The following is a 57,671-nucleotide window of genomic DNA, read 5'->3' on the forward strand; positions in this document are numbered from 1 at the left end:
ATAGCAGGTTGGGAAACGATTTGGGAAGGTTGGGATACCCTTCAATCTTATGTCGTTGGATATAGGATGGCGAAAGAAATGCTAGCTGACGGAGAAATGCACTAAGATCTGATCAAGAGACAGCTTCAGTACAGATGACATCATAAGGTTTACCCACTTTAAGAATTTTATTTTTTTTTAAAATATTAAATTCTGACGTCAGCTTTTCGAGCTTTGGGATTGCTTCGTCCTTCAGTACTTTCTGATAATCCTTTGGTAAAAAAGTGTAGGGAAGCACGTTTATTACGATTAAGCGACTATCGAATTTCTCTGCAATTTTAATTGCTTTAGATAGTACATGCTTTCCTTCGTCAGATGACTCTATTGCGCATAATATTGTTTTATACATTGTTATTTCCTATCACTTATTCCATGTGATTGAACCTCGCTTACAATAAATGGTTCGTAAGCAAGGCTCATAGTCGAGCGTTAAAACAACTATAAAACGACTTTGACAGCAAACTCAATTGTTTATTTTCTGATCGCAATTATTATGACGGAAACTACCGCTAATACCATACAGTACCAAGCATGTAATCCAGCAGATAATGGGCTGATGCTAAAAATGGATCCAATCAATAGAGCTTGTGCTCCGAAAGGCAGTATGCCCTGAACAATACAAGCAAAAATATCAAGAAGACTGGCCGAGCGTTTAGGGCAAATGTCGTGCTTTTCAGCTAAGCCTTTTGCAATGTCGCCAGTGACGACTATCGCAACAGTATTATTCGCAATACAGCTATTCGTTAGTGCCACCATTAACGCAATACATAACTCAACAAGCTTTGGTGATTTATCAGTCTTTTTACTTGATAACCTTTTTACGAAAGATTCAATCTTATGATTGATAAATGCGATACCACCTTGTTGTTGAATTAAGGCCGCTAATCCACCTACTAGCATAGATAAGAAGAAGATCTCTTGCATATTCCCAAAGCCAGCATAAATATCTTTACTGAATTGGAGTACGGTGTAATCGCTTGTCGTAAATCCCGTTATACCTGCAAATAGAATTCCTACGGTAAGTACAACAAAAACATTTAAGCCAGAAATTGCCAGTATTAAGATGGTTAAGTAGGGTATGACTTTAAATACATCGTAGTCTTTTGGTTGAAGGTCGACTTGTCCTTGAGATTGCAGTGAAAAGAGGATCAGTGTGATTAACGCTGCTGGGAGTGCAAAAATGAGATTTTCTTTAAATTTATCTTTCATTTCACAACCTTGAGTACGAGTTGCAGCAATGGTTGTATCTGAAATAATGGATAAGTTGTCACCAAATAATGCACCCGATATCACTGCGCCAACCATTAAGGTCGCTTCGATGTTTGTTTGCTCAACGACACCGAACGCAACAGGGGCGACTGCTGCAATGGTACCCATTGAGGTGCCCATTGCTGTTGCAATAAATGCCGATATTAGGAAAAAGCCAGGAAGTAAGAATTCTGCAGGAATGTAGGACAAACCCAGAGCAACAGTAGCGTCAACTCCACCTGTTGCTTTCGCTACAGCTGCAAAAGCGCCAGCCAGCAAGTAAATCATACACATGGTAATGATATTATTGTGTCCCACACCTTTTATAAAAATATCTATTGTTTGATTCAGTTTTTTCTTTGAAAGTAATACTCCAATAATAATGGCGGGCAAGATAGCAACAACACTGGGCAGTTGATAAAAAGCATAGTCGACATTCTGATTTTCAAAATATAGGCCGGTACCAACAAAAATGCCTATAAATATGAGCAAGGGTAATAAAGCAATAGCGGAAAAAGGTTGTTTAGAAGTCACTGAATTTCTCTTTACTTACTGTGAGATTTATTTGAAATTAACATATATTTTACATTTATATGTGTTTAATTCGTTAATTTTAATTCAGTGTAATTTTTGTTTAGACACATGTCAATCTAGACGTCTATATGGCTTTTTGTTTTGTGCTTGACCCCTCCATAACGAATAATTTTTTACGGTAAACTTGTTCATCTCTTATCAAATGTTTTGTGCGATAGATTTATTCATCTCTTCTAACATGGTTTTCCTCATTATCTTGAGTAACCTCAGTTCTGGATAAGAAAAGATAAAATGTCGGGAACAAATAGCTCGTTCTGAGATCAGATCTTTCGACCAAGAAAGAATAATTCAAAAGGAACGTGCATGTTTGATAAATTAGTTAAAACCTTCTGTGATGTCGATGATTATTGTAAGCTTTTTATCACACAATGGCATAAGACTTTGATTGAGAATGGAATGCTGAAACACATAGATATTAAAAATGCAGTTATTACCGCTGACGCCATGCACTGCCAAAAAGAAACCACAGCCTTAATATGTGAAGGAAAAGGTGATTACGTTTATCAAGTAAAAAAGAATTAGGTAAATTACTTGCTGAAATAGAAGCTTATTTTCATAAGTGCTACCGAGATACGCCAGAACTTTTAAAACAGAATTATTTTACTGAGTTAGACGGTGAGCACGGACGAATTAATGAAAGACATTATCGGCTTTTATCCATCTCCGATAGGTTTGATGAAACGGATAAATTTAAAGATAGCCATGCCGTTGTTGAAGTGACCCGGATGCGGGAAATAAAGAATAAATCAAGCCATGAAACATTTTGGCTATGTTGCATATTCCGAGCTAAGTGGATCAGCCATTCTCGTTGTTGTGATCTGATGGCTACTTTAAATGATTTGGCGATAAATACGTTATTAGGAAAAATTAGGTGCGGAATGTGGGTTTTAATTGGCTGTGGTAAGAATTTACATTCTGTATATGGTAAACATTTTCTATTACCCTGATACCTGCTGACATATCCAAGCGTTTATGAGTGAGTTCATTATCTTTACTAAATTTAATGTAAGTTTTAAACCCATCAAAGCATAATCCCGCCCTTTGCTCATGAACCGTAAAAAGGTACTCGAAGAAGCAAGAGCTAAAAAGCCAATGAGGTGGTCAGGTGAGATCCGAAACTGCGATCCCGTAGGGGATGTAATGCTAAATCCAGATAATGAAAATACAACAAAAAAAGCTACAGATAATGTAGCTTAAGTTTTAAATAAAAGGTGACACCTGTCTTGAAAAACGCCGCTTATTTCAAGCTTCCATGAGAGTAATATATCTTATTTCCATCTTGAGTGCCTACATGTATAGACTTAATAAATAAAGAAGGATCATTTCCAAGCTGTGATGTTGTGCCTATTACATCATCATAGATATATGCTGTGTGTGAATAACGATACCACATCTCATAAAAATCGGATTCTATATCTCCTTGCGCGTCAACTATATGACCTGACCAAGATAGATTTTTGTTATCCGTATAGCAAAGTACTCCGTATTTTGCATCATCATAATCAGAAGTGCTGAATTTAATATTGACTTTCTCGCCCGATTTAACAGAAACTAGCCCTGTTGGATCTGTAACATTATTATTGTTAGCGGTCGTGTCTATACAATATGTACTAATATTTTTGAAATCTAATAACACATCATCTTTTGAAGAATTGCTATAAACTAATGTGTAGTTTTCAGCTCTAACTATAGTAGAGAATAGCATTACAAATAACATCAAAAAAACATATAAACTTTTCATTTTATATATCCTTAATTTTGGCAGCTAGTGAAATAAAACATTAGTAACTTAACACAAATAATATTAGTAATGTTACTAACTAAACAGAGTGTAGTAAGTAACTCAATAATTGCAATTGTTGAGTTACTTAATACATAGAATTAAATCTTTTATCTTATATTCTGTGCGATTGATTTATTCATTTCTTCAAGCATTGTCTGCATGCTGTTAATTAGACTCACTGTTACATTATATGTCTGCATTATTTTCTGTAATTGTAACTGCGATTGAGATACATAGTCTGAAGCTCTATTTGATGTGTTTTCGAGAGCAGATTTAACGGCGTCTAGTTGTCCTTTATCAAGAGGGTATTTCTTAGGATCAATTTGTGGTTTAGAAGATGTGCTGTCACTAGAACCATCATTCGCAGTTAATATTGTTCCTTTAGAGGGGGCACCCATCCAAGGTTTACCCGTATTAGGATTATTTCCTTTTTTAGAGGTGGATTTTAGTTTACTAATATCAATTTCAACTTTTCCATTTTTGAAATCTGGATTCACTTTTTGTGGAGTGGGTACATTCCAGCTTTTGTCATAGTTATTTGCATTTGTGACATACCAATACCCATTACTGGATTTTTCAATTGTTATGTTGTATTCAAGATTTTTAGAATGAAATTTATACGTTTTATTGTCAGTGCTATTGTCTGTATCAGATTTATCAGTTTTAGTAGATTTTAGATAATCATCAATAGATTTACCATCAATTTTAACATCATTTTGTTCCATGTACTTGATAACACTATCAGGCAGAGGTTTTTTTGCTGTATCAGGATCTTTACCTTTTGAAATATCAGCAATGATTTCTTGAACTTCATTGGCCATATTTTGAGCATCACGAGATACTTTAGCTTTTTGCTGCATTTCGAGGTATTTATACTGAGCGAGATCTGAAAGCAAATTCATAAAAAGATAAAGCACAGCAATACCGCCAGAAAGAACAATATCTCCTTGTGTGGCAAGCGCATTATCAGCTTCTTTTAAATTATGTATATGATTTAGGTTTTCATCATTGATGCCATATTTATCTCTGAGGTTTCTTACACTGTTTTTTACATGGTCTTGTATTAGTTTTTGAATATCGTTGTTATTACCTTTAGCATCTGCAGACTTTCTATCATCTTCACCTTGGTGACTAGCAAGCATCTTTTCTATTTGTTCTAACAACTTTTTCAATCTTTCTTTCTCTGAAGCATGGTGGTGTGCACCAAGGTGGTTGTGTTGATGCTTATGTTTTTCATGAATGTGCTTTTCAGCTTGATCTTGCCCATCCACTTGTGGGTTAACTCTTTGTGAGCTTGTATTTACACTATCAACCATTGTCTTGTCCTCACATTAAACTTGAAACTTAAATTATCCAATTACTGTTATCGAATATTTAGAGCTATGGATTTATTGATCTCTTAAGCATTGTTTGCATTACTTTCTGTAATTATAGTTGTTTTTGTGAAACATAATCGGATGCTCGATTCGAAGCGTTCTCTAATGCCGTTTTGACGGCATCAAGCTCACCTTTATTAATTTTTCTCTAGCTTTTTACTTCATTAGTTACTGCAAAACGGGTGCTTTTTTTATCTGATTTTGAACACCCATGTAAGCCATTTGATTAGAAAATTGATGCTTATCATCAATAGTGAGCATGACCTTGCCATCTTTAAACGTTGGTGCAGAGGTTTTACTGGGTAGGTTCATTTCTCCCATCATCCCCATAGCTCCCATCATATGATTAGGATCTTTATCCTCTATATACCCTTGGCCATCCTTTGGGAATATATGAAGACTTTGCTTTCCGTCTGTTGACTTCAAAGGTAAATCAGTTGGGTTGTCACCTTTCTCATTCAAGTTAGCATCTAAGTGGTTATGATGGTGCTTATGCTTTCTATCAATTTCTTTACGATCTCTATCGGCGACCCGATCTCGAACGTTCATGTTTGGTACAGTGCTATCTGTAACTTTTGATGCACCAGTCATAATAAACCTCCTAAAACAATTTATATAAACTGAGCTTTCACTTTGCTTGATATTGATATTAAAAAGCCAGTTAATCTAGTGTTCAGTATAGGGCGATTGTCTTGGATAGATATCGAAAAAAAAATATCAGCCAACTTACCTGGTCATACCAGTAACGGTAGTGTTAACAGCTGTTAATATGAACGATGCTTATAGTTCACTTTATGGATAAGTCGTTGAAAACGATGTGTATCAGTGTGTAGGTTAAACGGTTGGTATTTAATTATGATGTCGTACCTTATTAGCGTATTGAATTTGCTTTATACTGCTTTTAATTGTGCGATTAGATTAGAGAAATAAAATGCACGTTCATATTTTAGGAATTTGTGGGACCTTCATGGGAGGGCTCGCACTTTTGGCTAGAGCGATGGGACATAAAGTGACTGGCAGCGATACAAATGTGTATCCGCCAATGAGCACCCAGCTTGAAGAACAAGGGATAGAGCTGATTCAGGGCTTTAATATCAATCAACTTACCGATGAACAAGGAAGGTATCCAGATATTGTCGTTATCGGTAATGCGATGACAAGAGGAAATGCATGTGTTGAAGAAGTGCTCAATAAAGGGATCGCTTACACCTCAGGTCCACAATTTCTATCTGATCATATTTTAGTTAATCGGTGGGTACTAGCGGTTTCAGGTACTCATGGAAAAACATCAACAGCCAGTATGTTGGCCTGGATTTTAGAAGATTGTGGTTATCAGCCTGGTTTTCTCATCGGTGGTGTTCCACAAAACTTCGGTGTGTCAGCAAGACTAGGCGAGAGCCAGTTTTTTGTTGTGGAAGCCGATGAATATGATAGTGCTTTTTTTGATAAACGCTCTAAATTTGTTCATTACCATCCAAGAACATTAGTCATTAATAACCTTGAATTTGATCATGCCGATATTTTTGACAGCCTTTACGATATTCAGAAGCAATTCCATCATCTCATTCGTACTGTACCATCAACAGGTAAAGTAATTTGGCCTGCTGAAATTGAAGCCGTGCAGCAAGTTATTGACAAAGGACTGTGGAGTGAGCAAGAACCGCATTTCACCAGCAAAAGTGAGAATGGTTGGTCTTCCAAATTGTTAACAAAAGATGGCCATAAATTTGAAGTGTGGTTTGATGGTATATTGCAAGGGATCTTGGATTGGCATTTAATTGGTAAGCATAATGTTGAAAATGCCATTAATGCCATTGCTGCTGCTCGTCATGTTGGAGTTCGTCCACATGATGCCATTGATGCTTTAGTGAAATTTGCGCCTCCGAAAAGGAGAATGGAATTATTAGCAGAGGTTAACAGTGTAAGAGTTTATGATGATTTTGCCCATCATCCGACAGCAATTAGTACAACTTTACAAGCTATTAGAGCGAATGTTGGAACGGACAAAGTCACTGTTATTCTTGAGCCTCGCTCAAATACCATGAAATCGGGTGTACATAAAGATACATTGGCCGCTTCATTAAAGTTAGCCGATCAGGTTTTCTTATATCAAGCTAAAGCGGTGAAGTGGGATTTACAAAATGCCATGAGTCAGCAGCAAATTGATGCTCATGTGAAGGGCAGTATTGATGAGCTGATTGAAGACGTTGTGATCCAAACTCAATGTAATGAACATATAGTCATTATGAGTAACGGCGGCTTTGGTGGATTACACCAAAAGTTAATTACCCAGCTAGAAATGAAATCATCATGAAACAACAAGATAATCGAAAGAGTATTAGTATTGCATGGACTGGAGCTTCAGGTGCACCTTATGGTTTGAAATTAGTGGAGTGCCTTTTGCAAGCTGATTTTCGAGTTTTTTTGATGATCAGCAGTGCGGCTAGAGTGGTGTTAGCGACTGAAGAAAACATAAAGCTCAGTGGAAATCCTGATAAATCACAACAACAACTTAGCCAGTATTTTGATAGTGAAAATGGTGAGCTCGTTGTTTTAGGCAAAGAAGATTGGTTTTCTCCGCCAGCTTCGGGAAGTGCCGCACCAAAGCAAATGGTGATTTGTCCTTGTTCAACAGGAACATTGGCCGCCGTGGCTACCGGAATGAGTAACAGCTTGCTAGAGCGTGCTGCGGATGTAGTATTAAAGGAAAGAGGGCAACTGTTACTTGTTCCTCGTGAGACACCTTTTAGCACGATTCATTTAGAGCACATGCTTTCACTAAGTAAAAACGGAGCCACAATTTTACCAGCCGCACCTGGGTTTTATCATGATCCCAAATCGATCTCAGATCTGGTAGACTTCCTCGTCGCTCGAATTCTTGATCATTTGAATGTTGAGCACACGTTAACTAAGCGCTGGGGTTATGACCCAACCTGATTGTACCTACTACAAGAGATTTTTATGAAACACACGATAGAAGTGATGATTCCTGAAGCAGAAATTGAGAAAATGCTGAATGAGCTGGCGGGTAACATCAACGAACATTATAAAGAGCATAAGCGTTTATTAATGGTGGGGTTACTTAAAGGTTCAGCCGTATTTATGGCTGATTTGTGCCGTAAAATTAAAGGCCATGTTGAAATCGACTTTATGGAAGTTTCAAGCTATGGCAGTGGCATGAAAAGCACTCGTGATGTGAAAATCTTAAAAGATTTACACTCTGACATTGCTGGTCGTGATGTGTTGATTGTAGAAGATCTTATTGATTCGGGTAATACACTGAATAAAGTACGAGATGTATTGTTGCTTAGAGATCCAAAAAGTCTCGCAATTTGCACTTTACTTGATAAGCCATCACGCAGAGAGGTTGACGTAAAAGTTGACTTTATTGGCCAGAGTATTCCTGATGAGTTTATTGTTGGGTACGGGATAGATTACGCAGAACAATACAGAAATTTACCGTATATTGCTAAAGTAATACCTTTAGAATAATTTACTCTTTTGATTTCTATCAGGCCTTGGATTATCCGAGGCTTTTTTGTCGGAGAATGATAGCTTGAAGCAACCCATCGCATTGGAAATTAACAGCCTTAAAAAGACCTATAAGGGCGGCGTTCAAGCTGTAAAAGGCATAGATTTAACCGTAGAAAGTGGTGATTTTTTTGCATTACTTGGGCCGAATGGCGCAGGTAAATCCACTACTATTGGTATTGTCAGCTCGTTGGTCCAAAAGACAGAAGGGCAAGTCAGTATTTTTGGTTTTGATATTGATAAGGAGTTGGAGCGAGCTAAGTTATCTTTAGGTTTAGTACCTCAAGAGTTTAACTTCAATCAATTTGAGACAGTACTTCAAATTGTGGTAAATCAAGCTGGTTACTATGGCGTGCCTCGTAAAGTTGCTTTGGAACGTGCTGAAACGTACTTGTCTCAGTTGGACCTTTGGGAAAAGCGTAACAGCCGCGCTCGTGAACTTTCTGGTGGTATGAAGCGTCGCTTAATGATTGCAAGGGCGCTAATTCATCAACCAAAGTTACTGATTTTAGATGAGCCGACAGCGGGAGTTGATATCGAGCTTCGTCGTTCAATGTGGGAGTTTTTAACTCGGCTCAATGAACTAGAAGGGGTAACGATTATCCTTACAACGCACTATTTAGAAGAAGCGGAAATGTTGTGTAAAAACATCGGTATTATTGATCAAGGTGAGCTTGTTGAATGTACCAGTATGAAAAAGCTTCTGAGCAAGCTGCACATGGAAACCTTTATTCTAGATATTGATGATGAGCTAATGCAAGCACCTGCATTTAATGATTTTCCGTGTCGTTTAGTTGATGAACACACACTCGAAGTGGACGTTGATAATAGCCAAAGTATCAATGAGCTATTTGTGGCAATTTCAGAACAAAAGATCAAAGTAAGTTCAATGCGAAATAAGGCCAATCGTTTAGAAGAATTGTTTGTGAGTTTAGTGGAGGGCAACAAGTGAGAGAGTTATATTGGGTTGCTTTCAAAAGCATTGTAACGAAAGAAATTAACCGTTTTACTCGTATTTGGGTACAAACCATAGTACCTCCAGCGATAACTATGACTCTGTATTTCCTTATATTTGGTAGCTTAGTTGGTAGCCGAATAGGTAGTATGGAAGGCTTCAGTTATATGGAGTTTATTGCTCCAGGTTTGATTATGATGTCAGTGATTACTAACTCATTTTCAAATGTTGCGAGTTCTTTCTATAGTGCTAAGTTTCAGAGAAACCTTGAAGAAATCATGGTGGCTCCAGTACCGCATTATGTGATGATTGCTGGTTATGTCGGTGGTGGTGTCGCTCGAGGCTTAATGGTGGGATGTATTGTCACTGCTGTTGCTCTGTTCTTTGTTGATATAAAACTGTATTCAATTCCAATTGTGGTATTGACCGTGTTATTAACATCCATTTTGTTCTCATTAGGTGGCTTAGTTAATGCTGTTTTTGCAAAAAGTTATGATGACATCAGTATTATTCCAACTTTCGTATTAACACCGCTTACTTATCTGGGTGGAGTGTTCTATTCATTATCACTTCTCCCTTCTTTCTGGAAAGATGTCGCTCAAATCAACCCTATTGTTTATATGATTAACGCTTTCCGTTATGGCTTTTTAGGTTATTCAGATATCAGTGTAGGTGTTTCAATCGGGGTGACTGTTGGCTTCTGTATAGGTCTATTTACGCTGGCTTATTATCTGATCTCTAGAGGGATTGGATTGAGAAGTTAATCACTAGAGATGAGAAAACTTCGTAGGTAGCTATTGTTATAGATAGCTACCTTTTTTATTTTAGGGTAAAAACAATGTCTAATGCCTTGTAAAATCATATAGAGTTCAATAGATTAACTTAAACCTAAAAACTCAATTGAACGCTAAATTACTTTTTAAGCTTATGAAAGTAAGCAAATAATCTAATTTAATGCTATCGCTTATTGGGTGAATATCTCTACGCTCACAAGCTGGCTAAAATAATTGTTTGCTGCGTTAGAACATTGCAAATAGAACAACTACTTGCTGCACATTCTGTCTTGCTACCAACAATTTTTTCTGCGCTTGAGAACGTATCCAACTGAGTTTTTTAGGTTAAATCAGCAGGGAGACCAGTTGTTAAATAAAGCATCACAAGTTTTATTTACATACATTTTTTGAACATTAAGGATTGATATGAAGTTAAATTTACCCATATTGAGTTTATTTGTTGTGATGGTATTTGGGTGTAATTCTGAAACTGAAATGAAGCCTAAAACTCAATTTAAAAAGAGTGAGCATTCATTGGCTTCCTCAAAGAAGTTAGTCCCAGATAAGAGGGGTTTTACTTTCCGTATGAACCGTTCAATCTTTACTTCTGAGTCTCAGAAATTAATGCAAGGAGTAAGATTATTCGACCTTTCAACCAAAGAGTATTGCAGAGTAAAAGGCGATATTGTATTTGTCTCAAATGCCAGTATTGAAGAGTTAAAAAGCTTTGGGCAACAAATAGAGCGAGTCACTAAAAATACTTGGCGCTTAAATTATATGAAAGGCGAAGACTTATACTCTGAGTACAAAAAGTTAGAAAAAAGTCCGTTAATTTCTTTGATTGAAATATCTCTTATATACGAGCCCATAGCAAAACCAGAAGTTACAATGTGAAAAAGTGTTATAAAAAAGCCGGCATAATTACCGGCTTTTTCTAGCTCATATTACAAGAGTTCGACTTATTTTCTACGGCGTCTTAATACTGCAAATGGAGTAAGCACGAGTGCCAACCAACCAAGAGAACCGCTAGACTTTTTCTTCTTGGTTTCTTGCTCTGGTGCAGCTTCAGGAATGTCTCTAACTTTTACTTCTACAGTTTGAACAACATCACCTGTTCCATCATTTACAGTGAGTTCAAATGTGAGTTCTTGAACGCTACTGTTTACTTCTGGAGCGGTGAAGCTAACCTCTGCACCGTCAGTAGATGAAAGTGCAGCTTCGTTTCCAACCGTCTGCTTCCAAGAGTATGAAAGTTCATCGCCAGCATTTGCATCAACTGCTGTTGCAGTGAGAGTTACAACGTCACCTTCTTTAACATCAGTACCACTCGCTGCAATCATTACGTTTGGTAAACGGTTATCACAAGCCATAGCATCGCCAGCAATCATATTATTGAAAACAGGAGTCATTACGTTTGTTAGGCTTACATTGTCAATCCACCAACCTAAATCACTGAACACTGCATCGGAAGCAATACGGAACCTGAGCTTAACATTACTGCCATTTAATCCTGTGCCAAAATTAATGCTTTCATTATTACCCACAGTACCATTTGTATTATTTCTGCCATGGAAAACAGGTCTTTCTGAAAGTGGTTGCACATCTTGAGTTGTAATCGGCCCGTCATATCCAATATCAAAACTGCCGCCGACTTCGGTTACGTCTACCCAATCAGAACCGTTGACACTGATTTCAACAACACCACCATCCCAATCTTGCTCGATAGCATAGAAGTGCCAGAAATTAACCTCAAAATCTCCTTCGAAACCAACGGTAAATTCTCTGGTTTCGACAGCTACATCAGATTGGAAGTCATTATTATCTAGAACCATGACTTGATCACCAAGGTCGAAACCGAAGGTCTCGAAGGAATCAATATTTGAGCCGTTGTCATACTGTTGAGTCGCTAATGCTGGTTCACCGCCATGCATTACGTGTTGTTGCCAATCTACAAATAAGGACCAATCTTCCATGTTTGAATGTGCAGTACTGTCATCAGTTGTTTGATCTTCGAAATCCATGTTGACTAGAGTATTAAATGAATAATCAGTTGGAAGGATCACTTCACTTCCTTCTTCATCCATGAAGCTCAGTTCAAGCTCAAGTACTTCTCCAACACCTGATTCGTCTAATGAGAACTCAATAGGATCACTTGTAATTTCAGAGAAAGCGCCACTTAGCGTGCTGAATGTAACTGCTCCTGCGTTTGCGAATGTTACATCGTGCTCACTAGTGACTTTTACTTTAGCTTGGATATTTTCAATATCTAGATTACCAGTATTCTTAATAGTAAAACTAACCGTGCCAGTTTCACCTTTATCCATTATGTTATCGTTAGAGCAGTAACCAACAGTTAAACCTTCATAGTTAGCATTTAGAGCATGTGATTTAACATTAAATGCAGCGAGTTCAGTGTCATACGATTCCACAGCTCCAGCATGGTCATTAGAGAAACGTTCTGGTGAAACAGCACCTAAACCTAGGCCTCTTGCAGCGAATGCTTTTAAAATTACAGTGTAATCTTCAGGGTCATTAGCATAAGCGACCGCTAGAATTGCATCACGAGCTTCAGTAAATGTTGGAGCTATCGGGGTCATTTTATACCCAGACACAATATAGGTTTTCATTAAGCTTTGTGCTTCAGCGAATGTATGGCGTTCATCATTAATCAGGCCTACATAAGCATCCCAAAGCATTGTAGCCCAAACCGTTCCTGAAGCATGAACTTGTGCATTATTAGATATTTCTGCAAAAGTAAAGTTGTTAACTTCAGTATCTGTTGAATATGGAAGACGACGAATACCTGTTTGGAAGTTTGCAACATATGAAGTGGCGCTGTACGCAGCTTGGTACTTATCATTACCTGCCATCATCGCATCATCTTCTTCTGCAAGTAACAACAATGCATGGAAGTCACCCCAACCTTCGCCCATCGAGCGGCCTTGGTTATTGACTAAGCCTGAACCATTACCGACAAGACGGTTACTTATGTAATGTCCCCATTCGTGGGCAACAATACCGTTATCCCATGAACTTGCTTTAAACCCGCGAGGAGTTTTATTACTGAACATTGAAATTATTACATCACCAGCAGATATGGCTTGATCAAGCTCCATACCTTCCGCTTTTGAGATCATGACATTTGGGATTTGGATTTCTAGTTTAGGATCGTCTCCTCCCATTCTAATTGCACTACCATCAGCGTTATTTGCGACAATCACACCTATAGCGCCAGCATTTTGAGCATTTAAGATTTTATCAATAAAAGAACATGCTCCGCGATCGATAAGAGCAATATTTCCTTCGAGTGCTTCAGCATTTGTTACGACATCACAACCGTCTTTATTTGTATTTCCATCGACGACAGTGTCCATCAATCTAACAATTTTACCTTTGACCTCATCGTAGTGGACAGGACCTAAAGCAGATAATACAGTGGATTCAAGAAACGTAGAGTCATCTCCCATTACGATTGATGCACCGAAATCTGTACCGTTTAGAGTTGGTTTATCCCACAAATACATTTGCATTCTAGGCGATGCACCATCGGCTGGAGTAGACATGTTTGCATTGTTAAAACCTGAATTATCTTGTACTTCAACGCGTAGAGGATCACCTTCCACACCACCTCTATCATAGTTTGATAACTGCGCGTTTCCAGAAGCTTCATCAAAACCGTGAGCATAATAATCATCATGCAAGAAGTTGTTAACTAAGAATAAGTTGACGATCGCAGCTTTACGGTTTTCAACAGAATATTCGGCACTTTCAGGATTATATGGATAATCAAATGTAGCATCTCCATTAACTTCAGCTTTTAAGTCCCCAGTAGTAAAACCGTCAGGTGCAACTAAGTCTGCATAAGCATGAACATTGTTACCATTCGCTTCCTCAGCATCTTCCTCTAGCCAAGGATCATCTGTTGAAATCCCTGCATTCTTAAGAGCAACCATTGGAGCTTCAAGGTAAGAAGCAGAAATATAATCTGTTGATTTACTATCTGCAGCTGCTGGAATAACGTTTCCGTGAGGGCTGTCCCAAGGAGTGCCGTCTTCAGAAATATAAGCTCTATAGTTATACTCACCGGCATGGCTGACTAAGTTATTTTCAAACAGTACTTTTCCATTTTTACCAATCACATAGCTCATGTACTTGGAATCGACAGAATCAATTTCACTCGATTGAAGCTCAATATAGTAAGATGGTTCAAGGTTACCGTTTACTTCAAAATAAACTGGCTTTGCTCTTGGAGTTCCGACTAAGAAATGTTTAGTGTCTGACTGGGTAACTCTATAGCTATGATATGTATCGCTATCAGCGCTAACTTTTTCAAGGCTTAGTGACTGGCTATCAATACCGTGTTTTTTTACTGCAGATAAAATGGCAACTTCTGGTTGTTCAAAAACATCACCAACATGCTTAGTTTCAGCTGCTTTTGAATAAGAGTTCTTGTTTACCACTGTTCCAGAAGAGGCAACTAAGTTGTGATCTTGATCCATAAGAATATTGAATTCTTTATTGAAGACTTCGATTCCACCAACTTGTTGCTTGTATTTAACTATTTTTGAACCATGTTTTGGTGCATGGATATGCGCAAGGTACAGTGTTGAGTTTGGTTTTGTAACCGATTCACCGACAAGCTGATTTAAATAAAAATCAGAAGCAAATGCTGTTCTTTTATCCAAGGATACTGGAGTCAGATTAGGGCTAGCTTGATTAACGGTAGCCCATTTGAACGTAATTTCTTTTGTTATTGAATCATACTGGTGGCTCATACCACTTAATGTTTGAGGTGAACTGGCAACACCTTTAAAACTAGCTTGCTGTGTCACTGGTTTTAAAATGTTCGCTGATTCACCAGCATAAAGTGGAGCAGTAAGTAGCGAAGATGCTATTGCTATGGCGAGTTTTGTTTTCATTGTGATTCCCTAAAACTGAATGATTTTCCCTTAAATAGCCATTTATATAAATTATTAAACTTATGGCAACAAAAACTTAACATTTATATGGTGTAGAAATAAACAATTATTTAGTTGTAAGGTGTTTTTTAGTTAAAAAAAAGCTAGGACTAATTGGTTAGACTGGAAGTTGTAATGACTTTTCTTTGATTACAAAGATGAAATTTGAATACTGAGTTACGGTTTTTGAAATGCTTGTTGTTAAATGAAAAATAAAAAAGCCTCACGGTGCAGTGAGGCTTTTTTATAGAACTTACTGATTACTTCTACTTACGACGACGTAAAAACGCAACTGGAGTAAGAAGAAGTGCTAACCAACCTAGAGAACCACTCGATTTTTTCTTCTTCGGTTCTGGTGTTGGCTCTGGAGCAGGTGTAACAGTTACTGTTACTGTTGAAGACTCAGTTACCTCTTCACGGCCATCACTTGCTGTTAAGCTGAAAGTAAATTCACCTGAGCCAGCTGGAGCAGTAAACGATACACTGAGTTGATCTTCACTTTCGGTAAACTCAGTAGCTTCACCACCAGTTTGTGCCCAAGTTAACGTTAACTTGTCTTCTTCTGCATCTTCTACAGTTGCAGCAACAGTCACTTCAGAGTTTTCTTGAGCTGAAACATTTTCTAGTGATATCACTGGTGCTGTATTGTTTACTGCTACAGTGATAGTGGTTTCATTATCAGAAACGTCACCATTCACATCAATAGCTTTAACTTTTAACATTACATCAGCAGTTGATTGATCAATAGCTTGAGTAGCAATTAATTGTCCTTGAGCATTAACAGTAATAAGCTCTGAACTGTTCTCTGTAATACTGAAACCACTCACTGGGACATCTTGAATATCGCCACTATAAACGTCTAATTGGCCTAAAACAGAACCAGCTTCAGTGCCCTTATCAACAGAAAAACTAGCTTCTTTAATCATGATGTTGGTATAAACCGTGTCATAATTTACTTCAACATCAAGGTTACCAGTATCTGTTAATACTAAAACACCTTGAGTATTAGGGTCGCGAACGACTTCTAGAAGTGCACTTTCACCAGGCTGAAGTACTGAAATCTCTTCACCAACGTCAGATGTTGAAACTGAACTTATGCTTGCACCGTTGGTTCCATTAACACTCAACATTCTCACTTGGCTTGTTGAAGGTGCAACCACTAAATCTGCTTCAACAGTATCTGCAGAGTCTGAAGCAACAGGGCTATATGATGTACTTTCTACACGATAGCGAACTTTAACTGTCGCTTTCTCATCAAACATCTGCTTGGTGATTCCAACATCTTCAGAGCATGCAAGTGTTGTTACATAATTATTACCTGCATTATGAATGGCAGGAGTAATTGAGCCTCTTCCTACTCCGTAAGGGTGATTAAAGGCGACAAGGCCGGTTAAGTCAGAACCATTAGGCGTGAACCATTCTTCACGAGCGGTTTGTGACACGAAGTCCCATTCTCCATCATTATCTACATCAAAATCTGCTTGGTAACTTGCAGGAAGTGTATATAACACTGGGTCACGAACTTGAACGGTATTACTCATCACAAAACCGCTGTCACAGGCACTATTAGGGAAAAATTCTGTTGAGCCTGCAGTTAAATCATGACGGCGCTCTTTCTCTATTGGATCTGTTGCAATTAGAGAAGAAGAGAAAGGTGCATCAATCGCCGTACCACCTGTATTTGTGATAAAGAATAAATTACCTGTTTGTGAGCTAACAAAGCTTACTTCAGCGTTATCAGTTGGTTTTGGCAACATGTGATAAACTACATGAATGGCTTTATCATTGCCATTTAGAAACTCGATTGAACCATCAAATTCGATGCGAGTTAACTCTGCTGATGCTGCATTAATCGCATCACCTTCCGAAAGACCATTTTCACCAATCGTTAAGTCGCCAATCAATGCAGAATGAAGGTTCCAAGCCGGGAGTTTACTTGGGTCAATATGGGCAGTAACTTCAACTTCAATTGATTCACCAGCTGGAATAATGACACTGTCAGGTAAAGTAAATGTCAGTGCACCTGTGTCAGCATCATCAGCAAAGCGTGGACGCGGGTTTAGAGTATACGTTTGGTCGCTGTCTGAGTAGTTTTTAACCGTCACAGTTTTAGTGACAGAAGTTTTTTCTTTAACACTCACTAGACCATAAGCTAAAGCAGCTTGCTTAGTTTCTTTATCCCAAGCAGCAATCGGTGTGTTTACTGCTTTCTTAACGTCAACTAAGCCAGCACCGACATAACTGATAGGCGCCAGTTCAGCTTGTCTATTTAACCCGATTGGCTCGGCATAAACAGCTAAGTTTGCCGTGTTCATTGCAATCGCTTTAATTTCAAATGCATCTCGATCTTCATGTGCTTCACGAATAATACTCAATGCGCCAGCAGTGATAGGAGCTGAGAACGAGGTACCGCTAATAGGTGTCAGACCATCGCCTAATCCAGGCTGTGCTGTGAGAATTGCTGTACCAGGTGCTGTAATTTCAGGCTTTAGGGTTCCAGCAATTGATGGGCCACGTGACGTAAATGTTGCGATTGCGCCTGAGTCATCAAAAGACTTAGAAACAAATGAGAAGCTTTGTCCTGCCCCACCTTCGATTTGAGCTTTTAGAGTGTTACCTAAATCTTGATTAATACCTACTGAAGGTATGGTGATGCCTTCAGCAAAACCACCTGGGCTGAAAAATTCGCCTTCGCTATTGTTTGCAATAACTACGAATGATGCGCCACGCGCCTGTGCATTAAGAACTTTATCAGTAAATGCACAGCCACCTCGATCGATAATCACTGCTTTACCTGAAAAATCAACATCTTCAGCAAACTCAAGGCAACCATCTTGGTTAGCTTCAGGGTAAACCAATGGTGCAGTTTCATTATTAAATGAAAAATCAAGTTCAGGGTTGAATCCAGAAGCGTAGGCTGTAACCTCTTCACCACCTACCATTGAAGTGACAATGGCATTTTGACCTTCAGGGTGAGTCATTGCACCTACAGAGAGTGCGTTATTTGATGTACTTGGCCCACCAACAATAAATGGAGTAGGTCCATCGTTACCCGCTGAAATAACCAAGTTAACACCTAATTCAACCATTTGATCGATGAGTACTTGAACTGCACCACCATCAACATCACCAAAATTGCCACCAAGTGACATATTTACAGTGTCTACTCGGTCAGAAATATCGCCATCACTATTTGGATCCATCGCTGCTTCAAGTGCTTGGAATTGAGCTAATCCAGGGCAACCGCCACCACAAACACTGTAAACATATAATTCAACATCAGGTGCAATACCTAATACAGAGTGACTCACATGAGTACCGTGGTTTGTACCAGCATCAATTGGGTTTGGATCATCGTTAATGAAATCATAACCACCAATTACTTTGCCTTGAGGCCAGTTAACTGGTTGATCTGCAGTAGCTACAGCGGCTTCATAATCTTCTACTTTACCTGAACCACCGATTGCAGCATGCGTATAATCAACACCTGTATCTAATACAGCTACGCGTTGACCTTTACCTGATGCAATACCGTTAGTTACTAATTCTTTTGCATTAATATATTCAGCAGAAGCATCAACGTTAATTTCATAATCATAAAGAGGTAATACTGCTTTCACTTCAGATAGCTTGGAAATTTGATCAAGCGCTGCGCTGTCAGCATCAACGATGATTGAGTTAGCCAAGATTTTAGTTTGGTCTAAAACTTTTACTTCTGAATTCAGTGTTTGAAGTTTCGAAATTAGTACACGTTGTGAATTATCAACATTTGAAAGGGCACTTGCTGCACTTACTTTAGAACCTGTTTTGAAATCCGAAATTGAAGGCGAGTTTAGTTGTACCATCCAAGCAGAAATTGTTTTTTTCTCTGGTTTAAAAGTTGCCTGTGTACCTTTAATGTTGTTTAGAGACTGGCCTGTAGTATTAAATTTTATGTCTGATTGTGCTATTGCTGTAGAAGCAACCAAAGCTGCCGAAACGGCGAGTGCTAATTTAGTTTTCACAACTATTTTCCTTGTCAACTGGAACGACGATAGTGATAGGAAACATCAAATATACGTCTTTTGTTATAATTTTGTTTGTTAGAAATAAAGTATGTTTCAAAAATATTTCGTAGATGCATTTCTATCACAAAAAGTTAACACTTGTAATAACTTTTTTTCATACAAGAACGCAATTGATTATAAAAAAAGCATAAATAAATAAATAGAAAATTAATAATTAGGAAATAATTATTAATTATTATCTGTTTAGTGTTGATGGGAGGGTTTTGACGTTTATTTATGGGCGAATAGATTTATTGTTAATAAATGTAACTGCGCAATATGTATTTTAATCTACAAAAGGAATGCGTGTTGAAAAAACGAGCTCTTCTTGACTGTAAGGTTGTTTAATTGATAGAGACTGCGCATGAAGGTTCAAGCGAGATCTTAACTTTTTTCCAACATCATCAGCATAAAAGCCATCGCCTAAAATAGGATGCCCCATCGCCATCATATGTACACGAAGTTGATGAGAACGCCCCGTGATTGGAGTTAATTTTACTAATGTCGAATGAGTGTCATAACTCACGACTTCAAATAAAGTTTGTGAAGGCTTTCCAATTTGATGATCCACTTTTTGTTTAGGGCGATTAGGCCAGTCACAAATAAGTGGTAAGTTTACCTCGCCACTTTGCTGCTTTATATGGCCCACAACACGAGCGTAGTAGATTTTTTTGGTTTCTCTGTCCCTGAACTGGCGTTTTAATTCACTTTCTGCTTTTTTTCTCAAAGCGACAACCATAATGCCAGACGTGGCCATATCGAGGCGGTGCACAATTTGGGCATTAGGGTGCAACATTTTAACTCGAGCCCAAATGCTATCGGAATGTTTAGGGTCTCGGCCTGGAACAGACAGCAAACCTGATGGCTTGTTTACTACAATAATGTCTTTATCCTGATAAAGGATATCAAGCCAAGGCACAGTTGGAGGATTGTAAACAAAGTCAGGCACAGACATATAAAGGTAGTTTTAAGCTCAAAAACAGAAGTGCGCAAAGATACTGACTCTTGGCTATCAGTGCAAGTGAAGATTAAGTTTCTTAGATGTTGATAGATAATTTGCTACACAGAACTCTTTATTGAAGATTCCTCTCATGTTTCTGTTAAAAATCTATGTAGTTTCAAAAGCATTTAAATTGTTATCAATAGTTTAAATGCTTAACGGGTGCTGACAATTCACAATTCTGCCACAGAATTAACCCATATTTTTCGTGGCGATATACGGCTAATTGGGGTAAAATGCGCGCGACCAACGTGATTGCGATCGCAAATCTGCGATATTTCTGCGTCAGCTCAACACTCGAATGTATTTGATTTTTGAGGGTTTTGTGACGTGGACGCATTTTATTTCCTTCAACGTAGTGCTTGTGGATATGATTACAATTAAGAAAGGATTGGATCTACCTATTGCTGGTGGACCAGAACAAGTTATCCATAATGGCCCAGCCATTAAACAGGTAGCTACACTGGGTGAAGAGTATATTGGCCTGCGTCCGACGATGAAAGTTCGTGTCGGCGACAAGGTACAGAAAGGTCAGGTGATTTTTGAAGACAAAAAGAATCCTGGCGTTGTATATACGGCTTTAGCTAGTGGTACAGTTACCGCAATAAACAGGGGCGCAAAGCGTGTCCTGCAATCTGTCGTTATTGATGTAGAAGGCAATGAGCAAGTGTCTTTTGCAAAGTATGACGCAGGGCAGCTCGACAGCTTAGAAGCCAATAAAGTTCGTGAAAACCTGGTTCAATCAGGTTTGTGGACTTCATTGCGTACCCGTCCATTCAGCAAAGTACCTGCCATCGATTCTGATGCTGCGGGAATTTTCGTGACGGCAATTGATACGCAGCCATTGGCGGCTGACCCAGTTGTTATTATTAACGAACATAAAGACGATTTTGCTAACGGCTTAAAAGTGTTAGCGAAGTTGACCCAAGGGAAAGTGTTCTTGTGTAAACCACAAGGTGCCGACATCCCTTCTGCCAACACTCAAGTAGAAGAGTTTGGTGGTGTTCACCCAGCAGGTCTAGTAGGGACTCATATCCATCACTTGCTTCCTGCTTCAGCTAATCGCACGGTTTGGCATATTGGTTACCAAGATGTAATTGCCATTGGTCAGCTATTTATGACTGGCGAATTAAATGTTGAGCGAGTTGTTGCTGTAGGTGGCCCTAAAGCCCTTAAGCCAAGATTACTTCGTACTGTAGCCGGTGCAAGTACGACTGAGCTAATGGCTAAAGAAACGCAGGAAGGAAGTGTTCGTGTTATCTCAGGTTCAGTGTTGAACGGTCGCACAGCGGCAGGCCCACACGCATTCTTGGGTCGCTATCACGCACAGGTAAGTGTTTTAGAAGAAGGTACAGAAAAAGAATTTCTTGGTTGGGCAATGCCTGGTGCTAAGAAGTATTCTGCAACTCGTGCATTTTTGTCTCACTTATCGCCATCACGTTTATTCAACCTAACGACCTCTACAGGTGGTTCAGATCGTTCAATGGTACCAATTGGTGCTTATGAGCGTGTTATGCCGTTAGATATTCTTCCTACTATGCTATTACGTGACTTGTTGTCAGGTGATGTTGATGGCGCACAAGCATTAGGTGCGTTAGAGCTTGATGAAGAAGATTTAGCGTTATGTACTTTCGTATGTCCAGGCAAGTATGATCACGGATCATATCTTCGCGACTGTTTAGATACGATCGAGAGGGAAGGCTAATGGGCTTAAAGAGTTTTTTCGAACGTATCGAACCGAACTTTGAAAAAGGCGGTAAATACGAAAAGTGGTATGCGCTATTTGAAGCGGTATACACAGTATTCTATACACCAGGTCACGTAAATAAGGGTCGTACTCACGTTCGTGATAATATCGACTTGAAACGTATCATGATCACTGTATGGGCATGTGCTTTCCCAGCGATGTTTATGGGGATGTATAACGTTGGTCTGCAAGCACAAGACGCATTAATTGCTGGTTTTGGCACACCTGACGTTTGGCAAGTTGACCTATTCGGTATGTTTGGTGCTCACCTTACTAAAGACGCTCACTGGGCGACTTTACTGTGGTACGGTGCTTGTTTCTTCCTACCAGTTTATGCAACAGCATTTATTGTTGGTGGTTTCTGGGAAGTCCTGTTTGCATCTGTTCGTGGTCACGAGATTAACGAAGGTTTCTTCGTAACATCGATTCTTTTTGCACTAACACTGCCACCAACCATTCCTTTATATATGGTTGCGCTGGGTATTACCTTCGGTGTTGTGGTTGCAAAAGAAGTATTCGGTGGTACAGGTCGTAACTTCCTTAACCCTGCGCTTGCAGGTCGTGCGTTCCTATTCTTTGCTTACCCATTAAATATGTCTGGTGACACGTCTTGGGTTGTAGCTGATGGTTTCTCTGGAGCTACGGCATTAAGCCAAGCGGCAGCAGGTCACTTCAGTTATGCGTTTGACCAAAGATGGTGGGATGCGTTCTTAGGTTTCATTCCAGGTTCGATGGGTGAAGTATCGACGTTAGCTATCCTTATCGGTGGTTTAGTTATCATCTACGCTAAGATTGCATCATGGCGAATAGTTGGTGGCTTGATGGTCGGTATGATTGCTGTTTCAACATTACTGAATCTTATTGGTAGTAGCACGAATCCGATGTTTGCGATGCCGTGGTACTGGCACTTAGTACTAGGTGGTTTTGCGTTCGGTATGATGTTCATGGCAACCGATCCAGTTTCAGCTTCATTTACCAATAAAGGTAAATGGTGCTACGGTATCTTAATCGGTGCGATGGTGGTATTCATCCGTGTGATCAACCCTGCATTCCCTGAGGGCATGATGTTAGCGATTTTATTCTCTAACTTGTTTGCTCCATTGTTCGACCACTTTGTGGTTCAGTCGAATATTAAAAGGAGGATCGCTCGTGGCTAACGCAGCAAATAAAGATTCATTTGGAAGAACGCTATTCACCGTTGTTGGCCTGTGTTTGGTTTGTTCGATTTTAGTATCGGCAGCCGCTGTTATGCTTAAGCCTACTCAAGATCAAAATAAGCGTTTTGATAAGCAGAAATATATCCTTTCTGCGGCTGGCTTAATGAAAGACACCAGTAAAGCGACTAAAAAACAAGTTGAAGATATCTATAATGCTCGTATCACAGCGAAGATTGTAAATCTGAAAACGGGTGACTTTACAAATGCAACGAAAGCACAAGCTGATGTGTTCGATATGGACAAAGCAGCACGTGATCCAAAGATCTCTTTCAAACCTGAACACGATATAGCTTCTGTTAAGCGTGTGGCTGATGACGCCGTGGTATACTTAGTTCGTAGTGAGCAAGGTAAACTTGAAACGGTTATTCTACCAATTAAAGGTTATGGCCTTTGGTCTACCATGTATGCTTTCTTAGCACTTAAACCAGACATGAATACCGTTGAAAGCTTGGTTTACTACAAATTCTCAGGCTCTGGTGAAACGCCAGGTCTAGGTGGTGAAGTTCAAAACCCGAAATGGATTGCTAAGTGGACGGGCAAAAAGTTATATGATGACAAAGGTAACTTTGTTATGAAAGTAACTAAAAACCCTGTTGAAGCTGAAACAGTTCATGGTGTTGATGCGCTTTCTGGCGCAACCCTAACCAGTAATGGTGTTCAGCATTCACTAACATTCTGGCTTGGTAAAGAAGGTTTTGCTCAGTTTATCGATAAAGCCCGTAAAGGAGGGTTAAAGTAATGGCTGATGCTAAAGAACTTAAATCGGTCTTAACTGGCCCGATTATCAGTAATAACCCAATTGCGCTTCAAGTATTGGGTGTATGTAGCGCTCTAGCTGTAACCAGTAAAATGGAAACGGCGTTGGTAATGACCTTAGCATTGACTGCGGTAACGGCGTTTTCTAACCTGTTTATCTCAATCATCCGTAATCAAATCCCGAGCAGTGTTCGTATTATCGTTCAAATGACCATTATTGCGTCATTGGTAATCGTGGTTGACCAGGTACTGCAAGCGTTTGCTTATGATGTAGCAAAGCAGCTATCAGTATTCGTTGGTTTGATTATTACTAACTGTATCGTGATGGGTCGTGCTGAAGCGTACGCAATGAAGACTCCGCCAATGATGAGCTTTATGGATGGTATCGGTAACGGTTTAGGTTACGGTGCAATTCTTCTAGGCGTAGGTTTTGTTCGTGAGTTATTTGGTAACGGCAGTTTGTTCGGTATCGAAATCATGAAGAAGATCTCTGAAGGCGGTTGGTATCAACCAAATGGTCTACTGCTTCTTCCACCAAGTGCGTTTTTCTTAATCGGTATTCTGATTTGGATCATCCGTACTTATAAGCCTGACCAAGTTGAAGCGAAAGGGTAAGCGTAATGGAACATTTAATCAGTTTGTTTATTCGCTCTGTTTTCATTGAAAACATGGCACTATCCTTCTTCCTTGGTATGTGTACTTTCCTAGCGGTATCTAAGAAAGTAACAACGGCGATGGGCTTAGGTGTTGCAGTTATCGTGGTATTGGCGATTTCAGTACCAGCTAACCAGATTATTTATCAAGGTTTATTAGCACCAGGTGCCCTTGCATGGGCAGGTTTCCCTGATGCAGATTTGAGCTTTCTGAAATTCATCACTTTCATTGGTGTAATTGCAGCATTGGTTCAAATTTTGGAAATGGCATTGGATAAGTATTTCCCACCTTTGTATAACGCACTGGGTATTTTCCTACCACTGATTACAGTGAACTGTGCGATTTTTGGCGCTGTATCATTCATGGTAGAACGTGATTATAACTTAGGTGAAAGTGTGGTATTTGGTATCGGTTCTGGTGTCGGTTGGGCACTGGCTATCGTGTTGCTTGCGGGTATCCGTGAGAAGATGAAGTACGCTGATGTACCAGATGGCTTACGCGGTCTTGGTATTACCTTTATCACCGCTGGTCTTATGGCCTTAGGTTTTATGTCATTTTCAGGCGTGTCACTGTAACACGCCCATTGACAGAGTATTTTAGGGCAATTTAATTAGGACCCTCTAAGGATAAGTTGATGGATATTATTTTCTTAGGTGTAGGTATGTTCACTGTGATCGTACTGGTATTAGTTTTAGTGATTTTATTCGCTAAATCTAAACTGGTTGCGTCAGGTGATATTACCATCGGCATCAACGGTGATGCTGACAAAGCAATTAAGACCGCTGCTGGCGGAAAATTACTAGGTGCATTAGCCGAAAGCGGTATCTTTGTTTCAAGTGCATGTGGTGGCGGTGGCTCATGTGGTCAATGCCGTGTGAACATCAAATCAGGCGGTGGTGATATTCTGCCTACTGAATTAGATCACATTACTAAAGGTGAAGCTCGCCAAGGTTGTCGTTTATCATGTCAGGTAAATGTTAAAACTGACATGGAGATCGAACTTGACGAAGAAATCTTCGGCATCAAGAAATGGGAATGTGACGTTATCTCTAACGATAACAAAGCCACATTCATTAAAGAGCTTAAGCTTGGCATTCCTGATGGTGAATCTGTACCTTTCCGTGCAGGTGGTTATATTCAAATTGAAGCACCAGCTCACCATGTAAAATATGCTGATTTTGATGTACCAGCAGAATACCGTGGCGATTGGGAACACTTTGGTTTCTTCAAGTTAGAGTCAAAAGTAGACGAAGAAACGATTCGTGCATACTCAATGGCTAACTACCCAGAAGAAGAAGGCATCATTATGTTGAACGTGCGTATTGCTACGCCGCCTCCACGTAATTTAAGTCTACCTTGTGGTAAAATGTCATCGTACATTTGGAGCCTAAAAGCGGGTGACAAAGTAACGATTTCAGGTCCATTTGGTGAATTCTTTGCGAAAGAAACTGATGCTGAGATGGTATTTGTTGGTGGTGGTGCAGGTATGGCGCCGATGCGTTCTCATATTTTCGACCAACTTAAACGTCTTAACTCAGATCGTAAGATGTCATTCTGGTACGGTGCACGTTCTAAGCGTGAAATGTTCTATGTTGAAGATTTCGATGGCTTAGCAGCGGATAACGATAACTTTGATTGGCACGTTGCGCTTTCAGATCCTCAACCAGAGGACAACTGGGACGGTTATACTGGCTTCATTCATAACGTTCTTTATGAAAACTACTTGAAAGATCATGAAGCTCCTGAAGATTGTGAGTTCTACATGTGTGGCCCTCCAATGATGAATGCGGCAGTAATTGGTCTACTTAAAGATCTAGGTGTAGAAGACGAAAACATTCTACTGGATGATTTCGGTGGCTAAACACCATTAGTCTGATTTTAAAAACCGTATGTTGAGTCAACATGCGGTTTTTTTGTTTCTATAGTTAAGGCAAAAATATTGATATTTAAATATAGAAAGTTCTAAGCGAAGTGTTCTGTTTTGATTAATTTTTGTTAATCTTTACGGCATTAATATGTCTTATAGTAAGGTAAGTGCTTACTGTCCCTAAGGAAGGTGACGTTTATCTTTTTGAGAGGCGACACAATGTCAAAAAAATCTGCAAGTCCAAAATCTATCAGTAGAAGAACATTACTTATTGCAACGTCTAGATTGAGTGTATTTACAGCACTTTTGTCTAATACGCTACAAGCAAAATCTTTATTAAACACAACTGAAAGTGAAACCCCTTCAGGTGTTGTTAATGAGTTAATTTATTACATTACAAGAAATGGATTACTTTGGGTAGCAGAGCATAAATTATTACTGTTTGAGAAGGTTTTGTTTTCACATCCAGATGCCTTAATTAATGTGCTGAAAGATACCTTGCTTACAGATATTGATTTAAAAACATTTAGACAGGTTTCTGCCTTAACAGATCGTAAGTTTAAATGGCTCGAAAGAAAAGATACAAAAAATGAGACATTTGAAAACTGGGGGAAATCGATTAGTAACACTCCAGTGAAACACACTATATAACTCAAGTTGCAGTCCTTAAGGAGCTCGTTCAAAAGGCCAAACAGAATAATTTAAGAATCAGAGTTGCACAATTCAGGCATTCATTTTCAGATGTTTTTTCTGAAAATAAACAACTCTTAGTTTGCTTGCAAAGTAAACGGTTTGCTATTCGTAAGCCTAGTTTGCACCCTCCAATTGACCCTGAAAATGAATTTCAACAGATAGAACTGATTGGCAAACCGTACTTAACCAAGCAGCGTCATCATTTGTGTAAAGTCGGCTCAGCAGTTCATAATAATCATATCCGGCTATGGAGTTATGAACAATGGCAGAGTAAAAAATCTGACCCTGAAATGGATGCTTGGGGGATGCCATATGATGTAGTTCTTGTTGAAAATGCGCTTGGATCTGTATGTTGCTCAGGATGTCACAGTGCAGGAATCAATACTCAATCACTTTCTGATTTAGTTGTAGCCATTGAGTTCATAAACACGAATGGCGAATTACAAACAGTTTGTGATTATGAAGAACTTAAATTAGCTCAATATACTATTCCTCAAGGTTGGCTTAATGACAAAGCAACACTTAAGAGCATAGTCGCCAATTTTGGCTTAATTGGTGTTGTTACTTCCTTAGTCCTTCGTTTAGATGAACTGTCTTATGCCTTGCTTCAGCCAAAGCGAGTTCCAATACTGAGTACTATTCCACCCAAAAAACTGGATGATGCTCCAGATTTTTTTGCATCCCAGAAATCCTCTTCGACTGATTTAATCAAAGCCAAGGATAACTTTATAAAAATATGTGAGAGCGATTACTATGCAGAGTTTTTTTACTTTCCCTATCAACAAGATGCAATTGTAAATACATGGGATAACAGTGGCAGTTTTAACGATAGCATTCCATCACCAATTCAAGCGCATGATTTAGAACAGAATGTCCTCACTTATTTTGTCTATTTAATCACTCCTGTTTTGAGTAAGCTCCTCTCACAAGAAGAAGTTGCTAAATTATTTGCTGAGCTAACAAACAAAGTTTTTTATCAACCAGAACAACCAGTGTGTATTCCTATCACTGAAGCTATGCATTTCCAAAGAGGTGTTCATAATATACCGGTGACTATTATGGAAATGAACATAGCAATACCGACCATGGATGATGGAAGTTTGGATTGGGCTGTGGCTTGGGACATTTGGTGGCGAGCAATGACCTTAATTTACTCTCAAGCAAAAGGCAAGCAGGCATTACAAACGACGATGGAAGTCCGAATCACTGGAGGATCGGAAGTTGCACTTTCTCCCTTATATGGAAGCAAGGCATGTTTTGCAATTGAAATTTTAGGCAATTTACAAGTACCCAAGAAACAATGGATTGAGTTTATGCAATCTGTTTTGAATCAATGGCTCAGTGTTCGAGACAGTCAAGGAAACCCTATCCAAGTGAGGCCCCATTGGAACAAGCAATGGCGTGAGCTTAAGTTTAACGGGCTGAGCGGCATCGATTATATGGCAAGTGTTTACTCTGAACAGATTCAGTTATTTTTAGCAGGGTTGGAGCGAATCGCCATGGAAGGTGGATACAGCACAGAAGAAACACAGCAGTTATTCAGTAATCCAACTTTTGATAAAATCATTTTTGGAAACTCATAAATTACTCAGATGACACTTGTTATTTATTAGACAGCTGTCCACTTTAAGTTAGGCAGCTGTATTATTTATGGTTTAAAATGAGGGGTAACTAGGAAGGCACTTGAACAATAGGAGTTCTGCCAATGGTTAAGTTAACATCTGCATTTAAATTGTTTTTCTTTATAGTTGTAGCCTCAGTCCTTTCAGGCTGTAGCAAACATGTCGATACTGTTTCTTTGCAGGGCAGTACTATGGGGACGACATACCACATTAAATATGTGCCGAACAATAAGACTCCTGACATTGATACCTTACATGCGGAAGTAGAACTGACACTTGAACAAGTAAATGACCAAATGTCGACCTATAGACCTGATTCTGAATTATCGACCTATAACAGGCTAAAAGAAGGTCAAGGTATCAAGGTATCTCCTGACTTATTAACTGTCATCAAAGAAGCAAAAAAGATAAATAAAATCTCTGATGGTGCGTTAGACATTACGGTTGGACCATTAGTTAACCTTTGGGGGTTTGGGCCGCGTAAGGGACAATTAGAAGCGCCAAAGACTGAACAAGTTGCTGCTGCAAGAAAACGTGTAAATATTAATGGTGTCGTTATCAATGGAGAGCGTTTAGAGAAAGGCAGTAAAGACTTGTACGCCGATTTATCTTCAATCGCTAAAGGATTTGGCGTTGATAAAGTATCAGCCATATTCGAAAAATATCATGTGTCAGGATACCTTGTTGAAATTGGCGGTGAGCTCCGCATAAAAGGTAAGAAAGCGGATGGTTCAGGTTGGAAAGTTGCGATTGAAAAACCCACTTCAGATGAGCGTAAAGTTCAGCAAGTCATTGCACCTGGAGATATGGCGATGGCAACCTCTGGTGATTACAGAAATTATTTTGAAGAAAACGGAAAACGCTATAATCATATCATTGACCCTAGAACTGGAATGCCAGTGCAGCACCGTTTAGCATCAGTGACCGTACTCAATAAAGAGTGTATGGTTGCAGATGGTTATGCTACAGCAATGATAGTTTTAGGCGTTAAAGATTCGTTAGCACTTGCTAAAAAACAAAACTTAGCGATAATGCTCATCGAAAAGCAAGATAATGGATTCAAAGTCCATTACAGTGATGCTTTCAAAAAATATGTAAAAGAGTAGTGGAGTCCTTATGAGCACCTTTATTGCCGCTTTTGTGGTGTTATTAACGTTTTTCTTGTTGATGTCTATTGGCTATATTGTAAAGAGAAAAGCCGTAGAGGGCAGTTGTGGTGGCCTAGGTGCATTAGGTATTGAAAAGGCCTGTGATTGCGATGATCCTTGTGATAGACGTAAACGTCGCATGGAAAAAGAAGCTGCTCGTAAAGAGATGTTAGAAAAAAACAGAATTATTTAACCATAACTCTGCACTCTCCAATAAAAGCGACATCATTTAATGTCGCTTTTTTGTTTTTTATTCATCGAGTTTCTGGTTTATTAAAAAGAAAACCGAGTCCTTTATAGGCGCCTAAATGAAGAACATCTCCATGATCTAATGTTGGATAAAACTCAAAACCTACCATATTTGACTTTAAGCCTGCTTGAAGCGTTTTTTTATACAGTGATTTTGCAACCCGTTTCATGATCTCTCCTTCTTCGCCCACGGTTATAAATACTTTTCCTTTAAAGGTGTTTAAATCCAGAGGCCGAGATAATAAAGACTCTTTATCCCACCATAAGCTTGGGCTAACAATCAGGTAGTTTGTGAACATGTTGGGTTGCTGATGGAGTATGGTGCTGGCTAACAACCCTCCCAAAGATTGACCAACTAAAGTTCTATTGTTTGTTGTGCGATAGTGAGCGTCGATTAAAGGGAGTAACTCATTACTTAGGTGGGAAATAAAATCATCGGATTTACCTGAGGTTGGAAGCTCTTTCTGATCCGTTAAATCTGAGCTTGGATAAGTGAAGTCACGACGCCTATCGACATTCTGAATACCTACAACAATCACTTCCGGCATCGAGTTTATCCAGGAGAAAGATAAGAATTGCGTTAATCCACTCATATGAACAAGATCTTCATCCACCCCGCCATCTAAGAGGTAAATCACAGGGTACTGTTTTGATTGAGCCTTGAAGTAACTGACGGGAAGATACACATTAAACTGGCGAGTTTCATTAAGCGCTTTTGATTTAAAGCTAATGGATTCTCCGATCACCAGGGGTGTTTTATCTATCACAATCGCATTAGCATTTAAATTAATCAATAAAGTCAAAATTAGCAGTAGTCTTTTCATTTTGCGCCTCAATCCGTTTGAATGTTAATCCTATTTATTCAATTACCCTTTTACTGCGCTTAGGGATTACTTAATTTAGCAAAATCACAAAAAAAAATAGCTATAAAATAACGTTTCACAACTATATACTGTTCATACATAAGGGCTATCCACTTAGCTGCACCTATGTCAATATATAGGAATGACAAAGCCTTCACAATTGTTGCAAGCAGGTATTGATTACCCGAGGGATTGGGAAGAATTTGTAACATGGTTTTATGATGAATCAGTCTGTTTAAGCTTCCTAATCAATCTCAGATGGCCTTCAGGGTTTATTTGCCCACATTGTGCTGCTCTTAAATGTTATCAAGTAGATAGCCAACTCTTTTTGTGTGCGAACTGTCGCAAGAAAACATCCGTTACTTCTGGCACTATTTTCGATAAAAGCAGGATATCACTACGAAGTTGGTTTGCTGCGGTATGGTATATCACTAATCAAAAGAATGGCGTTAGTGCTTTAGGAGTTAAACGGTTACTCGGGCTTGGTAGCTATCAAACGGCTTGGTCAATTCTTCATAAGATTCGTGCTGCTATGGTCAATCCTGAAAGAGATAAGCTAAGTGGAATAGTTGAAGTTGATGAAACTTTGGTAGGTGGTGTCAGTCACAAAAGCAAAAATATTGAACACCTTTATGAAAAGAAAGCCGTTGTTTTAGTTGCAGTGGAACTCATTGAGCCTAAAGGCTTTGGGCGAATCAGGTTAAAACAAGTCGATAGTGCCACAGCTGAAAATATTCAAAGATTTATACTTGATACAGTCGAGAAAGGCAGCTTGATTTGCAGTGATGGCTCTCTTGCTTACATTAAGCTTGGGAAACTTGGCTATAAACATAAAAAAATTGTTCACTCTGGCTCCAGTACGCCTGCTCATGTTTCAATGGCGGGAGTTCATCGAGTATCAGCTTTACTTAAAAGATGGCTCTTAGGTACATATCAAGGAGCTGTAAGGGTGAAACACTTAGATTACTACCGGCGTTTTTCAAGACAGGTGTCACCCTTTGATTAAAACTTAAGCTACATTATTTGTCGATTTTTCTGTTGTATTTTCATTATCTGGATTTAACATTACATCACCAACGGGTTCGCAGTTTCGAATCTCACCTGACCACCTCATTGGCTTTTTAGCTCTTGCTTCTTCGAGTACCTTTTTACGGTTCATGAGCAGCACATTATCTTGTTTTTTATGCCGTTCCTCAGGCGTCACGAAGTTAAGCCGACTGTGCTTATGTTCGTTGTTATACCAAGTCACAAAGTTCTCAACCCAGTCTTGGGTTTCTTCTAAACTTGAAAACCCTTTTTTAGGCCAGTCAGGTCGATACTTTAATGTCCTAAAAAGTGATTCAGAGTAAGGATTGTCATTACTCACACTTGGGCGGCTCAATGATGCCGTTACACCTAGCTCTTCCAACTTTGCTTTCATGGTGTAGGATTTCATTGGTGCACCATTATCAGAGTGTAAAACCAACGGCGAGTTGAAACACTGCTCTTTGAGCATGCAACGCTGGATTAACTCTGCGGCCTTTTGACCGCACTCTTGTTCATGGACTTCATAGCCAACAATTTTACGGCTATAAATATCTTCAAACAGATACAGATAGTAAAACTTCCCTTTGATGACCGAGGCGCAATATGTGATATCCCAAGACCAAACCTGATTAGGCGCTGAAGCCCTGTAACTCTTAGGTTTACTTCTCTTTTGTGGTGTTTTTTCTCGCCCACGACGATTAAGCTGACCGTGCCCCTTTAATACTCGATAAAAGCTCGACTCAGAGGCAATGTATATCCCTTTATCAAGTAATGACGGAACGATTTGCGTTGGTGGCAAGCTCGCATATTCATTTTGATTACACGTATCTAAAATTTGCTGCCGCTCCCTCTCAGTAAGCTTATTCGCTGGCTCTGGCCGTTTAATTTCGGGACGCAAATCGGCTTGTACTTGCCCATCTTTAAACCACCGTCGATAAGTTCGTTTACTTAACGGGACTTCATTACAGGCGTTATCTAACCTTGCACCACTATTGCAAGCTTCTTGGATTAACCCTATCAACTGTTGTCTTAAAGGCAGTGGTGTTAACTCTCCTGGTTTTCGTTCTCCCACAAGGCATTGAGCTTTTTTCTTAACACCAGTAAAGCCGTTGTTTCCGCCAACGCCTTTTCCTTTCTTCTTAAATCGGTTTTAAGTGACTTAATTTCTGCCTTATCGAGCCTAGCCTGCTTTTTAGCTTCTTTTTTTTGAGCGCCACTTGATTGAAAACCCGTAAGGCAATCTCGTTTCCATTGCTTAACTTGCTCTTTAAAGATACCTTTTTCACGACAATATTGATTGAGTTGAGACTCTGACATTGCTGCGGTTTCAATGATTACGGCTAACTTGGTTTCTGCTGACCAATTATAGGATGAAGCTTTACCGGGCACGACTTTTCCTGCTTGTTTTTGTTTATTGCGCCAACTATACAATGTTTGAACATGAATTCCTTCTTCTCTTGAAATAGCTGCGATACTCATATTTTGTGGCGGAAGCATTTTACTGAGTACAGCTTGTTTTCTTTCGTCTGAATAGTGTGTCATTAGGTTGCCTTTCCCGCCCCCTTAAGCGGTTAATAATTAGTTAAATATTAAGAGTGACAACCATCCTGACACAGGGGGCTACCTTGATGAATATACGTTCCGTTTTAATCGTAGGAAATCTAATTCGAGGGGGTTGTTATTTTATAGGCTGTTGGAACAAGCCATAGTAACAAAACCATTAACATATAGGGCTATCAAAGAAAGACGTTAAACCACAATATATAGTGGTTGGTGCAGCTAAATATAGTGGTTGGTGCAGCTAAGTGGATAGCCCTTTCATACATACAGTTATCGGTGTGCTTTATGAAAAAGATCATACATGTAGATATGGACTGCTATTTTGCAGCTGTAGAAATGCGTGATTTTCCTGAATATAGAGATAAGCCTCTTGCCGTTGGGGGCAGTCGGGAACGTAGAGGTGTGATATCAACCTGTAACTACGCAGCACGTGAATTTGGTGTCCGTTCTGCTATGCCTACTCAGCAAGCTTTAAAACTTTGCCCTGATTTGGTTCTAGTGCCGGGGCGTATGCAAGTTTATAAGCAAGTATCACAGCAGATAAGAGAGGTCTTTGCTCAATATACCGATTTAATTGAGCCACTTTCTCTCGATGAAGCTTACCTTGATGTGACGGATAGCCCGCATTGTCATGGTTCAGCGACTCTCATTGCAGAGGAGATCCGCAGCAAGATATTCGAATTGACGGGTTTGACAGCATCTGCGGGTATCGCACCGGTAAAATTTCTCGCTAAAGTAGCTTCAGACTTAAACAAACCTAATGGTCAATTTGTCATCACGCCTCCGCAAGTCACAGAGTTCGTTAAGACACTGTCTCTACGAAAAATCCCAGGAGTGGGTAAGGTTACAGAAGAAAAGTTAGCTCGACTGGGGTTATCAACATGCGAGGATGTTCAACAATTTGATGAAAACAGGTTGATTCAAAAATTTGGAAAGTTTGGACAGGTATTGATAGAACGAAGCTATGGCATTGATGAACGAGCCATAGTGTCCTCCCGAGAGCGTAAATCGGTCGGAGTGGAAACAACATTAGCTCAAGATATATTTCAATTAGAGCAGTGCGAGGGGGTGCTCGTAGGTTTAATCAAAGAGTTGTCTGCAAGAGTGCAACGCAGTGCTAAAGAGCGTCAGATTCAAAAGCAAGTGGTTAAATTGAAGTTTGCTGACTTTCAGCAAACCACAGTAGAGCAACGAAGTGATGACATTTCACCTAAGTTATTTAAGCAGTTGCTCGCTGAAGCTTATGCTCGAGGTCAAAAAAGAGGAATTCGGCTCGTGGGTATTTCAGTGGGTCTATGTGCTCAAGTTACTTCTGAACAAAGCGATCAACCAACACAGTTAGAACTAATACCATAGTGCTTTATTGTGTAGTTAAATTTTATACCTATCTACCTAATAGATGCTTATGCAGTGAAATGTTTCATCATTGCAGACTAATTGCAATATAAAAATTCTTTTAAAATAATGCCTGTTGCACTTTAGTATTACACAATCAAAAATAAACCATTCCAATATAATAAAATTAAAAAGGAAGTCGTAATGAGGGTGTTGAAGCGTTCTCTCAGCTTGCAATTAGTGATTATGATTGTAGGCCCTCTTGCCATTATGTTGGCAATCGTAGCAAGTATATTGGTGAGTCATGAGAGCGAGCGAGCACGTAATCAGATAGATTCAGATATTCATAGTTTGGTCGAGCTTAAAGCTACTGAAGTTAAAGATTACTTTCAAACCAAAGGCCAAATCATTCATACCTTATTTTCTCAGCCAGATGTATTGAATTGGTTTAGTCAATATCATACACGAGGCTCAGATTTATCAGATGACGCCCAATACGACAGAATTATTAAGCATTTCACGTATCTCACTGACAGCGATAAAGACATCAAAGCCGTGTTTTTCGGTTCAGCGAACACATACGAGTACTTTGATATTTTGGGGCGCTATGATGGCGACCCTAATTACTACACCAATAAACGACCTTGGTGGCAAAAGTCTATCGACAAAAATGGATTGTATGTAAGCGATCCTGCAGTGGATGCAAATGATGGTTCCATTTCAGCAACGGTTAAAACCATTGTTAGAAATCAGCAAGGAAAACTTATCGGTATCGGTGGTATGGATATCTTAGTTGATACCATTGGTCAGCATTTATTAGCACCCATTAAATATCAGCAGCAAGGCCAAGCCTTTTTGATGACAGATGAAGGGAAGTTGGTTTTTTTCAAGGGTTTTAATGACAGCTTTCCTCCTGGCTCAATGCTGAGTAAAGTTGATGCTCAATTCAGTGACAGTAGTGGCTTTTCTGCACTAGAAAGAGCAATAATCAACAATGACTCAGGTGTTGCCGAGGTTATTTTTGATGGCGTACCGCAGCGTGTGTCTTTTATGGATGTCTCAAGTGATTATCCTCAACAGCGCTGGCATCTCGGTTTCATGCTGCCTCAAACGGTGATCGATGCTCCTGTACAAAAAGTGGTATGGAATGCCTCATTAGTGGCTGTTGGCATCATTTTACTCGTGGCAGCAATGGTGTGGATGATGCTATTACCATTCAGAATTCAATTAAAAAAATTGGTTGATGCAATGGAAAATATCGCTCAAGGTGATGGTGATTTATCTCAACGTATTGAACTTGATAGAGAGGATCAACTTGGCAGACTTGGCAAAGCATTTAATTTGTTTGCTGAAAAAGTTCAGTCGATGTTAAAGCAAACCGGTCAGCTCACAGCAAACGTGAGTCATGGTGTTGTCGAAGCCAATAAAGAATGTGAAGTTGCTGTTGATATTGTGAAACAGCAAAAGCTACAAATTGACTCTGTAGCAGCGTCAGCCACAGAAATGGCACAGACAAGCCAAGCAATGGCTTCAACTACGCAAAATGCGATTGAGCTAGCAGATAATGCTCATATTCAGGCTGAAGACGGTGTCAAGATCGTTACGCTAGCCACAGACGGTATTCGCACTATGTCTCAGCAAGTGATTGAAGCAGCAGATGTGATACGAGAGCTACGTGGCAGCAGCGAGAAGATTGGCGAAGTGCTCAATGTCATCAGGGGAATTGCAGAACAAACCAACCTTTTAGCTTTGAATGCGGCTATTGAAGCCGCACGTGCTGGTGAACAAGGTCGTGGTTTTGCGGTTGTTGCGGATGAAGTAAGAACCTTGGCTTCTAGAACTCAGGATTCAACAACAAACATTCAACAAATTATTGAAACACTACAACAAAGTGCACTGCAAGCAGAGCAAGTGATGGAAACCAGTGTCGATCAAGCTAAGTCAGGTGAAGCATTGACTGGACAAGTCGAAATCGCATTAAAAGACATCACTCAAGCGATTAATGATATTCAGCAACAAACGACTGAAATTACTGTAGCGATCAGTCAACAAGCAGTCGCAGCGGAAGAAGTGGCCAGTAATATCGAAGCAGTAAGAGCGCTTTCAGACAACTCGTTAACGTCAGCTGGCCAATTGGCAAAGACCGTGAAAGAGTTTGATAATACTACGATGCAATTATCCAATAATATCAATCAATTTAAAGTGAAGTCGTAATGGCTATAGTGCGTAGCTCATGGTTTTCCATGAGCTACGATTATGACTACTTCAACTAAAGAGCCATTGATAGCCGTATCCTGCGAATATCGCCATTGATAATACGACAGCTACGAAGGCAATGATCATCTTATTCTTGAAAATCGACTTCAATAAGATTACCTCTGTTAAGCTGGCTCCAGCACTACCTATAATGAGTGACATCACCGCACCCATGCTCATTCCTTTCGCAACGAGTGCAGCACTCAATGGAATGACGGCTTCAGCTCTGATATACAGTGGTATTCCGATAACTGCTGAAACAGGTATTGCCCAAGGGTTATCGTCATTGGCTACCGAAGAAATAAATTCAGTCGGGATAAACCCGTAAACTAACGCACCAATACCTATACCAATCAATAAATAAGGAAGAATTTTTTTAAAATCTTTCCAAGTACTCTTCCATACTCTAACCCAAATATTACTCTGTGGTTTCACTGAGCAGCCAGAGCCACAACCTTTTACTTCTGGTTCTAGGTAAGCGTTAGGCTTTACGTATTCTTCAAAGCCCAAGTATTCAAGAATGAGCCCGGCTGCAATTGATACCCCCATAGCAATAACAAAGTAGAAGATGGCAACTTTGAAACTGAAAGTGACAATAAATAAGCCAATAATAATTGGGTTTAAAAGTGGGCTCGAAAACAAAAATACCAACATAGTGCCAAACCCTGCTTTTGCTCTTAGTAACCCCTTTAAAAAGGGGATCGTCGAACATGAGCAAAATGGTGTGATAGCCCCAAGCAGAGCTGCAATTAAATATCCTCGGCCATTTTTACTGCTCAAAATACTTTGGATTTTAGCTGGTGGTATTTTCTCTTGTAGCAAGCCAACAATATAACTGATGACAAGAAACAAGATTGTGAGCTCAGCTCCTAAAAAAAGGAACATATTAATCGTTTTTTCTATTGCTGAAATATCCATGATTTAATCTCTATGTTTCTGGAATAGTCGAAATATAGATTTGATTGTTGTCATGATCAAGTTATTTCTAGTAATATCGAATTAAAGATTTTTAAGGTTTGATTATAATGAACGTAGATATTGCTGCTAAGGCTTTGAAAGAGCTAGGGCATTCAACACGACTAACAATTTTTAAGTCGGTAGTGAAAGCGGGATATGCAGGGGTTGCCGTTGGTGAGATACAGGAAGTGTTAGCGATCCCGGGGTCGACATTATCTCATCATATTTCAGCACTGGCTTCGGCAGGGTTAATTTCGCAGCGACGAGAAGGGCGTACACTCTTTTGTGTTGCAGACTACGAAAAGTGGCAATCTGTCATCAATTTCATCCAAGATGAATGTTGTATCGATGAGCAAAGCAATGAAGATTAATATTTATCAGGTGGATGCGTTCACTTCTGCTGTTTTTAGGGGAAACCCTGCTGCAGTTTGTCCCTTGGATAGCTGGTTGTCGGATGAACTTTTACAAAATATAGCGACTGAAAATAATTTATCGGAGACAGCATTCTTTGTTAAAGAGGCCGAAGGTTATTGTTTAAGGTGGTTTACGCCCAATGGCGAAGTCGATTTGTGTGGTCACGCAACTCTAGCAACAGCGCATGTATTGTTTCAGCATTTGAATAACACCAGTTCAGAAATTGAATTTTATACTCGTAGTGGAATCTTATTGGTTAAACAGTGTGACGCTGGTTACCAAATGACATTTCCTGCGACGCAAATGGAAACAGTTGTTGCACCAGATGCACTTCTGCAAGGTCTAGGAGTAGAACCACTGGAAGTGTTACTAGGCTTTGATTATTGTGTTGTTTTGGAAAATGAAGCACAGGTTCATGCCTTACAACCTGATTATAGTTTGCTGTCTAAACTAGAATATCGAGGTGTTGTAGTGACGGCTATCGGCGACGATTGTGACTTTGTAAGCCGCTGCTTTTTTCCCAAACTTAATGTTAATGAAGATCCCGTAACAGGTTCTGCACATTGTGAGTTAGCACCTTATTGGGCTCAAAAGTTGTCTAAGATTAAATTAACAGCAAAACAGCTATCCAAACGAGTTGGAAAGCTTGAGTGCCGAGTTGAAGGCAATAACGTTATCTTAATCGGCAACGCAGCAGACTATATGAAAGGTGTAGTATCGATTAGATAGCTCGTGCATAAATGAACAGATCTGTCGTTGTTAGCTCATCCTCGGCAGGAAATTGCTTTCGATAGTGTTCAATTATTTTGAAGTTATTTAACATCAGCTGTGCCTTTATGTGTTCATACTGATGGTAATGAATATAAACTTGATCTCCACTGGCCGATGTTTGCATCCCCGATTTGTTATCGTCATCCTCCATTGTACTTAGGTAAAGTAGTCCGCCTAATTCGAGTTTATCTCTTATATTTTTAATCAGTTTTTCAATATCTGTTTTGGATAAATACGGTGTACAAAAACCGCAAACTATCGCATCAAATGTTTCGTCAACTTTATCAACACTTCGTCCATCAAGTTTCATCGTTCTAACGGATGGATTATTCAGTTTCGTGAGTTCGAGCATATTTGGAGCAAGATCAGTGGCCAGTATTCTCAAATCTGGTTTATTGGACAATAAATAGTGAGTAATATTTCCGGGACCACAGCCGAGTTCCAAAATTGATGCATTATCGTTGATAAGACTGAGGAATCTATCGTAGGTATCAAAATAAAAATCGAAGTTCATATACTTATCTTGGTAGCGCTTCGCTAAGCGGTTGAATGTATCGACCGTAACTTCGTATTTATTCACTTAAAGTCCTTTTCATAAACGATATTAAGAATCTACAGGTAAATAAGTGAAAAAAAAAGCCCCAACAAATATTGGAGCTTACTATACAAGAAAGTTGGTAAATTTAGTTCTTAGCTGGAATGCGTTCAAGAACCGCCAATAATAGCTCCCAGTATTGGCCAACTGTTTCAATCAATACTTTTTCATCTGGGCCGTGCGGATAACGAATGGTTGGGCCAATTGATACCATGTCCATTTCAGGATAAGGCTTTTTGAATAAACCGCACTCAAGACCAGCATGAATCACCATGATATCAGGCTCTCTTTTATAGATATCATGATAGGTTTCGTTGACGAGCGCCATAACGGCAGAGCTATTATCTGGTTTCCAGCCTGGGTATGCACCACTAAACTCTACTTCGGCGCCACCAAGTTGTGCTAATGCTGTTAGCATGCCTTCAACTTCGCTGCGGCCTGAATCAATCAGCGAGCGAATGAGACAAAGAACATTTACGCATTCATCTTCTGTGGTGATAACCCCGACATTTAATGAGGTTTCAACAACGCCTGCTACGTCATCACTCATACGAATTACACCATTAGGTGCCGCATTAAGTAATGCAATAAAGTCATTTTGAGTGTCCTCTGCCATGACTCTTTCAGGAGTAGTAACTTCCGTTAATGTAAACGATGTGCTTGGATCTGCTATGGCTAGTTCAGCTCGCACGATACCGTCAAATTGATCAACACGTTGATTCAATAGTTCAATTTTTTCGGCTGGAACGGTAAAAACGATATCAGCTTCACGTGGGATAGCATTTCTTAGCGAGCCACCGGTAAATGAGGCAAGCTCTAATGCAAGTTCATCGGCATGACCAAAAAGGAAGCGAGCTAAAAGCTTATTCGCATTACCACGACCCATGTGAATGTTTACGCCTGAGTGGCCGCCTTTCAAGCCTTTAGCTTCAAGCTTAAAGGCTTTCTGAGTTGACTCAACACCTTCCCAAGCCATTGGAACTTTAATTTCAGCATCAACACCGCCAGCGCAACCCATGTAGATTTCGCCTTCTTGCTCGGAGTCAGTATTAATGAGAATGTCAGCCTCAAGTACACCTGCCTGAAGTCCAAAAGCGCCAGTCATTCCCGCTTCTTCGTCAATGGTCAACAGTATTTCTAATGGACCATGCTTGATGTCTGTTGAACCCAAAATCGCAAGTGCACTCGACATACCAATACCGTTGTCGGCACCTAATGTTGTTCCGTCAGCTTTGACCCAATCACCATCAACGTAAGCTTGGATAGGATCTTTGGTAAAATCGTGTTCTTTATCGTTGTTCTTTTGAGGCACCATATCTAAGTGTGCTTGAATACATACTGTTTTACGATCCTCCATTCCAGCTGTTGCCGGCTTTTTGATGATCAAATTACCAACATGATCTTCTACAAACTCAAAACCTCTTTCGGATACCCAATCTTGAATATATTGACTAAGCATTTGTTCATGCTTTGAAGGGTGTGGGATTGAGCAAATAGTTTCAAACCATTGCCAAAGAGGTTGTGGATAAAGTTGATTCAATGCGGTCACGAGGGCTCCTTATAACCTAAAAAAAGCAGTTGGACGCTTCAAAACGTAATAACTGCATAATGTTTAATAGAAAAAGCAGACGATTCAATTTATCTATAGGGTGAATGCTTGGCACTCGTAAACTGGTTAAAACCACCGCTAACTGCGTTATAAACAACAGTAAGTAGATCAACTACTCACTGTCATTCAAGCCTTGTTAACGGCAATTTCATCTGCGTTTAAGATCGCCACCAACTGCTTTTTCTAGGTTAAACGCAATATCTATTTTGTGTGCAGTATATCATGTTACCAAAACCGAATAAGTTTTGAATATAAAGCAAAGAAGTATTCAAACAAACAGAAAAAGCGTTAAGTAATTTTAAAACATGAACTAAATGCTTTAAATATAGTTAGTTACTTTAAAGTGCGTGAGTAAGGCGCAAACCTAGATCACCTTTTTGTGTAGTAAAATTACAAAATTAGCGGTGTTTTTAGTTTATTTAGAAGGAATAGTTGTAATAAAACTACATTAATGTATAATGCACTCATCGATTCGGAAATGACACTGAATCGGATGTTGTTCTTCCAGGAAGGAAACGTGACTCCAAGGACCCGAGTAACAAGTTGTTTGTCTCCACGGATATGAGAATCTCTAGTTCCAAGGAACCGAGCCAAGCTTTACTAGAGTAATTTAATTTTTATAACAACTTAGAACTTTTTAGGAGTACTTAATATGTATACAGGTAACGAAAAACTATATTGGCAGAATACTTGGTTTAACGCTGAAGCGATGAAAGGTGGTTTGTTCAGCATAAAGCTGTAAGCGCTTTTTTATCTCTTAACTTTGGTCGATATAAGACGGCATAGTTAATATTAAGTAAATAATATAATTTTTTAAGGAATGTAATATGTATACTGGCAACGAAAATCTTTATTGGCAAAACACTTGGTTTAATGCAGATGCAATTAAAGGTGGTTTGTTCATCATGAAGCTGTAAGTTTTATTACTTAATTAGCTGACCAGTTATAGGGCTAACTGACCCTACTGTAAATAACTAACTTATTTCGATGATCAGTTACCATTCACCCTTTGTTTTTACCCGTTTGGGTCTATCAAATTCAAGTAGTGTGATTGGTGATGACATGCGTCATTACTGAACATATCAAGTTACTCTTTTGTGTTGAGAGAGTAACTTCCTCAAAGAGGCCGCTTGCAAGATGTCTTTGCCCGCTATTTAGCGGGTATTTTTTTGCAGAAATACTACCGTTTTCTTTCTAAATCTATTTTTAGTAACCTCAATGTTCGTCGGTTTTCTGCGGCCATTCCCCGCCTGAAAAGCGATGAGGTTCTAATGCTTCATCAATCATCGCTGGCTATTTTCGTATCATGTTGGCAATTGAGGCATTTTCATCAATGTAGCCATTAAATAAAATTTCTGATGAAAGCGCTTTTGCGAATTCACAGATTATTTTAAATTCAGGCACCTCAGTATTTAATTTCATTGTTTCTCGAAACACTGATTTATCTATATGCTTGAAATACTCGGAAGCGATGCCGGAGCACTCAGGTTGGGTGGGATTATTCATTTCTAATGATAATTCACCGTTGATTTTTATAAGAAAATCCCACAGTATCTTTTGGAGTTGAGTTAATGAAATCTTTTCTGGTTACTTTACATATTTTCCTACCCTCATCTGATTGTTCATTAACAAGCTGGGCGTGAAATTTTGAGAAACCATAATTAAAACTATGCTTTTTAATTAATACTAAAAACTGATTAGTGCCATCGGTTAAAACCACTTGTGTTGACTCGGAGGATCATTACTTCCTTCAGTGCGTTGTTCTGTTAAGTTTTTTCTAGACTTTTTACTGTTTTTACTTCGAAAGTATAGTGCTCACCATCAAGTGAGTATTTACACACCGAGCATCCACTTTGAGGGTTAGTGCTTTCCATAGTTCACTGCTCTACTAAGACTTTTATCTGATTATATCTTGCTGGTATTACTTAAAGATTAATATGAAATAAAACACTGTTCAGGTATGTAATCAATAAGCATTTTAAAAGTGAGATGAGAACTTGAGCTTAACACTTGGTTTTATGAAAGTAATTTTATCTTTACTTAATGTATTTTAAAACAATGTGTTAGTGGTTTTTGTTGGTAATTTTGAGAGCTAGGTCACTCAAAATTAATTGCTTAAACAGTTGTAAAGTTACATAAAAATGCCTTTTTGATCTTTTTTTATAAAAATAGTTGTAATAAAACTACATTTGTATATAATGCACTCATCGATTCGGAAATGATGTTTGAATCGATTGTTCTTCCAGGATGGAAATGTGACTCCAAGGATCCGAGTAACAAGTTGTTTGCCTCAATGGATATGAGAATCTCTAGTTCCAAGGACCCGAGCCCAAACGCTTTACTAGAGCTATTTTGATTTTATAACAACTTTGAACTTTTGTAGGAGTACGCATTATGTATACAGGAAATGAAACCCTTTATTGGCAAACCACTTGGTTTAGTGCTGAAGCGATTAGCGGCGGGTTGTATACACTTTCAGTTTAAAGTACTGAACCCAGTTTAATAGGGCTGACTGGACCCTTAATTCAGCTACCATCATTCATCACCCTTTGGTACCCATTTATTTTGGGTTGTTTAAACAGATTCAAGTAGCATAGCTGGCGACTGTTTTGTGCTGATTATGCCAAGAGTTTTCTGCTACTTTAAGTAGAAAAAGCTTCCTCGAAGAGGCCGCTTGCAAGATGTCTTACCCGCTCATTGAGCGGGTTTTTTTTGGGTTTTTTATGGCGATCTTGAACTTTCAATCCCTTTGAATATTATTCGAGGATATGTCTCTAAAGGTGGCTGATTTAAATTGAGGAAAGCCAGCGTCCTCAGTTGAAGATCGTAGTTTTAGCTCTTCTTCGTTTTGAAAGCTTAAGCTTTGTAGAGCCACGCATCGAGTCATTCAACGCTGAATAAGCGCGAAAGCCGCACATTCGAGTATTTCAATCACTTTACCTACTTGTTAAATAAGTGTCTCCAACTCTTGTGATAATTTATCTGAAAAACAAAACTATGAGTTTGATCACATTGTTCTATGCGGTTGTGATGGATGTCAGTATAATTCGCTCGTTTTCATTGTGGTTAAGTAGTTGACCATAAGTTTTCTTAGATTTTCTTACGCCCAATTTTAGCGCTCTACTGCGTTGTAACTCCTCGCCATAGCTACGGCTATGACTTGTCGCTACGCCTTGTATTGCTCTTAATTTGAACGCCATAATTATCAAAAAACTTATCGACAACTACTTAATATGAAAACATCCTCTGGATCTCAATAAAAATAACATAAAGTAGTTGATGATAAATTTGTTCAGAATTTTTATGTTCAAATTAAGTGCAGTACAAGACGTAACGTTGGGCGCATAGTATTAATTATGCAACCAAAGTGGCAACGCAGTAATGTGCTGAAAATGGAAATAAAAAATGTTAGAAAACTTATGATCAGCTACTTGCTTACCAAGGACACGCTTAAATGTTCGAAAAGCTTTTCAAGCTGAAACAGCATCACACCACAATAAAACGTGAAGTGCTTGCTGGGGTCACGACTTTCTTAACTATGGCATACATCATTTTCTTGAACCCAAATATCTTAGCGGATGCGGGAATGGATCATGGTGCGGTATTCGTTGCTACCTGTGTGGCAGCTGCGATTGGCTGTATGATAATGGGGTTTTACGCTAATTATCCAATTGCATTAGCGCCAGGTATGGGGTTAAACGCATTTTTTACCTACACCGTCGTAGGTGAAATGGGGTATACATGGCAAACAGCATTAGCAGCAGTATTTCTGTCAGGGATCTGTTTCTTATTTTTATCGCTGTTTAAAGTGCGCGAATGGATTATAAATTCAATTCCAATGGGATTGCGATTCGGTATTACAGCAGGTATCGGGATATTTTTAGCTTTAATCGGCTTGAAAAGTGCCGGAATTGTTGTTGCTAGCCCTGCAACATTGGTTACATTAGGTGATATCACAGCATTTCCTGCCATTATGGCTGGGCTTGGCTTTATATTGATTATTGCCATGGTGCAGCGCGGTATGCACTCGGCAGTATTCCTGAGCATCTTAATTATTACTTTAATCGGGTTGGCGTTTGGTGAAGTGAAATATCAAGGCATTGTTTCCATGCCACCAAGTGTAATGCCAACATTCATGCAAATGGATTTATCACATGTGTTTGAAGTGAGTATGATTTCTGTGGTCTTTGCATTTTTGTTCGTAGACTTGTTTGATACTTCAGGTACTTTAGTGGCAGTTTCACAACGTGCAGGACTGCTTGATGATCAAGGTAAGTTGCCACGTTTGAATCGTGCGCTAGTTGCTGACAGCGTTGCAACCATTGCAGGTTCAGCACTCGGAACATCGACCACGACGAGTTACATTGAAAGTACTGCGGGTGTGAGTGCTGGTGGACGAACAGGATTAACTGCCGTAGTTGCAGGCGTCATGTTCTTATTGGCATTATTTTTTGCTCCATTAGCAGGTATGGTTCCAGCGTTTGCGACAGCAGGAGCACTCTTTTATGTTGCTATGCTCATGATGGCAGGCTTAACACACGTAGAATGGGAAGACCTTACAGAAGCGGCACCCGTTGTCGTAGTTTGTATTCTTATGCCACTGAGCTTCTCGATTGCAACGGGCATTGCAATGGGCTTTGTGTCTTACGTATTGATTAAGCTGGTTTGTGGTCGTGCGAAAGAGTTGAATGTCGGCGTCGCAGTCATTGCCGCTTTATTTATGCTCAAGTTTATATTTATGTAAGATGACTTTTCTTGCGGTCGTTGGTGATAATATCAGCGATCGCAACATTTCTTAAATTTTTTTTACTCTCTCCCTTGTTTTCAATAAAGCCATCCCAATATATGTGGTTATACAAATTTTGATGAATTCATCTGTTATCCCATTAAACAAACTTTCATGATGGGAAAACTTGAAAAGGGCGAATTGAATCCCCACATCGAGTTTATAAACAGATTATTGCGTATTATTTTTTTGGAGGACCTCATGGGTAAAATTATTGGTATCGATTTGGGCACAACCAACTCTTGTGTTGCGGTATTAGACGGTGACAAAACTCGAGTGATTGAGAATGCTGAGGGCGATCGTACCACTCCATCAATCATCGCATACACAGACGACGAAACTTTAGTAGGTCAACCTGCTAAGCGTCAAGCGGTAACAAACCCAGCAAATACTATTTTTGCGATTAAACGTTTAATCGGCCGTCGTTTTAAAGATGATGAAGTTCAACGTGACGTAGACATTATGCCTTTCAAAATTGTAGGCGCTGATAACGGCGATGCATGGGTTGAAGCAAAAGGCGAAAAAATGGCGCCACCACAAGTTTCTGCTGAAATTCTTAAGAAAATGAAGAAAACAGCAGAAGACTTTTTAGGTGAAGAAGTTACTGCTGCCGTTATTACTGTGCCAGCGTACTTTAACGACTCACAACGTCAAGCAACAAAAGATGCTGGTCGTATCGCGGGTCTTGAAGTTAAGCGTATTATTAACGAGCCAACAGCAGCAGCGCTAGCGTACGGCATCGATAAGAAAGAAGGCGATAACATTGTCGCTGTATACGACTTAGGTGGTGGTACATTCGATATCTCTATTATCGAAATTGACAATCACGATGGTGACCAAACGTTTGAAGTACTAGCAACGAATGGTGACACTCACTTAGGTGGTGAAGACTTTGATACTCGCTTAATCAACTATCTAGCTGATGAGTTTAAGAAAGAGCAAGGTTTAGACCTACGTAAAGATCCTTTAGCGATGCAGCGTCTAAAAGAAGCGGCTGAAAAAGCGAAGATCGAATTATCAAGCACGACTCAAACAGAAGTGAACCTACCTTACATCACTGCTGATGCAACAGGTCCTAAGCACTTAGTCGTAAAAGTGACGCGTGCGAAACTAGAATCTTTAGTTGAAGATTTAATTAAGCGTTCTCTTGAACCATTAAAAGTAGCACTTGCTGATGCAGACCTATCGGTTTCAGACATCAATGAAGTGATTCTTGTTGGTGGTCAAACGCGTATGCCTAAAGTTCAAGAAGAAGTTGCAAACTTCTTCGGTAAAGAGCCTCGTAAAGACGTTAACCCTGATGAAGCGGTTGCTTCTGGTGCGGCTATCCAAGGTGGCGTTCTTGCAGGTGACGTTAAAGACGTACTTCTACTAGACGTTACGCCTCTGTCTCTAGGTATTGAGACTATGGGTAGCGTAATGACTAAGCTTATTGAGAAGAACACTACGATTCCAACTAAGGCATCACAAACGTTCTCAACAGCTGAAGACAACCAAAGTGCAGTAACGATTCATGTACTTCAAGGTGAGCGTAAGCAAGCGAGCGGCAACAAATCTCTAGGCCAATTTAATCTAGAAGGCATTGAAGCAGCACCACGTGGTATGCCACAAGTTGAAGTTGCATTCGACATCGATGCAGATGGTATCTTGCATGTATCTGCGACTGATAAGAAAACAGGTAAAGCACAAAACATCACTATTAAAGCATCTTCAGGTCTAAGTGACGATGAAGTTGAGCAAATGGTTCGTGATGCAGAAGCGCACGCTGATGAAGATGCGAAGTTTGAAGAACTGGTTCAAGCTCGTAACCAAGCTGATGGCATGGTTCACGCAACTAAGAAGCAAATCGAAGAAGCTGGTGAAGCACTTCCTGTAGATGAGAAAGAAAAAATCGAAGCTGCAATGGCTGACGTTGATGCAGCGACGAAAGGCAACGACAAAGAAGCTATCGATACTGCGACTCAAAAGCTAATGGAAGCTTCAGCAAAGTTGATGGAGATCGCTCAAGCCAAAGCACAAGCTGGCCAAGCACAAGGTGCTGATGCAGGCGGTGAAGAGCAAGCGAAAGATGCAGCGGCTGAAGATGTTGTAGATGCTGAATTCGAAGAAGTTAAAGACGAAGACAAAAAGTAATTTGTTGAACGCTATAACTCAATAACACATCTTAAATGGGCGTTCTGGGAAACCAGTAACGCCCTTTTGTCTAATTGAAGATTAATCTAAAAAGCAAAGATTATGTCAAAAAGAGATTATTACGAAGTACTGAGCGTTGGCCGTGATGCGAGCGAACGGGAAATTAAAAAGGCTTATAAACGCCTAGCAATGAAGTATCACCCAGATCGTAATCCCGGTGATAAAGAAGCTGAAAAGAACTTCAAAGAATGTAAAGAAGCATATGAAATTCTGACCGATAGCAGCAAGAAAGCGGCTTATGATCAGTTTGGTCATGCTGGAGTTGACCCAAACCAAGGTGCTGGTGGCTTTGGTGGCGGTGGTAATGCTGATTTCGGCGATATCTTCGGTGATGTATTTGGTGATATCTTCGGTGGTCGTCGTGGTGGCGGTGGTCAGCGTCAAGCCGCTCGTGGTTCAGACTTACGTTACAACCTTGAACTGTCACTTGAAGAAGCGGTTAAAGGTTTAACCAAAGAAATCCGAGTGCCAACTTTAGTCGGTTGTGACACCTGTGATGGCAGTGGTGCAAAGAAAGGTACATCAGCTTCAACCTGTGGAACTTGTAACGGTGCTGGTCAAGTTCAAATGCGCCAAGGTTTCTTTGCAGTCCAGCAGCCATGCCCAACGTGTCATGGTCGCGGTAAGGTAGTAAAAGATCCTTGTAATAAGTGTCACGGTGAAGGCCGTATTGAAAAAACTAAGACGCTTTCAGTCAAAATACCAGCCGGTGTTGATACGGGTGATCGTATTCGCTTATCAGGTGAAGGTGAAGCAGGTGAGTTTGGTGCTCCTCCAGGCGACTTATATGTTCAAGTTAGCGTTCGTGAGCATGGTATTTTCGTTCGTGACGGCAATAACTTGTATTGCGAAGTACCTATCTCATTCAGCAAAGCGGCACTCGGTGGCGAGATTGAAGTTCCAACCTTAGACGGTAAAGTGAACTTGAAGATCCCTTCAGAAACGCAAACTGGGCGTATGTTCCGTTTACGTGGTAAAGGCGTGAAATCGGTTCGTAGCCATGCCATCGGTGACTTGCTATGTAAAGTTGTGATGGAAACACCGGTTAATCTGAGTGAACGTCAGAAAGAATTACTGCGTGAATTTGAAGAAACCCTTGGTGGTGATTCAAAAACCATGAAGAAGCACAGCCCGAAAGCGGAAGGTTTCTTTGATGGTGTGAAGAAGTTTTTTCAGGATTTGAATAGCTAGATTTATTGTTTAGGGCGAACAATTTTTGTTTGCCCTAAATTAATATTTCTTTATCTTTAATATATTCAGTATTATATTTTTATTGGTTTATATATTTATTCTGAAAATCCTTTTTTGTTCTTACCTTTAAACAAAGCCATATATTTCCAACACCCGTCCCTGTTGCCTTCTTATTTTTATATACAGAGCTCAAGTTTTCTATGTCTAATTTCGAGCTTGTTTAGGTATTGAATTAACTCGATTTAACTTGAGTCATCGTTTTAAGAAAGATATTCTTTTAATAGTAGCGTATTGATACACATATCAATACGTCAATACGCTACGACTTCCCCTTCTTATTATTTTATTTACAAACTCGAGGTAAAGTCTTATGGCTGAAGCTCAATTAAGTACTACATTCTCTAAGCCGTTTAATCTTTCTCAAGTTAATTGGGATGGAAGGGAGTTTAAAACAACGATTGAGTTTGAAAATACTAATAAGGGTAGCTGGGAAGTCATGTGTGAGGTATCTGAATCAGTGCCTTTACATGCATCATTCTTCGAAATGAAAGAGGATGATTCCAATGAATTACCAGCCAACTATCGACAATGGCTTATGGCAAGTCGTTGTCATTATAACACTGAGTCTGAAATACGTGAAACATGGGAATTCTTGATTAATTTTGTAAAGGATGACTCACTCCATCAAACTAAAACAGCATTTTACGAGCTGAGAGGGCTAAAACCTCAAGACTTAGACATTGTAACAATGATCGTAACATTGCAATCAGCCTTAAAAGATGGTTTTTTCATGTCACTGGAGCCTGCTGATAGTAAAAATAATAATATAAAGTGTGGTGCTGGTGGACATCGATATGTTTTGACATTGAACGGAAAAGTAGGCTCTAGAGTCGCTATTTGTTATTTAAATTTATCAAATGATTATAGAGAAAATATTGCTACTTACTTAAAGATGAACCAACAAGAACAATTAGCATTGATGGCTAAAGTCTCTACCGATGCTGAAATGACACAACTCGAATTACAAGAAGATTTTGACGAGGACTTGCAAGAGTCTGACTCAGTTCATAATTCTCTAGATAGCTATGAAAACGGACATCGGAGAGGATTACCTAGAAACTCTAGTTTCAAGAAAAGTACAACTTCTTTGGTTGAAAACTATTTAGGAAATGAGCTAGAAGCGACAAGATTTGATATTTCACTTTCAACTCGTAAGCTAAACAATTCTCAGGCAGAGTTAAATGGTAGAGCTGAACGAAGCTTAGACAGAAATTGTTTTTCAACAAGTAATTTAGCTGAAGATGGCTTTGAATATGTTAGCTTAACAGAGCTAACAGCATTCGACCAAAGTAAAGCTGAAAGCCGCTATTCACTTGCTAAAAGATCAAATGATAATTTACCTCAAGATTGGTCGATTCGAGAAATCAATCGTTCTCAAACTACATTGTTTCATAGAAGTAATGATGGTAGTCAGATACTGATAGAAGGCGGTGCATTTGCTGCTGAAATACATCGGGAGAGTGAAGGTGTTATTGCTACGGTTGAAGGAGAAAAAATCGCTGTATCTGCAAGTGTAATAGTTAAAGCCCCTAGTAATGAATTACTTCAAATGAATTTTGAACTCCGATTTGAGAGGGTGAAGATGCGTTGTAAGCAACGTGTTGAGTCTTATCGAGAATTAATGCCAAATGATGATAATGTAACGGTCAATGTTCCCTTTTCACAATGCCGTGAAATGAGAATCTATAGCAAGCGCAATAACTATGAATTATCACAAGAACAGTATTCTGAAGTTAATCGAGAAAGGTACGAATTAGCCACACAATTTTACCAATACATTGGTCGTGGCGATAATTATGATCGATGCATACAGAAAAGTTTGGATTGCTTTTTACGTACCATATTTTTTGTTGAGCAACCGGTTATGAAACTTGCTTTAGTTAAGTTGCTTGAAAATCTTCAAGACTGGTATCAATTAGAAGTTCAATGCGACGAGATGTATTGCCGATCTGTTGATGATTATATTGTGGAATCTTGGATTAAGATAAATGGGGTTACGCTTAAATTAGCGATTCCAATTACCCCTAAAGAGAATCTTAAAGTTCAAGCTGTTCTGGAAAATGTTCTAGAGTGGGCCGATGTCATTGGAGAGCACGGCTTTGATAAGCTTGCACCTGAAGAAATCGATTTTGACAAAGCAACACAAAAAGAAATAGATGCATATCATGCAAAGTGGGGAAGGTTATTCTTAGAGTATTCTAACATTCTAAGTAGTCTGGCTATGGTATTAGCAAAAGATGAAAACGAGTCTGGAAAGGAAATGCTTGCAGAGCATTGTCGAATACGCTTTTTGTGGGCCTTTTTGAGTAATACGTTCTCTAAAACTTCAATTAAATTTGACTTTAAAGCTGTTAAAGAGGGATCGAAATTAACTTGTGTGGTTAAGTTTGCTGAAAAAGAAGAAACTGTGGTTTTATCTGATTGTGATGAAAGTATGTGTGATCTTTATTGTTCTATACTTGAAGATAGTCACGGGATAAAAGTCGAGGGCTTCGATTTAACTAAATACCAAACTCAGAACCCGAAAATAGACAAAGTGAAGACTGAAGAGTCATTCCAACAAATTGGCTCGTTAGATGAAGTAAAGGCCATTGCAGGTGTAGATGCAATAGCCTTGATGAAAGAAAGGGTTGCTCTTGACGCTAAAAAAATGAGAGCTATTGAGCAAGCTAAGATTAAAGAAAGAATCGCAATAATGCATAGTGCACAAAACCCGATGCCTGACTTTAATCCAAATGAAGAGCAGTTAAAACAAATGCAGAGTTGCATAGTTGGTTTCCTTGAAATGCTGGAAAGCAAGGCAACATTTATTCAATCTCGGAAGATTGTTTCACGCGTCGGTCTAAATGTTCTTCATAGAGCTAAAATTGCAAAAGAAGTAGGCGTAGAGCAGTTACTCATTGATTTCACTAGTACCGTTTTTTGTCTATATGGAAACTCTACAATTAGACAAAAACTAAACGCAGCAGTGACATTACTTTGTATAAAGGATGAAATAAATGCATTAAATGATCTTCATTCATTATCAAAAGGAGTTAAGGAAAGATTACACCGAAAGGTAGTCAATGAAGGTTCACCTTATACTGAAGAACAGCTTTTAGATTATTTAAACGATAATAAATCACGGCTTATGATTAAGGATGAGTCGAATTTTGATGATGCTAATGAATCAGTAGAAGATGCGATAAATGATGAAGTAAGATCTATAAGACAGAGGAAAAAAGTCAATGGTGAATACTGTCAAATTAAAGCTGTAGTTAATTGGGAACAACCTAAAAATTATGTACAAGCTTCAAACAAAAGAGACGCCACTTCAATCACATTTATTTTAAAAATGGGTGATCAAGTACAAACTGTTACATGCATGGTACCAGAATATACTCGAGGAGATATGACTCAACTTATGATTAGAGGTATATTTGATGTCTCACCATTATGTAAAGAACAAAGACAAAAAGAGCTATTTCCAAAAAATAGATTCCCTAATGGTATTGCAGGACTAGCGTAAAGCACTCTGACGATAAACTTAAAGAATTTATTATTAGAAGAGAAGTGAGCTTATGGCTCACTTCAAATGGAATACTACAGCTTATCGAGTACCGTAAACCACAATCGTTTTACCATGAGCTTGAATTAAATTCTGCTCTTCAAGCATCTTCAAAATTCGACCAACCGTTTCACGCGAACAACCAACGATTTGACCGATCTCTTGACGGGTGATCTTAATTTGCATACCGTCTGGATGCGTCATTGCATCTGGTTGTTTTGCAAGGTGCAATAAGGTTTGAGCAATTCTTCCTGCAACATCCAAGAACGCTAAATCACCGACTTTTTGGCTCGTTGTTTGTAAACGATAAGCCATTTGCTGAGACAGCTTCATTAGAATTTCAGGGTTTACTTGAATTAATTGCTTGAACTTTTTATAAGAAATTTCTGCAATTTCACAAGCTTGTTTAGCACGAACCCAAGCCGTTCTCTCAGCTTCTTCTTCAAAAAGGCCTAATTCACCGATAAAATCGCCTTGGTTAAGATAAGACAAGATCATTTCTTTGCCTTCTTCATCTTTAATCAATACAGCAACGCTGCCTTTAACGATGTAATACAATGTATCTGAAGTTTCACCTGCATGAATCAACGTACTTTTTGCTGGGTACTTGTGAATATGACAGTGTGATAAGAACCATTCTAGGGTTGGGTCTGGTTTTGGTTTACCAATTAGAGCCATGCGTAAATCCTCTATCGGTTGAAAGTTTAAAGTTTAAAGTTTGAAATTAAGTTACACGCAATCTACGTCATTCTTTTATAAGAAACTTTGATTTAGATCGTTTTTAATGGGTCTATTTTACTTGTGAATGCTAAATAAATTAATAGGTTTAATGAGATTTGTTGATGTATTTAATGTGTTGTTAGCTATGCGTAAATAAAAAACACTATGATTCACATTAGAAACAGTGCATATAATCTCAACAGCTTTTTATCTAATAGTTACAGTTTTAGTTGCTGTCAGAACGGCATATTAACCATTTATTCTGCAATATTGCAATGAAACTCGACATCTTAGTCAGGATATGGCTAACTAAAGGTTAAGGATTAATTGTTTAAAAGACACATGAAGTTTTCAGTATTAAAAATATTACTTTGTTCATCCATTATATTTTCGGGAAGCGCATCTGCTTATTTTCCTACGCCTCAGCCTAAAGAAGAAATATTGGCGAGTAGAATCGCTACGATTCAAGTCGGTGCGGAACAAGGAAACCAAGAGGCACAGTATTTATATGGTCTTTTATTGCTCTCAGGTCGAATCGTAGATAAAGATCCCGTGAATGGTTTTCTATGGCTGACAAGAGCGGCTACCGAAGGTCAAAAAAAAGCACAAAAAGCGGTAGCTGATCTCGCATTTGAAGGACAAATTGTCCCGAGAGATCTCGCATTAGCTGAAAAATGGTATCTTAAACTTGATAATTCTTGGGCACATTTTCGTTTAGGTTTTATTTATGCCGCAGGCGGTGACGGTATCAAATCAAACTGTGGTAAAGCCGTTAATGAATTTCTGAAAGCAGGTGATGTTGCATCAAAAAATAATGCAGTATGGATCTTATCGACCTGTCCTGAATCAAAATATCGCAATGCTAAGAAAGCCATTATGATAGCCGATCAGTTGAAACATCATGCACCAAATGATTTTGCTATTTTTGATAATTTAGCGGCAGCTTATGCCGAATACGGTAAGTTTGATAAAGCCATTCATTATCAGCAAAAAGCCATCACATTGTCTCGGCAACAAAGCAGCAAAGATACCCCTTCAATGATTAAGCGCTTGAAACTGTATGAAGAAGGTAAGCCATTTCGGGAAGTTATTTCTTTGCCATAAGGTCTATACTGATTAAGGGAAGCAAATTAACAGGTATCAAATATGAAGTTAGCCATAGCAGCATTGTTGTTGAGTGTTTCAAGTTTAGTCGTTGCCGCACCTCACAACGGTGAAGTTAAAGGAAGTGGTAACAAAATGCAGATGTGGGAGCAATCCAGTAATGGCTGGGTTGGGGTTGAAACCTTTTGGAATAATTTCGCTAAAGAAAATGGCGGGTTGACTTGGGGCGACACAAAGGTATGGCCTGAGTACGATAAACTTAAAGAGCGTGATTTAATGCTCATCGAAGTTAAACAAGGCAAGTGCTTGATGGAGTTTTTTCATGGCCGCTGGCGTAGAGCACAAGATGTTCAGCGTTGGGATGATAGAGTGAATGAGTATGGTGGTTGCCCATACGTATTTGATTAATACGCTACCATAAAGCCTCTCATGCAGAGGCTTTATTTATTCTTACCCGCCTCAATTGCTTTCGAGCGTTTATCCATCAGTTTACCTATCAATGGGGTTAAAATAATTTCCATTGCCAGTGACATTTTTCCTCCCGGAACGACCAAGGTATCAATTCGCGACATGAATGATCCCTGCAACATCTGTAAATAATACGGATAATCAACATCGGCCATGCCACGAAAACGAATCACAACAAAACTTTCATCAAGAGTCGGGATTCCTTTAGCACTAAAAGGGTTTGATGTGTCGACGGTGGGCACACGTTGAAAGTTAATATTTGTCCGAGAAAATTGCGGAGTAATGTGGTTTACGTAGTCGTCCATACTACGAACAATCGATCCCATCACTTTTTCACGGCTATGGCCTCTGTCTGAGGTGTCACGAACGATTTTTTGTATCCACTCTAGGTTAACAATAGGCACCATTCCAATGAGTAAATCAACATGTTTGGCTACGTCATGTTCTTCAGTAACCACGCCACCATGTAACCCCTCATAGTAAAGCATATCAGTATCGTCCGGCAGTGGACGCCACTGAGTAAAGGTTCCTGGCATTTGATTAAAGGGTACGGCTTCGTCAAAGGTGTGTAAGTATTCTCGAGTTTCGCCTAAACCTGCTGACGCGTAATCAGAAAAGCATTTTTCAAGTCGTTCAAAATCATTCGCTTCTTGGCCAAAGTAGCTGATATTCCTACCTTCTTCTTGAGCCTTGCGTATCATAACTTCCATTTCTGCACGAGTGTAACGGTGAAAACTATCACCCTCAACGGAAACAGCATTAATGCCAAGCTGACGAAAAATATGGCTAAATGCTTCTGTGCTTGTGGTCGTTCCTGCACCAGAAGAACCGGTAACGGCAATAATCGGATGTTTCTCTGACATTTTATTTACCTTATTATTTGGTCAACATGGCGGACACCAATGGATTCATCATTCTCACTATATTCAACGATAAGAGTGCCTTTTTTTAGCATATCATGACATTGCAACAGTGCTTTTTTAAGATGATCACCATCCATTGTAGTAAAGCTTCCATCTTCAACTTGAGAAAAAAGGTAATCTTTTATCAAATTATCGAGGGTTTCTTTCGGTAAACTTGTCAATGACTCATAGGGAATAATCATTTAACTTCCTATTCGCTTTCAGTAAAGAAATCGATAATTCTTGGCTCAAGATAATATGTCGGCTTCCAAGGTAATCCACCATTGATAAAGCCTACATGACCGCCTTGTTGATGCAACTCATAAGTTACGGATGACGATAACTGACTTGCATCAGGGATTACGGCCTCAGTCATAAAGGGATCGTCTTTAGCGTGAATGACTAGAGTGGGTGTATTAATCGATATTAAGTAAGGTAATCCGCTTGCTTGTTGATAATAATCGTGAACATCTTTAAAACCATGCAAAGGCGCAGTGACTTTATCATCAAATACATAAAAAGTATTGAGTTTTTCAACTTGATCCATTGCGACAGGCATGTGTTTGTTCAGTTTTGGGTGTTCAATTTTTACACGTAACTTGGCCTGTAATTGTTTGATTAAGTAGCTTTGATAAACTTTGGAAAAGCCGTTTTCTAATCGCTTCGCACAAGCACTTAACTGCAAGGGTGCTGACACGACAACGGCTCGTTCAATCAAGCTTTGACTTTGAGCTTCTCCTAAATACTTAGTGAGGACATTACCGCCAAGACTGTATCCTACAGCCAAGATAGGTGAACGTGGAAAGTGATGCTTCAATAAATCTAAAGTGACGCTAATATCTTGGGTATCGCCACTATGGTAACTTCTCGCTAGTCTATTTGATTCCCCAGAGCAACTGCGATGATGATGAACACAAACGCTTAAGCCTTGCTTGCCGCATTCTGCCAACATTCTACGAGCATAATGAGACTCAGAACTGCCCTCTAGCCCATGCAAAATAAGCACAATAGGCGCTTCAGGTTGGGGTTTTTGTGTCCAGTCTAAATCGATAAAATCC

The 57,671-nt window shown here is 39.3% G+C and carries 45 protein-coding genes and 6 pseudogenes (1 of these 51 running past the window's edge); 31 read left to right on the top strand and 20 right to left on the bottom strand.

What is annotated here, in order from left to right; translation table 11 throughout:
- Nucleotides 1–112 precede the first annotated feature (112 nt).
- Together JQC92_RS01830 and JQC92_RS01835 are read right to left on the bottom strand one after the other, a co-directional pair.
- The gene (locus tag JQC92_RS01830) at nt 113–388 is read right to left on the bottom strand and encodes a universal stress protein (RefSeq protein ID WP_204998047.1); all 276 of its coding nucleotides are present in this window, start codon (nt 386–388) and stop codon (nt 113–115) included.
- A gap of 122 nt (nt 389–510) precedes the next feature.
- The gene (locus JQC92_RS01835; RefSeq protein ID WP_204998048.1) at nt 511–1,821 is read right to left on the bottom strand and encodes a Na+/H+ antiporter NhaC family protein; all 1,311 of its coding nucleotides are present in this window, start codon (nt 1,819–1,821) and stop codon (nt 511–513) included.
- Between the two features lie 363 nt (nt 1,822–2,184).
- Between JQC92_RS01835 and JQC92_RS23120 the strand changes: the two are divergent.
- From JQC92_RS23120 to JQC92_RS01845, 3 genes and pseudogenes are all read left to right on the top strand, one after another.
- A pseudogene (locus tag JQC92_RS23120) lies at nt 2,185–2,286 on the top strand (IS982 family transposase); the annotation flags it as partial.
- Nucleotides 2,287–2,400: pseudogene (locus tag JQC92_RS23125) on the top strand (ISAs1-like element ISSba1 family transposase); the annotation flags it as partial.
- A gap of 528 nt (nt 2,401–2,928) precedes the next feature.
- Nucleotides 2,929–3,078, top strand: coding sequence for a hypothetical protein (locus JQC92_RS01845; RefSeq protein WP_204998050.1), 150 nt, complete (start codon nt 2,929–2,931; stop codon nt 3,076–3,078).
- A gap of 40 nt (nt 3,079–3,118) precedes the next feature.
- On the opposite strand, the gene JQC92_RS01850 is transcribed toward JQC92_RS01845, so the two are convergent.
- From JQC92_RS01850 to JQC92_RS01865, 5 genes and pseudogenes are all read right to left on the bottom strand, one after another.
- Nucleotides 3,119–3,622, bottom strand: a complete 504-nt coding sequence (locus JQC92_RS01850; RefSeq protein WP_204998051.1) for a hypothetical protein — start codon at nt 3,620–3,622, stop codon at nt 3,119–3,121.
- 149 nt (nt 3,623–3,771) lie between these two features.
- Nucleotides 3,772–3,984: pseudogene (locus tag JQC92_RS23020) on the bottom strand (secretion protein EspA); the annotation flags it as partial.
- A gap of 351 nt (nt 3,985–4,335) precedes the next feature.
- A pseudogene (locus JQC92_RS23025) lies at nt 4,336–4,980 on the bottom strand (hypothetical protein); the annotation flags it as partial.
- A 112-nt stretch (nt 4,981–5,092) separates the two neighbouring features.
- Nucleotides 5,093–5,182, bottom strand: coding sequence for a hypothetical protein (locus tag JQC92_RS23130; RefSeq protein ID WP_420851286.1), 90 nt, complete (start codon nt 5,180–5,182; stop codon nt 5,093–5,095).
- Nucleotides 5,183–5,208: 26 nt separating this feature from the next.
- A complete protein-coding gene (locus tag JQC92_RS01865) occupies nt 5,209–5,631 on the bottom strand; it encodes a hypothetical protein (protein WP_204998053.1) in 423 nt (140 codons plus the stop codon).
- A 340-nt stretch (nt 5,632–5,971) separates the two neighbouring features.
- On the opposite strand from JQC92_RS01865, the gene mpl reads away from it, so the two are divergent.
- The 6 genes from mpl to JQC92_RS01895 all read left to right on the top strand — a co-directional run bounded on the left by mpl (nt 5,972) and on the right by JQC92_RS01895 (nt 11,193).
- On the top strand, nt 5,972–7,354 hold the full coding sequence (gene mpl / locus JQC92_RS01870) for a UDP-N-acetylmuramate:L-alanyl-gamma-D-glutamyl-meso-diaminopimelate ligase (protein ID WP_204998054.1): 1,383 nt from the start codon (nt 5,972–5,974) through the stop codon (nt 7,352–7,354).
- The gene (locus JQC92_RS01875; protein ID WP_204998055.1) at nt 7,351–7,977 is read left to right on the top strand and encodes a flavin prenyltransferase UbiX; all 627 of its coding nucleotides are present in this window, start codon (nt 7,351–7,353) and stop codon (nt 7,975–7,977) included. Before mpl ends, JQC92_RS01875 begins: the two co-directional genes overlap by 4 nt.
- A 24-nt stretch (nt 7,978–8,001) precedes the next feature.
- Nucleotides 8,002–8,532: a hypoxanthine phosphoribosyltransferase gene (hpt, locus tag JQC92_RS01880; protein WP_204998056.1), complete on the top strand. Its 531-nt coding sequence runs from the start codon at nt 8,002–8,004 to the stop codon at nt 8,530–8,532.
- 64 nt (nt 8,533–8,596) lie between these two features.
- Entirely contained in the window at nt 8,597–9,523 is a 927-nt protein-coding gene (locus JQC92_RS01885) for an ABC transporter ATP-binding protein (protein ID WP_204998057.1), read from the top strand.
- Nucleotides 9,520–10,290 carry an ABC transporter permease gene (locus JQC92_RS01890; RefSeq protein WP_204998058.1) on the top strand — a complete coding sequence of 257 codons (771 nt, stop codon included), beginning with the start codon at nt 9,520–9,522 and terminating at the stop codon, nt 10,288–10,290. The genes JQC92_RS01885 and JQC92_RS01890 overlap by 4 nt, the downstream gene beginning before the upstream one ends.
- A 435-nt stretch (nt 10,291–10,725) precedes the next feature.
- Nucleotides 10,726–11,193, top strand: coding sequence for a hypothetical protein (locus JQC92_RS01895; RefSeq protein ID WP_204998059.1), 468 nt, complete (start codon nt 10,726–10,728; stop codon nt 11,191–11,193).
- A 65-nt stretch (nt 11,194–11,258) separates the two neighbouring features.
- On the opposite strand, the gene JQC92_RS01900 is transcribed toward JQC92_RS01895, so the two are convergent.
- The 3 genes from JQC92_RS01900 to rluA form a co-directional block, all read right to left on the bottom strand.
- Nucleotides 11,259–15,218, bottom strand: coding sequence for a rhombosortase-dependent M36 family metallopeptidase (locus JQC92_RS01900; protein ID WP_204998060.1), 3,960 nt, complete (start codon nt 15,216–15,218; stop codon nt 11,259–11,261).
- A gap of 305 nt (nt 15,219–15,523) precedes the next feature.
- Nucleotides 15,524–19,261, bottom strand: a complete 3,738-nt coding sequence (locus tag JQC92_RS01905; protein ID WP_204998061.1) for a S8 family serine peptidase — start codon at nt 19,259–19,261, stop codon at nt 15,524–15,526.
- A 328-nt stretch (nt 19,262–19,589) separates the two neighbouring features.
- Nucleotides 19,590–20,252, bottom strand: a complete 663-nt coding sequence (gene rluA / locus JQC92_RS01910; protein ID WP_204998104.1) for a bifunctional tRNA pseudouridine(32) synthase/23S rRNA pseudouridine(746) synthase RluA — start codon at nt 20,250–20,252, stop codon at nt 19,590–19,592.
- Between the two features lie 421 nt (nt 20,253–20,673).
- Here rluA and JQC92_RS01915 point away from each other — a divergent pair, with 421 nt between their 5' ends.
- The 10 genes from JQC92_RS01915 (at nt 20,674) to nqrM (ending at nt 30,200) form a co-directional block, all read left to right on the top strand.
- Nucleotides 20,674–22,008, top strand: a complete 1,335-nt coding sequence (locus tag JQC92_RS01915; protein ID WP_204998062.1) for a Na(+)-translocating NADH-quinone reductase subunit A — start codon at nt 20,674–20,676, stop codon at nt 22,006–22,008.
- Entirely contained in the window at nt 22,008–23,207 is a 1,200-nt protein-coding gene (locus tag JQC92_RS01920) for an NADH:ubiquinone reductase (Na(+)-transporting) subunit B (RefSeq protein ID WP_129945424.1), read from the top strand. The genes JQC92_RS01915 and JQC92_RS01920 overlap by 1 nt, the downstream gene beginning before the upstream one ends.
- A complete protein-coding gene (locus JQC92_RS01925) occupies nt 23,200–24,006 on the top strand; it encodes a Na(+)-translocating NADH-quinone reductase subunit C (protein WP_204998063.1) in 807 nt (268 codons plus the stop codon). The genes JQC92_RS01920 and JQC92_RS01925 overlap by 8 nt, the downstream gene beginning before the upstream one ends.
- Nucleotides 24,006–24,638, top strand: coding sequence for an NADH:ubiquinone reductase (Na(+)-transporting) subunit D (locus JQC92_RS01930; RefSeq protein WP_129945422.1), 633 nt, complete (start codon nt 24,006–24,008; stop codon nt 24,636–24,638). Before JQC92_RS01925 ends, JQC92_RS01930 begins: the two co-directional genes overlap by 1 nt.
- A 5-nt stretch (nt 24,639–24,643) precedes the next feature.
- Nucleotides 24,644–25,252: an NADH:ubiquinone reductase (Na(+)-transporting) subunit E gene (gene nqrE, locus JQC92_RS01935; protein ID WP_129945421.1), complete on the top strand. Its 609-nt coding sequence runs from the start codon at nt 24,644–24,646 to the stop codon at nt 25,250–25,252.
- A gap of 59 nt (nt 25,253–25,311) precedes the next feature.
- Entirely contained in the window at nt 25,312–26,538 is a 1,227-nt protein-coding gene (nqrF, locus tag JQC92_RS01940) for an NADH:ubiquinone reductase (Na(+)-transporting) subunit F (RefSeq protein WP_129945420.1), read from the top strand.
- A gap of 225 nt (nt 26,539–26,763) precedes the next feature.
- Entirely contained in the window at nt 26,764–27,195 is a 432-nt protein-coding gene (locus JQC92_RS01945; protein WP_204998064.1) for a hypothetical protein, read from the top strand.
- Between the two features lie 125 nt (nt 27,196–27,320).
- Entirely contained in the window at nt 27,321–28,820 is a 1,500-nt protein-coding gene (locus JQC92_RS01950; RefSeq protein ID WP_204998065.1) for a D-arabinono-1,4-lactone oxidase, read from the top strand.
- A gap of 122 nt (nt 28,821–28,942) precedes the next feature.
- A complete protein-coding gene (locus JQC92_RS01955) occupies nt 28,943–29,965 on the top strand; it encodes an FAD:protein FMN transferase (RefSeq protein WP_204998066.1) in 1,023 nt (340 codons plus the stop codon).
- Between the two features lie 10 nt (nt 29,966–29,975).
- A complete protein-coding gene (gene nqrM, locus JQC92_RS01960; protein WP_129945417.1) occupies nt 29,976–30,200 on the top strand; it encodes a (Na+)-NQR maturation NqrM in 225 nt (74 codons plus the stop codon).
- Between the two features lie 61 nt (nt 30,201–30,261).
- Here nqrM and JQC92_RS01965 read toward each other — a convergent pair whose 3' ends face one another.
- Nucleotides 30,262–31,080, bottom strand: coding sequence for an alpha/beta hydrolase (locus JQC92_RS01965; protein WP_204998067.1), 819 nt, complete (start codon nt 31,078–31,080; stop codon nt 30,262–30,264).
- Between the two features lie 181 nt (nt 31,081–31,261).
- Here JQC92_RS01965 and JQC92_RS01970 point away from each other — a divergent pair.
- Nucleotides 31,262–32,113, top strand: a pseudogene (locus JQC92_RS01970) (IS1595 family transposase); the annotation flags it as partial.
- 15 nt (nt 32,114–32,128) lie between these two features.
- Here the strand turns inward: JQC92_RS01970 and JQC92_RS01975 are convergent.
- Nucleotides 32,129–33,687, bottom strand: a protein-coding gene (locus JQC92_RS01975) for an IS3 family transposase (protein ID WP_420851284.1) whose coding sequence is annotated in 2 segments (ribosomal slippage) — nt 32,129–33,237 and nt 33,237–33,687 — 1,560 coding nt in all. Because the reading frame shifts where the segments join, the coding sequence is not laid out codon by codon here.
- A gap of 79 nt (nt 33,688–33,766) precedes the next feature.
- On the opposite strand from JQC92_RS01975, the pseudogene JQC92_RS01980 reads away from it, so the two are divergent.
- The 3 genes and pseudogenes from JQC92_RS01980 to JQC92_RS01990 all read left to right on the top strand — a co-directional run.
- Nucleotides 33,767–33,898: pseudogene (locus JQC92_RS01980) on the top strand (IS1595 family transposase); the annotation flags it as partial.
- A 92-nt stretch (nt 33,899–33,990) separates the two neighbouring features.
- The gene (gene dinB / locus JQC92_RS01985; protein ID WP_204998070.1) at nt 33,991–35,061 is read left to right on the top strand and encodes a DNA polymerase IV; all 1,071 of its coding nucleotides are present in this window, start codon (nt 33,991–33,993) and stop codon (nt 35,059–35,061) included.
- Between the two features lie 183 nt (nt 35,062–35,244).
- A complete protein-coding gene (locus JQC92_RS01990; protein WP_204998071.1) occupies nt 35,245–37,254 on the top strand; it encodes a methyl-accepting chemotaxis protein in 2,010 nt (669 codons plus the stop codon).
- A 51-nt stretch (nt 37,255–37,305) separates the two neighbouring features.
- Here JQC92_RS01990 and JQC92_RS01995 read toward each other — a convergent pair whose 3' ends face one another.
- Complete coding sequence (locus JQC92_RS01995; RefSeq protein WP_204998072.1) at nt 37,306–38,214, bottom strand: permease; 909 nt, start codon at nt 38,212–38,214, stop codon at nt 37,306–37,308.
- 107 nt (nt 38,215–38,321) lie between these two features.
- Between JQC92_RS01995 and JQC92_RS02000 the strand changes: the two genes are divergently transcribed.
- The gene (locus JQC92_RS02000; RefSeq protein WP_204998073.1) at nt 38,322–38,624 is read left to right on the top strand and encodes an ArsR/SmtB family transcription factor; all 303 of its coding nucleotides are present in this window, start codon (nt 38,322–38,324) and stop codon (nt 38,622–38,624) included.
- Nucleotides 38,614–39,396, top strand: a complete 783-nt coding sequence (locus JQC92_RS02005) for a PhzF family phenazine biosynthesis protein (protein WP_204998074.1) — start codon at nt 38,614–38,616, stop codon at nt 39,394–39,396. The genes JQC92_RS02000 and JQC92_RS02005 overlap by 11 nt, the downstream gene beginning before the upstream one ends.
- Here the strand turns inward: JQC92_RS02005 and JQC92_RS02010 are convergent.
- The 3 genes from JQC92_RS02010 to JQC92_RS02025 form a co-directional block, all read right to left on the bottom strand.
- Nucleotides 39,389–40,018, bottom strand: coding sequence for a methyltransferase domain-containing protein (locus JQC92_RS02010; RefSeq protein WP_204998075.1), 630 nt, complete (start codon nt 40,016–40,018; stop codon nt 39,389–39,391). The genes JQC92_RS02005 and JQC92_RS02010 overlap by 8 nt on opposite strands.
- 103 nt (nt 40,019–40,121) lie before the next feature.
- Nucleotides 40,122–41,582: a beta-Ala-His dipeptidase gene (locus tag JQC92_RS02015; protein ID WP_204998076.1), complete on the bottom strand. Its 1,461-nt coding sequence runs from the start codon at nt 41,580–41,582 to the stop codon at nt 40,122–40,124.
- 3,077 nt (nt 41,583–44,659) lie between these two features.
- Nucleotides 44,660–44,842, bottom strand: a complete 183-nt coding sequence (locus JQC92_RS02025) for a hypothetical protein (protein WP_204998077.1) — start codon at nt 44,840–44,842, stop codon at nt 44,660–44,662.
- A 254-nt stretch (nt 44,843–45,096) separates the two neighbouring features.
- Here JQC92_RS02025 and JQC92_RS02030 point away from each other — a divergent pair, with 254 nt between their 5' ends.
- The 4 genes from JQC92_RS02030 (at nt 45,097) to JQC92_RS02045 (ending at nt 53,380) form a co-directional block, all read left to right on the top strand.
- Nucleotides 45,097–46,386 (top strand): NCS2 family permease, encoded by a 1,290-nt coding sequence (locus JQC92_RS02030; protein WP_204998078.1) that lies wholly within the window; start codon nt 45,097–45,099, stop codon nt 46,384–46,386.
- A gap of 243 nt (nt 46,387–46,629) precedes the next feature.
- Nucleotides 46,630–48,561: a molecular chaperone DnaK gene (dnaK, locus tag JQC92_RS02035; protein ID WP_204998079.1), complete on the top strand. Its 1,932-nt coding sequence runs from the start codon at nt 46,630–46,632 to the stop codon at nt 48,559–48,561.
- A gap of 102 nt (nt 48,562–48,663) precedes the next feature.
- Entirely contained in the window at nt 48,664–49,812 is a 1,149-nt protein-coding gene (gene dnaJ, locus JQC92_RS02040; RefSeq protein WP_129945405.1) for a molecular chaperone DnaJ, read from the top strand.
- Between the two features lie 748 nt (nt 49,813–50,560).
- The gene (locus tag JQC92_RS02045; protein WP_204998080.1) at nt 50,561–53,380 is read left to right on the top strand and encodes a hypothetical protein; all 2,820 of its coding nucleotides are present in this window, start codon (nt 50,561–50,563) and stop codon (nt 53,378–53,380) included.
- An 81-nt stretch (nt 53,381–53,461) separates the two neighbouring features.
- Here JQC92_RS02045 and crp read toward each other — a convergent pair whose 3' ends face one another.
- Complete coding sequence (gene crp / locus JQC92_RS02050) at nt 53,462–54,097, bottom strand: cAMP-activated global transcriptional regulator CRP (RefSeq protein WP_129945403.1); 636 nt, start codon at nt 54,095–54,097, stop codon at nt 53,462–53,464.
- Nucleotides 54,098–54,481: 384 nt separating this feature from the next.
- Between crp and JQC92_RS02055 the strand changes: the two genes are divergently transcribed.
- Nucleotides 54,482–55,243, top strand: coding sequence for an SEL1-like repeat protein (locus tag JQC92_RS02055; RefSeq protein ID WP_204998081.1), 762 nt, complete (start codon nt 54,482–54,484; stop codon nt 55,241–55,243).
- 42 nt (nt 55,244–55,285) lie between these two features.
- Nucleotides 55,286–55,651: a hypothetical protein gene (locus tag JQC92_RS02060; protein WP_204998082.1), complete on the top strand. Its 366-nt coding sequence runs from the start codon at nt 55,286–55,288 to the stop codon at nt 55,649–55,651.
- Between the two features lie 32 nt (nt 55,652–55,683).
- On the opposite strand, the gene JQC92_RS02065 is transcribed toward JQC92_RS02060, so the two are convergent.
- The 3 genes in view from JQC92_RS02065 to JQC92_RS02075 are tightly spaced (at most 8 nt apart) and all read right to left on the bottom strand, a layout consistent with a single transcriptional unit that may run on beyond the window.
- Complete coding sequence (locus JQC92_RS02065; protein WP_204998083.1) at nt 55,684–56,574, bottom strand: phosphoribulokinase; 891 nt, start codon at nt 56,572–56,574, stop codon at nt 55,684–55,686.
- Between the two features lie 5 nt (nt 56,575–56,579).
- Nucleotides 56,580–56,816, bottom strand: a complete 237-nt coding sequence (locus JQC92_RS02070) for a YheU family protein (protein WP_129945399.1) — start codon at nt 56,814–56,816, stop codon at nt 56,580–56,582.
- Nucleotides 56,817–56,824: 8 nt separating this feature from the next.
- A protein-coding gene (locus JQC92_RS02075) for a hydrolase (protein ID WP_204998084.1) crosses the window boundary here: on the bottom strand, nt 56,825–57,671 show its 3' portion. The gene runs 125 nt beyond the window's last position; only the last 847 of its 972 coding nucleotides appear in the window; the start codon falls outside the window, past its right edge; it ends in the stop codon at nt 56,825–56,827.

Source organism: Parashewanella hymeniacidonis, from assembly GCF_016900895.1.
GTDB lineage: Bacteria > Pseudomonadota > Gammaproteobacteria > Enterobacterales > Shewanellaceae > Parashewanella > Parashewanella hymeniacidonis.

Excerpts from the sequence above, each read along its gene's own strand:
- JQC92_RS01830 (WP_204998047.1), bottom strand. The coding sequence starts at position 388 with ATGTATAAAACAATATTATGCGCAATAGAGTCATCTGACGAAGGAAAG.
- JQC92_RS01845 (WP_204998050.1), top strand. The coding sequence starts at position 2,929 with ATGAACCGTAAAAAGGTACTCGAAGAAGCAAGAGCTAAAAAGCCAATG.
- JQC92_RS01850 (WP_204998051.1), bottom strand. The coding sequence starts at position 3,622 with ATGAAAAGTTTATATGTTTTTTTGATGTTATTTGTAATGCTATTCTCT.
- JQC92_RS01865 (WP_204998053.1), bottom strand. The coding sequence starts at position 5,631 with ATGACTGGTGCATCAAAAGTTACAGATAGCACTGTACCAAACATGAAC.
- mpl (WP_204998054.1), top strand. The coding sequence starts at position 5,972 with ATGCACGTTCATATTTTAGGAATTTGTGGGACCTTCATGGGAGGGCTC.
- JQC92_RS01875 (WP_204998055.1), top strand. The coding sequence starts at position 7,351 with ATGAAACAACAAGATAATCGAAAGAGTATTAGTATTGCATGGACTGGA.
- hpt (WP_204998056.1), top strand. The coding sequence starts at position 8,002 with ATGAAACACACGATAGAAGTGATGATTCCTGAAGCAGAAATTGAGAAA.
- JQC92_RS01895 (WP_204998059.1), top strand. The coding sequence starts at position 10,726 with ATGAAGTTAAATTTACCCATATTGAGTTTATTTGTTGTGATGGTATTT.
- JQC92_RS01900 (WP_204998060.1), bottom strand. The coding sequence starts at position 15,218 with ATGAAAACAAAACTCGCCATAGCAATAGCATCTTCGCTACTTACTGCT.
- JQC92_RS01915 (WP_204998062.1), top strand. The coding sequence starts at position 20,674 with ATGATTACAATTAAGAAAGGATTGGATCTACCTATTGCTGGTGGACCA.
- JQC92_RS01920 (WP_129945424.1), top strand. The coding sequence starts at position 22,008 with ATGGGCTTAAAGAGTTTTTTCGAACGTATCGAACCGAACTTTGAAAAA.
- JQC92_RS01930 (WP_129945422.1), top strand. The coding sequence starts at position 24,006 with ATGGCTGATGCTAAAGAACTTAAATCGGTCTTAACTGGCCCGATTATC.
- nqrE (WP_129945421.1), top strand. The coding sequence starts at position 24,644 with ATGGAACATTTAATCAGTTTGTTTATTCGCTCTGTTTTCATTGAAAAC.
- nqrF (WP_129945420.1), top strand. The coding sequence starts at position 25,312 with ATGGATATTATTTTCTTAGGTGTAGGTATGTTCACTGTGATCGTACTG.
- JQC92_RS01945 (WP_204998064.1), top strand. The coding sequence starts at position 26,764 with ATGTCAAAAAAATCTGCAAGTCCAAAATCTATCAGTAGAAGAACATTA.
- JQC92_RS01955 (WP_204998066.1), top strand. The coding sequence starts at position 28,943 with ATGGTTAAGTTAACATCTGCATTTAAATTGTTTTTCTTTATAGTTGTA.
- nqrM (WP_129945417.1), top strand. The coding sequence starts at position 29,976 with ATGAGCACCTTTATTGCCGCTTTTGTGGTGTTATTAACGTTTTTCTTG.
- JQC92_RS01965 (WP_204998067.1), bottom strand. The coding sequence starts at position 31,080 with ATGAAAAGACTACTGCTAATTTTGACTTTATTGATTAATTTAAATGCT.
- dinB (WP_204998070.1), top strand. The coding sequence starts at position 33,991 with ATGAAAAAGATCATACATGTAGATATGGACTGCTATTTTGCAGCTGTA.
- JQC92_RS01990 (WP_204998071.1), top strand. The coding sequence starts at position 35,245 with ATGAGGGTGTTGAAGCGTTCTCTCAGCTTGCAATTAGTGATTATGATT.
- JQC92_RS01995 (WP_204998072.1), bottom strand. The coding sequence starts at position 38,214 with ATGGATATTTCAGCAATAGAAAAAACGATTAATATGTTCCTTTTTTTA.
- JQC92_RS02000 (WP_204998073.1), top strand. The coding sequence starts at position 38,322 with ATGAACGTAGATATTGCTGCTAAGGCTTTGAAAGAGCTAGGGCATTCA.
- JQC92_RS02005 (WP_204998074.1), top strand. The coding sequence starts at position 38,614 with ATGAAGATTAATATTTATCAGGTGGATGCGTTCACTTCTGCTGTTTTT.
- JQC92_RS02025 (WP_204998077.1), bottom strand. The coding sequence starts at position 44,842 with ATGGCGTTCAAATTAAGAGCAATACAAGGCGTAGCGACAAGTCATAGC.
- JQC92_RS02030 (WP_204998078.1), top strand. The coding sequence starts at position 45,097 with ATGTTCGAAAAGCTTTTCAAGCTGAAACAGCATCACACCACAATAAAA.
- dnaK (WP_204998079.1), top strand. The coding sequence starts at position 46,630 with ATGGGTAAAATTATTGGTATCGATTTGGGCACAACCAACTCTTGTGTT.
- dnaJ (WP_129945405.1), top strand. The coding sequence starts at position 48,664 with ATGTCAAAAAGAGATTATTACGAAGTACTGAGCGTTGGCCGTGATGCG.
- JQC92_RS02045 (WP_204998080.1), top strand. The coding sequence starts at position 50,561 with ATGATCGTAACATTGCAATCAGCCTTAAAAGATGGTTTTTTCATGTCA.
- crp (WP_129945403.1), bottom strand. The coding sequence starts at position 54,097 with ATGGCTCTAATTGGTAAACCAAAACCAGACCCAACCCTAGAATGGTTC.
- JQC92_RS02055 (WP_204998081.1), top strand. The coding sequence starts at position 54,482 with ATGAAGTTTTCAGTATTAAAAATATTACTTTGTTCATCCATTATATTT.
- JQC92_RS02060 (WP_204998082.1), top strand. The coding sequence starts at position 55,286 with ATGAAGTTAGCCATAGCAGCATTGTTGTTGAGTGTTTCAAGTTTAGTC.
- JQC92_RS02065 (WP_204998083.1), bottom strand. The coding sequence starts at position 56,574 with ATGTCAGAGAAACATCCGATTATTGCCGTTACCGGTTCTTCTGGTGCA.
- JQC92_RS02070 (WP_129945399.1), bottom strand. The coding sequence starts at position 56,816 with ATGATTATTCCCTATGAGTCATTGACAAGTTTACCGAAAGAAACCCTC.